Consider the following 57,671-nt stretch of genomic DNA (forward strand, 5'->3'; position numbering starts at 1 on the left):
CCGCGGCGCCGTTCTCGACGATGATGTCGTCGACCTGATGCCGGTAGTGAAAGCTCACCAGACCTCTGGCGGCGCCTTCGAGCACAGGTTCGCGGAACACCCGAACCACCTCGGGTCCGGTCCCCCACGTGATGTGGAAACGGGGGACAGAATTCCCATGACCACCGGCAGCCCCGGCGCCGCGTTCGGCCCACCCGACGGTGGCCATCACCTTCAAACCCAGATCGTTCAGGTACGCCCTCTTCTCGCCGGCCGCAAAGTTCACGTACGCCTCGGCCCACTGGCGAGGCCAGTGATCCTCACGGTCGCGATCGAACCCGGCAGAGGAGAACCAATCCTGCCTGGCCAGCTCCACCGAATCCTTGATGCCGAGCCTGCGCTGCTCCGGGGTGTCGACGAGAAACAGCCCTCCGAGGGACCAGAACGCCTGACCACCGAGGTTCTGCTCGTTTTCCTGTTCGAGGATCGCCACCCGCCGTCCGGCTTTGACCAACTCGTGCGCGGCCACCAATCCGGCGAGACCACCACCGACAACGATCACATCCACCTGCTCGGTCATGATGTTCCTCTTCCTCACTGTCATCGGGTTCGTACGTCCGGTCGAGCTCCGTCTCCAGCACGAGCATAGGGAACAGGCCACGAATCACATCCGACTACAGGTGTTTGCCGATTCAGGAGGCAGTGGCCGACGCCCGGGCTGATACTGGGTCCGTGGTGACCAAGGACAACGGCGAGGACGGCGCGGAACGACAACGTTTCCGTAAGCTCGCACAGGCAGCGATGAACGCAGACATCACTGTCGGACAGCTCGATACGATCATGAGCGATCTGGGCAGTGCACTCACCGACTTCGACAGGGCGCTGGGCGGTTTCGACACCACCCTGGACAGTTTCGGGTCGGCCCTCGACGATTTCTCGGCGACCCTGACCCGCGTCGATACGACGGTGACCACGATGATCGGTGTCGTCGAGCGCCTCGAGAAGATCGTGGGCCGTGTCGAGGCGATCGTGGATCTCGCCGAACGAGTGATCGCACCTGTGTCGTCCGCGGAGCACATGTTGCGCGGGTTTCTCGGAATCGGCCGTCGGGCCTGACCCGGTGTCAGTGGTCCATGGACCTCACGGCGCCGACATACTCCGACGGCGTCTGTCCGATGACGGCTTTGAACTCACGGGCCAGGTGGGCCTGATCTGCGTACCCCAACTGCGCGGCGACATCGGCTATCGACGAATCTCCGCGACGCAACGCCAGCGCCGCGTCTTGTAGCCGGCGGCGCTGGATCAGCCATTTCGGGCTGAGGCCCGTCCGGTGGATCGTGAGACGCTGAAGCGCTCTCGTCGACATGTTGACCGAGGCGGCCAGGTCGCCGACCCGGCGAGGACCGTTCTCGTTCTCGACGGCATCGACGATCTGATTGATCAGCACACCCTCATCATCGACGGTCCACTGCCGGCTCCAGCGGTCGAAGAGGTCGGCCACCGTGTCGAATGATTCGCCGCTCGGTGTCTTCTCCGCCGTCATGACCTCGCGGATCCGCGTACTCAACCCACCATCGCACGGGATGGGCAGCGGTTCCCCGATCGGTAGCGCAGGCCCTGTTCGCGAACCACTCGTCATCGAGCGCCCGGTCATGATGGTGATCGCTGCCGGTCGCAACAACACACCCGCTGCCCACCCGGTTGCCTCGAGTTTGCGCTCGGTCGTCCCCTGGCTCACGCAGTAGAGCGCTGCCCGGTCGGGTTCGACGACCACATTCCCACCGGGGTGCTCGAGCACGGGCTGCAGAGCAGGAGTATCGAGATCCCACTGCGCGAACCAGACGTGCCGGAGCAGATCGCCCGGCGGCAACGGCACCCTGGTCAGCCTGACCCCGCCGCGGTCGGGCCGCAGTTCACCTCGGGGAGCAGCGGGTCGCTTCATGACTTTTCCTCCCTGGCGCCGTTCGTTTTCCTTGTCCCACCGCTGGAGCAATCTCGTTCTACGAGAGAGCCATTCGGGCGCGAGCACGGCTCGTGGATGGCCCTCTGCTGGTGGCTGAACCCGAATCCCACTTTGGCCCGAAACCCAGTATGGCCCGAATCCCCAGTATGGCCTGGTTCCGCGCCGACAGGACGGCTCTGAGCCCCATTCACTCGGCGCGCACCGGATCGCCTCGGTTGCTCGATATCGGCGCCGGATCGCTGATCCGCGAAGTAAACTCGGGCACTGGCCGACCGGAGGTGGCGCCGATGTCTCACGATCAAGAAATACTCGCCAGATACGTGCGCCGAGCCGATCGTTTTGCAGACGTCATCGCGGCTGCAGCCCCCGGCCGCTGGTCGGCCCCGTCCCCCTGCCCCGACTGGACGGCAGCTGATGTCGTACAACACGCAGTGGACATGCACGCTGCCATGTTCGCCTCCACCGACCTCTCACTCACGTCGGCGCCACCGGTGCACGAGAACGCGCTCGAAGCGTTCACCAGCGCCCGCGCCGACCTCGAGCGGGCGCTCTTGGACCCTACAGTTGCAGAGCTCGCCGTCCAGACCCCGATGGGCCCGTCGACGTTCGCGGCCCATGTCGATGCGGTGGCAAGCGCCGATCTGGTGATCCATGCCTGGGATCTTGCCCGTGCCCTGGGACTCGACTACTCGATCGACGCTGACGAGCTCGAGAATCAGTGGCAAGGGGCGCAACAGATCCCGGACATCATGCGCCAACCAGGTGCGTTCGGACCCGGAATCGTCGTATTCGGACCCATCGTCGAGGTGCCGGCCGACGCGCCACTTCAGGACCGCACCCTCGGACTGTTGGGCCGTGATCCGTACTGGACGTGAGCTCTGAACCCTCGAGCCCAGCCTGGCCCGCCGCACCTGCGTAGCGTGGGCTCATGGGTATCACGCATTCGAGCATCGTCCCCGCCCCCATCGACGAGGTGTTTGCCTGGCACGGTCGGCCTGGCGCATTCACTCGCCTCGCACCCCCCTGGGGGCCACCATCGCTGGTGCAGGAAGCCGACTCACTCGAAGACGGGACGGCGATTCTGGCGTTTCCGGGCGGACTCAAGTGGGAGGCCAAACATCAGGCCTCCCGGTTCCACCCGCCGAACCAGTTCGTGGACAAACTCGACTCGTGGCCACTGCGAACCATCGTGACCTGGACGCACCATCACGGGTTCTCCGAGGTCGACACCGGCTCGACGCGCGTCACCGATACGGTGAACACCCCTGTTCCGGCAGCTCTACTGCGCTCGATGTTCCGCTACCGGCACCGCCAGCTCGCTGATGATCTCGCGACCCATGCCTGGGCGAAATCGCTGCGAGCGGCTCCGCTGACCGTCGCCATCACCGGGTCGTCGGGGCTGGTCGGCGCTCCCCTGAGCGCTCTGCTGAGCACCGGAGGCCATCGGGTGATCGCCCTGGTCCGGCGCGATCCACAGGGCCCGGATGAACGTCGGTGGGATCCTGACAACCCTGCCGCGGACCTGTTCGACGGAGTGGACGCAGTGGTTCATCTCGCGGGTGAGTCGATCGCGGGGCGTTTCACCGATGACCACAAAAAAGCAGTCCGTGAAAGCCGTATCGAACCGACCGCGGCGCTGGCACGCGTGGCGGCCGCGTCAGATCCCGCTCCGGCGTTCATCAGCGCCTCTGCCGTCGGTTTCTACGGATACGACCGCGGCGACGAAGTTCTCGACGAGAGTTCCTCGCGAGGTGATGGTTTCCTCGCTGATGTCGTCGTGGACTGGGAAGCTGCTGCCACGGCCGCAGACGGCGGCCGCGCGGTGCAGGTGCGCACGGGCATCGTCCAGGCCGCGGCCGGTGGGACGCTTAGGCTGATGCGCCCGTTGTTCACGGTGGGGTTGGGCGGTCGACTCGGCGACGGGCAGCAGTGGCTCCCGTGGATCGGGATCGATGACCTGATCGACATCTACTACCGCGCCATCGTCGACGAACGGGTCGTCGGACCGATCAACGCCGTGGCGCCGAACCCGGTGCGCAACAACGAGTACACCGCGGCTCTGGCATCTGCCGTGCACCGGCCGGCGATCGTCCCGGTGCCGTCGCTGGGTCCGCAGCTCATCCTCGGTTCACAGGGCGCACAAGAACTCGCGCTGGCGAGCCAGCATGTGGTCCCCGAGCGGTTGGCCGAGCTCGGGCATCGGTTCCGGATGCCCGATGTCGGCCAGGCGCTACGTCATCAGCTCGGTGGCGACCCCGACAAGGCCTGACTCGGCCGTTACGCCTTCGCCCCGAACCGGACGTCCATCTCGTCGAAGTAGGCATCCGCGAGCCGGGTGAAATCGGATGCTGTCAGCGTGATCTCGTCCCCGACCTGCAGGCCGAGAACCGAGGTTTCCGGCTTGAGCTTGATCGTGTTGTCGGCGCCGAGACTCCTGCGGATAGCTACTCTTGGCCAGCATCGCCTGCTCATCCTCCTATGAGTTCGGTCCGAATCGTGGAGGCCAGTCCGTCTACGTCGGACTCGGTCGTGTCAAAGGAACACATCCACCGCACCTCACCGGTGAACTCGTTCCAGGTGTAGAACTTCCAGGTGTCGCGGACCCGTGCCGCCACAACCGGATCCAGGGTCGCGAACACTGCATTCGCGTCTGTCGGGTGGGTGAACGACAGGCCCGGAGCACCTTCGAGTTGCGAACGCAGGCGTGATGCCATCGAATTCGCGTGCGCCGCTGCGGCGATACCGACACCACCGGAGAACAACGCCAGCAGCTGCGCCGAGATGAACCTCATCTTGCTCGCCAGCTGCATGCTCAGCTTCCGCAGGTACACCATCCCGTCCGCCAGGTCAGGGTTGAGGACGACCACCGCTTCGGCCCCCAACGCACCGGCTTTGGTGCCGCCCAGACTCACCACATCCACCCCCACGGCAGACGTGAACTCGCCGAACGACATGTTCAGCGCAGCAGCAGCATTCCAGAGCCTGGCGCCATCGACATGCACGGTCATCTGATGGGCGTGCGCGTAGTCGCAGATCGATCTGATCTCGTCCGCGGTGTACACGGTGCCGAGTTCGGTGGCCTGGGTGATGCTGACCGCCAAGGGTTGCGCGCGTTGCACGTCGCCCCACCCCCAGGCCTGCGTCGCGATGGACTCCGAGGTGAGCTTGCCACCGGAGGCAGGAACGGTCATCAGCTTGAGACCGCTCACCCGTTCCGGCGCGCCACCCTCGTCGTTCTGGACATGCGCCGACTCGGCCACGATGGCCGCGCCCCAGCGCGGCATCATCGACGTCAGCGACACCACGTTCGCGGCGGTGCCGTTGAACACCGGAAAGATCTCGGCGCGCGCGCCGAACTCGTCTCGGATCACCTCACGAAGGGCGTCGGTGTAGACATCCTCGCCGTACGACGACTGGTGGCCCCCGTTGGCTTCGCCCAGTGCCGCGAGCACTTCGGGCAACATCCCTGCGTAGTTGTCGGAGGCGAATGCACGCCACGACGAGTCGTGCAACGTCATCCCCCGAACCTCTCGGTCCGAATCGTCGCTGTCGGATAGCCGAGATCGACCAGCCACTGCGCGTACTGCTCGACGAACGCCGTCGGTCCACACACCCTGATCTCGGGTTTCTCGGCGAGCGGGATCACCCGTTCGGCGAACTCGGCCGCATCGGGTCTGCCGGCGGGCCTCGAAGATCCCGGCGGGGCCTGCCGAGTGTAGAGATAGTCGACCTGCAACCGGTGCGTGTCTTCGAGCCTGTCCAATTCGGCAGCGTAGTAACGGGTCTCGGGGGTTCGGAGGGAGTAGAGCAACCGGAACGGCGCCTTCGATCCGCTGCTCTCGCGGGCTCGGATCATCGACATCAGCGGTACCACTCCGGAACCGCCTGCGATCAGTTGTACCGGTGCGGGGTCGGAGGCGTGCCAGGTGAACCACCGACCGATGGGTCCACGGATCTCCACCTGGTCACCGACTTCGAGGTCGTTGATCAGATATGGGGACACCTCCCCGTCTGCGAGTTCCTCGATGGTCGTCTCGAGCAGGTCGTCGCCCCCTGCTGCGGCAACCGAATACGACCGGACAGCCTGATAGCCGTCCTCGGCGGTCAGCCGGATGTCGATGTGTTGGCCCGGGAGCACGCTGCCGCGCTCGGGTACCCGCAGATGCAGAGTCCGTGCGGTCGGCGTCTCCATCGACGCCGCAACGACCGTGGCCGGCCGCCACCCGTTCACCAATATCGTTCCTCTTTCCAGGGGTCACCGTGATTGTGGTAGCCGTTGGTCTCCCAGAATCCTGGCACATCGGAGTCCATCACCCGGAGGTTGTCGACCCACTTGGCCGACTTCCAGAAGTACAGGTGCGGGATGAGTAGTCGGGCCGGTCCGCCGTGCTCGGGATCGAGGGGCTCACCGTCGAAGGTGTGCGCGATCCAGGCCTTACCGTCGAGCACGTCTTCGAGCGGGACGTTCGTGGTGTACCCACCGTAGGAATGCGCCATCACGAACCCGTCGGGGTCCACATCATCTCCGAGCAGCACGTCCAGCGACACGCCACGCCAGGTGGTGTCGAGCTTCGACCAGGCCGTCACGCAGTGGATATCGACCGTGATGTCCTCTTGCGGCAGGGACATGAACTCATCCCAGGTCCAGCTGCGGGTTTGCTCACCCGGGGCTTCGATCTCGAACGTCCACTCCGACAGTGGTATCGACGGGGTCGGCCCGGCAGACAAGACAGGGAAGTCGTTGGTGAGGTATTGCCCTGGTGGGATCCGCTCGTTCTGTTGCCGGCGTCGGGCGCCGAACCCTTTGTTGATGATCGCCATTGCTTCAGTGTGCTCTGCCGCGGAGTGGTCTGCAGCCTTTACCGGCGTCCGGATCTTCTCATTCGGCGGCCGTCTGCTGGTCGGTCAGCACGAGCCGCAATCGCTGGGTGTCGTCCGCAGTCCATCCCTCGGGTTGCAGAATCGCTGCCCAGGAGTTCGCGATGTCGGCGTGGAAGGTGTGCCCGTGACCGTCAGGGACGTTGTTGGACTCGACCATGTCGGCTGAAACCTGCAGAAACGTGACCACCGGGATCCATCGAACACTGTCCAGTACGTCATATCCCCGTGCTTCGGAGAGCCAATCCGGTTTACGGAATGCGAGATCGGGCGACCACCAGGTGATCGGATCCGACGGGTGTTGCAGATACACCACACGCGGGGCGGGCCACCGGGCATCGGGCCGGTTCAGATCGTCGGCGCGAGCGACGAATCGGGCGCTCTGGCCACCGTCGTAGACGGGAAGCCATTGCGGCGTCCCTTCATCACGATCGGCTGTGGCCTGCTGCCACACCTTGTTCGTGTAAGTGGGTCCCACGAAGAGGGCACCGTCGGCGCGAGCTGCCAGGTCCTCGATGCTGGTGAAGGCGGTCTCTCCTCCGAACGAGCCGAGGCTCTCTCCGAAGACGACCAGTTTCGGCCGCGCCTGTTCCGGCAGCAGGTGCCATCGGGCGTAGACGGCCTCGAACAGTGCCTGTCCCGCCTGCCGGGCTCGGTCCTGATCGACGAGGAACGAGATGGGACTCGGCAGATAGGAATACTGCATCGATACGATCGCGGTATTTCCGTTGTAGAGGTACTCCAGGGCGCTGACGGTGCTCTCGTTGATCCAGCCGGTTCCGGTGGTGGTCCCGACCGCCAGCACACCTCGTTCGAAACCACCCGCCCGCTCCAGGTCATCGACGGCGAGTTCGGCCTCCGGCCGATAGCCTTGCGCCGATGCGAGTCCGGCGTATGCGCGGATCGGTGCTGTCGCAGGAGATCCGTTGAAGGCGGCGAGTTCCTGGGTCGTCGGTCCGTTGGCGACGAAGATGCGGCCCTGCCGTCCCAGCGACTCCCAGCTGATGAGTGAGTCGGGGCCACCCGACCGGTAACGGCTCTGCGGAGGCTCGGTGTCGGGGTCTGTCTCTTTGTTGATGGCAGCGAAACTGTCGTTCAGGCCGGACATCACAACTCGGGTGACCACGCCGTTCAGCACACCGATGATCAGGATCACCACAAGGGCAGCGGCAACCACCCTCGAAACACGCGGTGGAACGACCCGGGCGAGCTGTCGAGCCACCGCTCTCGTGAGCCGCATCAGCGATCGGCCGATACCGACGAATGCCATGAAGATCACCGCGGCGAGCAGCAAGACCAGCGGATACCCGACCGCCGGAAAAGGTTCGGTACCCATCAGGTCGCGTAACTCACTCTGCGACGATCCGAACCAGACGAGGCTGATGATCGTGCCGACCGCAGCGACGCCGGCCAACACCCACCAGCCGATGCGCTTTGCGCTCGCGGAGGCCTCACGCACGACGACGTAGCGGACGAGCATCGATCCGAGTACGCCGACCCCGTAGCCGATCGCGGCCGACGCCCCGCTGACCACACCTTGGAAAAGCCACCCCCGCGGCAGCAGTGACGGGGTCATCGACAACCACAAGGAGATGGTCGCGACCACGAGTCCACCGAAGACGAAGCGCTTCGGCACCAACCGATGCCACAGAGAAATCACTGTGCCTCCAATTTCTTCACAGGCAAGACCGCTGACAGTAACAAGCCTGGACATCGCAGGCGCGACAGGTGCAGACGCTGAGGTCAGGTAGTGCGCTTCGCGCGCCCGCGCATGGTCAGCACACCGACCAGCCAGCCGACTGCGAACACGACCAGCAAGGTGAACCACAGAGGAGAATCCACCGTGATCCAGAACAGTTGTATGTTCGTCGAACGGCGATTTTGCAGGACGAATATCACTGCGATGATCGACAGTGCCACGGCCGCCCAGCCTGCAGGCGAGACCTTGGCGAACACATTTGTCTTGCGGCGGGAGCTTTGGGTCATGGGGTGACTGTAGTCCGACAAACCTTCGCGGTAGCCCGAAATTTTGCGTCTCCCACAGCCTTGAGCAGGGACTCGTCGACATCCGTTGGCCATTGTGGCCGTCGATTCATCGGTCCCGACTACGCTGAAATGATGCCGCATCCAAGTCTGCTCTGCGTCCATGCGCATCCCGACGACGAAGCGCTGTGGACCGGCGGCGTGCTCGCTCGGTGTGCCGAACTCGGTGGCCGGACCGCCGTGGTGACCTGCACATGGGCAGCGGGCACCGTGCGGTCGGACGAGCTCGCGGAGTCGCTCCAACTGCTGGGCGCGGGAAGCCCACATCTACTCGGTTACGGCGACCGCCTGGTCGCCGATTCGGCGCCGGGCCGAGCTGCCTTCTGCGATACACCGTTCGACGAGGCGGTCGGGGCGCTGGTGTCGCACATTCGCGAGTTCCGGCCCGATACCGTGCTCACCTACGACCCGCTCGGGATCTACGGGCATCCGGACCATGTCCAGGCTCACCGGGTGACCCTTGCTGCGGCCGGGGCTGCCGCTTACCCGCAACTGTATCCGGGGACCGGAAAGCCTTGGCGCACAAAGTTGGTGTACCTCGCGACGATGCCGCTGTCGATCGCGCAAGTGCTGTGGCCGCCGGTGATGGAACAGTCGTCGGGGCCCGACGGCCCCTTACCCGGTGTCCCCGACGAAGCCGTCGACACCACCATAGATGTGGAACCCTGGCTCGATCTCAAGTGGCAGGCACTGTGCGCGCACCGCAGTGAGATCGCCAGAGGAGGTGCCATGACCATGCTCGCCGGTTTGCCGGAGGAGACCCGGCGACAGGTGCTCCGCAACGAATGGTTCATGCGGATGCCGCTGACGACTGATGCCGACTCCGTCGATGCCCTCGCGTTCGACGATGACAACGGGCACACCGAACTCAGTTGACCTGCGTCCGCAACCCGCTCGCACGCAACACTTTACGGTCGACACCTGCCCTGACCGCGGCCTCGGTCCCGATCAGCCTGACGTGCCCACTCGCTCGAGTGATCGCGGTGTACAGCAACTCGCGGGTCAGCAGTGCCGACCGTTCCGGCGGAATCACCACGGACACCGACTCGTACTGCGACCCCTGACTGCGGTGGATGGTCATCGCGTACACGGGTACAGCTGCCACCAGCTGCGACGGGTGCAGTAACTTCCAGGTGGATCCACGGGCGAAGGCCACCATCAATCGCCCCTCGGTCCTCACCACGACCCCGGTGTCACCGTTGAAGATCCCGGCGTCGTAGTCGTTCGCGGTCACCAGAAGTGGCTGTCCGGGATACCAACTACCGACGTCGAGGGCATCGGCGGGAGCGTCGATCCACTCCATCGCCAGACGTGACCAGAACTCGACACCCGAGGACCCTTCACGGTGCGCGCACAGCAGTCGGTGGGTCTGCAGACCCGCGAGCGCCGATCGAGGGTCGCCCGCAGCGGCAGCCTCGCCGACGCGACTCGCGGCGGTGACGACCTCACCTCGGACTGCGGTGAGGTCATCGGGGTCGACGAGCTCGAACTCCGGGTGACCCGCACCGAGGAGTTCGATCACAAGGTCCGGATCCCCCTCGCGAACAGCCGAGGCCAGGCGTTTGATCTGCTCACCGAACCGGCGCACCTTGGTGAGCCGGATGACTCCGCCGCCGAGTCGGTCCCGCTCGTCGGTGGCGAGTGCGTCGTCATCCTGCGCGTCTGCGACCAGGTCGGGAGCGAGCACCTCCGCGAGGACCGGATGGGTCGGCTGTGACACCGGTCTTGCGACGAGATCGGCGAGGACCGCTCCCGCATCGACCGAGGCCAACTGGTCGGGATCGCCGACCAACACCAGTCGGCTGTGCGGTCGCAAGGCATCGAGCAGCCGGGACATCATCGTCAGCGAGACCATCGAGGTCTCGTCGACGACCACCAGATCATGAGGTAGACGATTGTTCGCGTCATGAGCGAATCTGCTCCGGCTGGAGGGCTTCCAGCCGAGCAGCCGGTGCAGGGTCGTTGCCGTCAGATGCTCGGGTAGTCCGAGGGCCGCCGACTGCGACCGCACGGACTCTTCCAGCTGTGCCGCAGCGCGGCCGGTCGGCGCCGCCAGCGCCACTCGCAGCTGTGGGCCGTACTCGTCGAACATCAAGGCCAGGACGCGGGCCACGGTGTGTGTCTTTCCCGTACCCGGTCCGCCCGCGATCACCGTGGTCCAGCCCGCGGTCGCCAGCGCCGCGGCGACACGTTGGCGGTCCGGCGCCGCATCGGGAAAGTACCGCTTCAGTCCGGTTGTGAGCCGCCCCGCGTCGATGATCGGATGGCTCTGTGCTCGCTCGTCCAGTACCTCCCGGATTCGTTGTTCCTGCAAGAAGTATCGACGCAGATAGAGCAGCGACCCCTCCGGTGACTCGGCCAGGTACAGCGGACGCAGCGGCCCCGAGTCGGCGCCCACCACCAACGGACTCCTCGCGAGCGCAGCTGCGACCTCGGCTGGATCCGGCCACGGCAGGGTCGCAGGGTCGATGCCGAATTCCTCGGTGTCGACGGCCACCTCGGACAGGCGGCCGACTTCGACGCAGACCGATCCCAGCCGGACCGCCCGCACCGCGAGCGCCGCGGCGAGCAACACCGTCGGGTCGATCTCGGACTTGCTCAGCGTCGCAAGGGTCTGCGCCACATGGATGTCGGCGGCGCTCAGTACGCCGGCCCGGTTGAAGGGCACCAGCGCCGGGTGGGCCTGCCGCACGATCCGATGGTCGGCCTCGATGTTCACGGCGTCAGCACCCTTCCCGCGATCAGATCCGAGGTGGCGACGATCAGTTCGGCAGGTGGTTTCCATTCGAAGACGCCGCACCCGGCCGGTGTCTGCGGCCCGATCATTGCCCGGACGAAGTGATACTGCACACCGCCGAGGTGCTGCTGCGGCGTGTAGTCGGGCAGCCGCCAGCGGAGATAGCGATGCAGGGCAACCGAATACAGCAACGCCTGCAGGGGATAGTGCGAGTGAATCATCTCGCGGGCCATCGACTCGGGGGTGTAGTCGAGACAACTGAGGTCGCCGCGAGCGGTCCGGTTGGTCTTGTAGTCGACGACCACGAATGAGTTGCCGGGCAACCGGAGAACGGCGTCGATGCTTCCGGTGAGAAAGCCACGCAACGGCGGCGCAGGTACTCGACGTAGGTGCTCGGGGTACTCGGCGAGTAGATCTGTGGCAGGCAGAAAGCTCTCCATCAGATCCCCGATGCCCCTCAGGGTCGCCTCGGTCTGTGCTCCGAGCGGTAGCTCGAAGGTCAGTTCCGGTAGGCGATCCGACGACGAGATCTGGGCGAGCGTCACCTGCGCCTCGCCCAGCGGGGTGGCCAACACGGCGAGCAGAGCCGTGGCCAGCGCGTCGACATCGATGTCCACCAGACGGATTCGCACCGCGTCCGCACATCTGGACCGCACCTCGGCCGCGAGATCGTCGACGTCGGTGTCCACCAGTTCGAGAACTTCGTGAACGAGGGTGCCGAACGCGGCACCGAACGGAAGGGAGTTCATCAGCGATGGGTACCTCAACTCCCCTGGCCCGTCGTCGACGGGCTCCGCGAGCGGCTCCACCGTCTGCTCGTCGGTCTTCTCCGCGTACTCAGGCTCGCTGGCGACCGGCGCCTGATGCGGCGACCCGGCGATCAGCGCCGAATACGAGGTCCGCCGCCAGGTGTGGTCGATCCGGCGATCGAAGCGGGCGGCGTCGAGTTCGCCCTCGGGGGCAGGCCGATCATCCCACTGCGGGACCTGCAGCCCATCGAAATCGGCTGGTTCGACCCGAACACCCGCCCCGGCCCGTTCACCCCATTCGGCGAGACGCAGCGCCGCGGTGGCGTCGTCGGGAACGGTGGGTCTGGGGTCCGGCGTCGCGCGGTCACGGCTGAACAGGAGACGGTGCAGCGGCGACGATCTCGTCGGTCCGCCCGGTGCCCACCACAGCACAACCGCGGATCCGGCCCGGGTCAGGGCGACGTACAGCAGGCGCAACTCCTCGCCGTCGTCCTCCGACCCGGATGCCTCACGACGCGTGCGATACCCGGGCGCATCTTTTCCTCCGACATCGAGGACCCGCTCGCCGGAGTCGTCGTGGAGCACAAGGGTGGCCGGCGTGGGGTTGCGGGCGGCGTCCCAGCCGTACGGGACATAGACCACGGGGAACTCCAGCCCCTTGCTGCGGTGCACCGTCAACAGCTGCACCGCTTCGGCATCGCTGTCCAGCCGACGGCTCTGGTCGGCCTGGTTCCCGGCGGTGGGGTCGGAGATCAGCTCCTGCAGCCAGCGCACCAATGCGGTCAACCCGAGCCCGCGCTCCACGACCGCCCGGTTACACAGCTGCGCCACGTGGGTCAGGTCGGTGAGTCTGCGCTCGCCTCCGGCGATCGACAGGACCCTGCCCGCGATGTCACGTCGACCGGAGAGCTGTTCGTAGACCGCAGCAAATCCTGACGTCTGGTACACCGACACGAGTTCTCTGACGAGGGTGCTGACATCGGCGGTGAGTTCATCGCCCCCCTCGTCCAGTTCGGTGGCCGTCCAACCGAGCAGTGGGGTCAGGGCTGCGAGCCGCACGCGGGCGGACCTGCTCGGCTGTTCCATGGCCTGCAGTAGCCACAACCAGTCACGCGCACCCTGTGTGCTGTAGACACTGGTCCCCCCGGCCAGCACCGACGGAACGCCCGCGTCGTCCAGGGCGGCCTGGATCATGCTCAGGTGCTTGTGATTTCGCACCAACACCGCAATGTCGCCGGGTGCGATCGGCCGGGCCTGACCATCGACGACGAGATCCGGGCGCGCATTGAGCAGTTCGGTCAGATCGCCCGCAACATCGTCGGCCACCGCGCGCCGTAAGCGGTCGAGTACCGGGAACCCGGCTTTGCTCAGTGGCCCGTGACCACTTCGCTTGAGGTACCGCAGCCGTAGCGGTGTCACCGAGGGCAACCGCGATCGCGACGTGTTCGCTTCGACGTGGTGCACGACGATCTCCGGGCTGCCCAGGGCCGCATTGCCGTACACATGATCGAGCGCCTCGACCAAACCGGCATCACTACGCCAGTTGGTCGGCAGCACCTGGTGATTGTCGGCGGCTCTGACGGCCTCCAGGTAGCTGAAGACCTCCGCGCCACGAAACGCGTAGATGGACTGTTTGGGATCGCCGACCAGCACGAGATCGGTGTGTCCGTGGAACGCTGATTTGAAGATCTCCCACTGCACCGGGTCCGTGTCCTGGAACTCGTCGACGAGCACCACCCGAAATCGGCTGCGGACCCGCGCACATGCCTGGGGTCCGTGCACCGGGTCCACGAGTGTGTCGCGGAGCAGGGTCTGCAGGTCGTCGTAGTCGCGAATGTTGGTCATCCGCTTGCGGCGTTCCACCTCTGCGCGCACTTGCGCTGCGAATTCGACGCGAGCGTACTCATCACTGCCCGGGTCGGCATCCGGGGCCAATCGCGCCTGCCGCTGGAACACCGCAGCCCTGGCGAAGGCATGCGCGTCGCGCACGCTGAACGGCACACCGTCACTGCCGCTGTACTTCCTGAGGTACAGGTCGTCGGTGACCTCGGTGATCAGGTCTCCCACGTCTTCGACGAGGGTGACATCGTTCTCGAAGTCTCCCGCGATTCCGAGCCCGTCGAGCATTCTGCTGCAGAACGTGTGCGTGGTGGCGATGGTCGCGGCATCGAAGTCCGACAGCGCCGCGATGAGATTTGTCCGGCGGGCCGCGACCTCTGCCGGCGCGCCCTGGGCGAGCATCGCGACCAGAGGGTCAGCTGAGTCCGCAGCCGCAGCAGGATCTGACAGTGCGGCAACCAATCCCCCGAACCGAAGGCGGGTGCGCTCACGTAGTTCTGCGGTGGCAAAGCGGCTGAACGTCACGAGTAACAGTTCCGAGAGTGGCACCCCTGCCGCGACGTGCCTGGCCGCGAGCCCGACTATCGCGTAAGTCTTTCCGGTACCCGCGCTTGCCTCGAGCACAGTGGTTCCGGTGGGTAACCTGCCCGTGACGTCGAAGGTGACCGGGACGATCCGACTCTGCGTCATCTGGTCAATTCACCTTCTCGGCGTCGAGGATCGGGTTCCACAGTCTGACGGCCGACGCGGCGAACCGGGTCGGCATCTGATCCCACGCCGTCTCGCCGGCATCGGGTTCTGCCGCCGTGATGGCGGTCAGGTCGCCGCCGAAGAGGTATCGGACATACAGGTCCTGGGCCTCGCCGCCGAACTGGTTGTCGAAGCTCTTCTCCGCCGCCTCGAGCGCCAGCGCATCATCGTCCCCCCGGTACCGTCGCGCGGCGTATTCGGCGCCGGCGGCGGTGGGCAAGGGCAGAGGCGAACGAAGCCCACGATCACGCAGGTCCACGAGCTGCTGCAAGATCGCGCCGGGGTCGGCAGGTGGCGTCAACCGGGATCGTTGCAGACGGTTCCCGAAGCGGGCGCGGCCGACGACGACGGCAGACCAGTCGCGCGGCACCGTTGCCGCAAGCGCCAGCAGGTTCACCCACGCCGCGACCCGATGCTTGGCCGCCAGACGAGAGAAGACAGTGCGGGCCAGTACCCCGTCGTGGACGCCGGTCACCGTTCCGGTCAGTCGTCTGTGGGCCGCCAGGTCGACGGTCACGTCAATCGATTCCGGACTGCTTTCGTACAGCTGTGCGGCTGCCCCGACCAGGGCTTCCACGTCGTCCGATATCCCACGGAGGACCTCACCGCCCAGCCGGAACGGCGGCAGGGTGCCGCGCCGCAGCTCACCGGCTCGCAGCGCCGCCGCGTCCACCCCGGCCAGGCGCGCTGCCAACATCCGGTCGCCGATGGACCACTTGTCCAGGCCCCCGATCTCTGCGCTGAGCACGTCGTCGAGCTCTTCTTCGTCGCCGGGCAGATACAGGCCGAGGCGCTGCCGACAGAAGGCCCGCAGCGGGTGCTCGACAAACGCGATCAACTCCGCCAATTCGACGTCTCCGGCACGCGGGGGCAGCGGATCTGGGAGGAAGTCTGGTTCGGCGACCTGGACACCACGGGTGGCGCGCGCCCCCGCGAGCGCAGAACGATCGAAACTGAACGGCGCAGGAATGACGAAGTTGGCGGGATCGAACGCGTGCAGGGGATGAACCGTCAGCACCGACCCGGTCGCGAGCATTCCGTTTGCGGCGTCCATCAGTTCTCCCACGGGCACCGCGGGCGGCCGCCGCAGCCCGGTCACCGGATCGTTGCCCGTGTAGAGCACGATCAGCCGGTCCACCGCGGACATGGTTGCGTCGAGTAGCAACTGCCGGTCTTCGCTGCGGATGTCGCGCTCTCCCACCCAGGGGTCCGCGCCCAGGATGTCGTCACCGTTGACCCCTCCGGCGCGAGGATAGCTCTCGTCATCGAGCCCGAGCAGGATCACCACCCGGTGCGGTACCGCCCGCATCGGCACCATCGTGCACACCGTCAGTTCGCCCGTACGGAAGTTCGCGCGCGTCGGACGACCCGCCAACCGTCGAGCCAGCATCGCCCGGATGTCCGCGAGCCGGACCACCACCTCGGCCCCGTGCTCGGTGGCCGCGGCAACCTCCTGATGGGCCTGTCCCCGTTGCCAGCTGTCGGCCGGACGTACGGCGGTCAGCAGATCCATTGCGTCAGAGATGTTCTGTGCCCATTCCGCTGCAGGACGTGGTCCCCGGAGGGTGGCCAGCGCGGAGTCCAGTCGCGCGACGAACTCGGCGAACCGACCCGCGAGGTCCACGTCGGCACTGTCGACGTCGTCGAGGGGAAGCGCCGTGCCGAGCCAGCTCAGTTCGGTCTCGTCGGCGACGACGCCGAGAAGGATCCGGTCGAGACCGGCACTGAAGGTATTTTGCGCAAACCCACCGAGCCCGAACGGCTTTCGCTGATTCTCGTTGATCCCCCACCGGGCGCCCGACTCCGCGGTCCATTCACGTAGCCGCTCGAGATCGTCGTCGCTGAAGTCGAATCGGGCCCGCACCGGCGCGCTCTCGGCAAGACCCAGTACCTCGCTGGCCTTGACTCGCCCACCCGCAAGCGTCAAGAGCTCGGACATCACCTCGAGCAGCGGATTGGTCTGGCGCAGTGCGCGATCGGCCAACCGGACCCGTAGCTCGTGCCCCGGGTGCAGGTGAGTTGTCTGACCGAACGCCGCCCTGATCAACGGGGCGTAGGTCTCCACGTCGGGGCACATGATGATGACATCACGAGGGTCGAGCGAGGTGTCGTCCTGGAACAGGTGCAGGACGAGTTCGCGCAGCACCTCGACCTGACGGGCCGCGCCGTGACAGGAATGCACCTCGACACTGCCATCGGGACTCCCCGACGCGGCGGGTACCCGATCCTCACACAGGGCCTGCTGAAGCCGCGCCAGATGCGTGAGGGCGGATGGACCCGCAAGGTGGTGGACGTCGTCGTCGGCGAAGGGGGCCAGACGCATCTGCAGCTCGCGAACCTCCCGGGACAGCGACGCGAGCAGCGGATGCTCGACGTCGCCGATGACCATCTCCCGACGGCGTCGCACCACCGGGTTCGCCCGCACCTTGTCCCACAGTACGGGGCTCGCGTGTGGCAGAAACAGATTCACGTCGCGGTGGACACCGAGGGCGGCCAGGACCTGCAGCTGTTCCGTGCTGAGCCGGGTCGCCCCGAACAGCGCCAGCCGGGATGGCAGATCGACGAGGTCCGGTTGCTCTCGCACCAGCGCACACACATCGTCGAGTCGCTCGGGCGGGCTGGGGCTGTCGATGCGGGCGCGGAGCAGGCGCCACAGGTGAGGCTGCCAGAGCAGTTCCGGCCCCAGCGGCTGATCGCTGCCGTCGGTGTCGGCGCCGCGAGCCCAGTCGACGATCATCTGTGGACGGTGGGTGGCGTACCCGCGGAACAACTGCGTCAGGTGCTCAGCGGTGCCATAACGCCGACCGATCCGAAAACCCGGGCGTCCGCCGTCGGGTCCCGAGCGTCCGAGGTGCCGTGCGAGGATGGCGCACTCCGGATCGTCTGCGGCCTCGTCGATCACCGACAGCAGGGTCCAGAGCATCCGGCCGGCAGACCAGGGGTCGTCATCAGACCTGACCGACGCCGATCGGCCACCCCCGGCGGATGCGATCACCTCGTCGACGAGGGCAGCCGGTGACGGGAACTCGATGTTGGCGGCGATGCCGTCTCCGGCCCTGAGCGCGGTGACACCGAGTACCGCGGACAACTGCTGGGTCAGCCAGCGCTCCACACCGCGGGCGGGAACTGCGATGATGTCGGCGGTGAAGGGGTCCGGCATCGGGACCGCCAATATCTCGGCGAGCGCAGTCACCAAGGTGCTGGTGCGTTCGGCGCGATGCAGTTTCAGCACGCTGGGAGTCCCCTTCCGGTCCTCACGCGGTATATCACGCCGCGCTGACGTCGCCGGTCGATGTGGTCTCAGGCCCGGCGACGGAAAGGGACGGGATCGATGAGTCGCGTTCGCAAGAACTCGCGCACCTCCGACTCGATCGGACGCGAGGAACCCGTCTGGGGATCGACTGTCACCCCGGTGGTTTCGCACAACGCCTTCAGGTCGCCCTGACTGTCGCGAAGTTCGGCACCGAAGTCGAACGACGAGGTGCCGACTCGACTGATCCAGACCTTCGCGATCGCCGGATCGGTCGAGTAGAGCAGCGGCGCCACGAACTCGATCTCCTGACGCGCGATGTGGAACGACCCTGTGCCACCAGGGCCCTTCCCGAACCACGATTTCATCGTCCGGACGCGGGCTTCCTCGAAGAGTCGCGCGTACTGGACATTGTTCACGTGGTTGTTGATGTCCATATCGCCCCAGCGCAGATGCAGTGCGATCTCGGCGGGTTCGGACGGGCGCTCGTTCATCGCACCGAGCCTAACGGCAGCGATTTCGGCGGCATTGCCGGGTCTGACGCCACCATCGGCCGGTAGACCGTAGTATGCGCACAGCAGTCCGCCAGTTCGGTCTGGGATGAGGCGGGCCCGGGGAATGAGGAGTTCGTTGATCATCGAGACCGACCGCCTGGTGCTTCGCCCGGTTGCCGCGACCGATATCGACCATTTGGTCGCCCTCGACAGCGACCCCGCGGTGATGCGGTACGTCACGGGCGGCATCGCCACCCCGCGGGAGGTCATCGAGGAGTGGGTCATCCCGCGCGCCGTATCAGAAGCCCGGCACCGAGCCGGCGCCGGCGTCTGGGTTGCCCTCGACCGGCTCGACCTGGTGGCCGCGCGGTCGGTCGGCCATCCCAACCCTGCTGCCGCCAGCTTCGTCGGCTGGTTCGGACTGCGGGCACCCAGGCATTCCTCGGAGTCGGAGTTCGAACTGAGCTACCGGCTACGACGCGCGATGTGGGGTCGCGGCCTGGCCACCGAGGGTGCCCGCGCTCTGGTACAGCTCTCCTTCACCGAATTGGACATCAGTCGCATCTTCGCAGGGACCATGGCCGTCAACACGGCATCGCGCCGGGTGATGGAGAAATCGGGCCTGCGGTTGCACCGCCTCCACGACTGCGCGGACACCTCCATCGCCGGCGCGCAACGCGGCGAAGTCGAGTACGAAATCCTGAAAAGCTATTGGGACGCAAACGAATTCCCATGGGCCTGGGCCGCACGCACCACTACCGACATGATTGCCTGAACCTGTCGGGCTCCGCTCCACCCGGCAAAAGACACCTTGCCGCGACCAAACGCCACTCATTGACTACCGTTAGCAGGGTGCGGATCCCACCCGCCCTGGAGATCCCGGCCGCAAAATCCGCAAACTGACAGGAGATGGTCATGAGTGACGAGACCGCAGGTTCGACCCGGCACCGGGTGGTGGTGATCGGCTCCGGCTTCGGAGGTCTGTTCTCCACCCAGCGCCTGAGAAAGGCCGATGTCGACGTCACTCTGATCGCGCGAACAACCCACCACCTGTTCCAGCCGATGCTCTACCAGGTCGCGACCGGCATCATCTCCGAAGGTGAGATCGCCCCCGCTACCCGGGTGATCCTGCGGAAACAAGCGAACGCGCAGGTGCTGATGGGCAATGTCGAGTCCATCGACCTCGAGAACAAGGTGGTCACGTCCAGGCTGCTCGAGCGGATCACCGAGACGCCGTTCGACAGCCTCATCATCGCGGCAGGTGCCGATCAGTCGTACTTCGGCAACGACCACTTCGCCCAGTTCGCCCCCGGAATGAAGACCATCGACGACGCGCTCGAGCTGCGCGGTCGCATACTCGGCGCATTCGAGCAGGCAGAACTCTCCGATGACCACGAGGAACGCGCCCGACTCCTGACGTTCGTCGTCGTCGGCGCCGGACCCACCGGTGTCGAATTGGCCGGGCAGATCGCCGAGATGAGCGACAAGACGCTCAAGGGCACGTTCCGCAACATCGACTCCACGGAAGCGAAGGTCATCTTGCTCGACGCCGCGCCCGCGGTGCTGCCCCCGATGGGCCCCAATCTCGGAGCAAAGGCGGCCAAGCGGCTCGAGAGCATGGGGGTCGAGATCCAGCTCAACGCGATGGTCGTCGACCTCGACTACGACGGACTGCTGGTCAAGGAGAAGGACGGCAGCACCCGCCGGATCGAGTCTCAGTGCAAGGTGTGGTCGGCCGGTGTCGCGGCGAGCCCACTGGGCAAACAACTGGCCGAACAGAGCGGCGTCGAACTGGACCGGGCGGGCCGGGTCAAGGTACTCCCCGATCTGTCGATACCCGGCAATCCGAATGTCTTCGTCGTCGGCGACATGATGTCGGTCGAAGACGTCCCCGGCATGGCCCAGGGCGCGATCCAGGGCGGGCGGTATGCCGCGGACGCCATCAAGGCAGAACTCAAGGGTGCAAAGCCGGAGGATCGCGAGCCGTTCAAGTACTGGGACAAGGGCTCGATGGCGACCATCTCGAAGTTCAGCGCGGTCATGTCGGTTCCGGTGCCAGGATTCAAGAAGAACCTCGAAACAGAGGGCTTCTTCGCCTGGCTCGGATGGCTGCTGCTGCATCTGGTCTACATCGTCGGATTCCGCAGTCGGCTCAACACCATCGTCGACTGGTCGTTCGCATTCCTGACCAAGGGACGCTCGCAGCTGACGATCACCGAGCAGCAGGTGTTGGCGCGCAACGCGCTGGACCAACTCGCGCAGATCGATCTGGATCGTCGCAAGGAAGCGGGCGAACTGCTTCCTGGTGACGAGGCCGAGACACCGAGTGGCAAACCGGTGCTCTCCGACCCCACGCCGAAGGTCCGTGAGGCGCGGGCTGACGCCACATCTGATTCCGACACCGGGGCGCAGTCCAAACCTGCGGCGAGCTGACTCAGCCGACGAGGTCCCCGGCCCACCGCTCGGCGTCGTTCAGCGTTCTGGCGAGCACCGTGGTCAGGGACCCGCCGGCTGCAAGGCCCAGCCGCGCGCCGACCGCGTCCGGATGAACCGCATCCGGCCGCTCGTCCGGATATCTGAACTCGCTGAACAGGACGGCAGGCGCTCCCAGCTCGTCGTGCTCCGGTCTGCCGATGCTGACCTGATGTCGCACGGCGGGGGTGCCACCGACGTCGGCGCGGACCCGGCCGGTCCATCGACCGAGATCTTCCCTGCTACGACCGATCTGAACGCGCTCGGCCACCCGGACGGCCCCCGATTCCGCGACGTCGATCGCAGTCTCGGAGTGCTGGACGGCGTGCGCCGCGACGATCGTCGGTTGCGGGTCGATCACCAGCCTCGCTCCGTCGGCGACGGCGATGTGCCAGCGCAACTCCGACCGGGGTTCGTGCGGCCCCGGCAGGGCCATGGCGGCCGCGACGCTGTGCAGGTTGAGACAGGCGCCGGGACCGACCTCGACGTGGATCTCGATGAGATCTCCGCCGAGAGGAGTCGCGGCGCTCGAGATCATGTGCAGGGTGTCGACCCCGGTCTGCCGGACGGCAATACCGCCCGACGCCCGGATTCGCGGCGACCGTCCTTTGACTGCCCGTACATGGAGTTCGGTGTGCATCTGTATCTGCCGAAGCTCAGGCCTTGCTTGCGGTTTCGTCGGAGATGGCGGCCAATTGCTCTCGCACCCAGCCCAGCACGTCGGTCGCGGCGGGATCGTCGGTCAACGAGATCAGAACCGTCGGACGGCCCTCACGCACCTTTGCGGCATCATCGCGCATGACCTGCAGGTTTGCCCCGACCATCGGTGCCAGATCTGTCTTGTTCACGACGAGCAGGTCGGAAAACGTGACACCCGGTCCGCCTTTGCGGGGCACCTTGTCACCGCCCGCCACATCGACCACGAAGATCTGCGCGTCGATCAAGCCGGTCGAGAATGTCGCGGTGAGATTGTCGCCGCCCGATTCGACCAAGATCAGGTCCAGGGGCGGGTTTGCTTCCACCAGGTCATCGATCGCGTCCAGGTTGGCCGTGATGTCGTCCCGAATCGCGGTGTGCGGGCAGCCACCGGTCTGAACAGCTGTGATGCGTTCGTCGGGCAGGACCGCGTTGCGGCGCAGGAAGTCCGCGTCCTCCGTGGTGTAGATGTCGTTGGTCAACACCGCGATCGACAGTTCTTCGCGCAGCTGCCGGCACAGGGCGGCGACCAGTGCGGTCTTCCCGGACCCGACGGGTCCACCGATCCCGATTCGCAGCGCCTCGCCCGCTGTGCGGTTCCGTTTGGGACGCGAATGGTCATGAACGTGCGGCTGTCCGTCGATCAGATGTGGTGGCACAGAACTGCTCCTCTTGTTATTCGTCGATGCCGTGCTGTGGATTCTTCACGTGTGTACCGGCCACCTCAGGAGGCGAACAACGGCATGGGGCGCAGCTCGTGGCGTTGCGCGAGTACGTCGAGCAGAGGGTCGGACAGGTCAGCCAAGTCGACACTTGCTGTGGCGGCCGTGCTCTCGCACAGCGGCGTCATCTCCACTCCCAGCAGTGCCACATCCCCGGGATCGAGCGCCAAGAGGCGTTGCCCGGCTGTTGCCGAACCCGTCATCGTCGTATAGATCAGCACCAGGGCACTCTGGAACGGGTCCAGGCCCGCAATCCGCGACACCGCCCCTGCAACCACCGGGAGGTGGGGCCGAGGCGGATGCGCGCTCCAATCTTCCTGCGGATAGATCTTTTTTCCCAGTCGCAGCATGCCGCGTCCCTGCGCTCTCGAGGCTGTACGGGCGGCAGCAGATGGCGTTCGGGCGTCCGCCTCGACCTCTGCGGTCGCCACGTCGAGTCGTCCGTCGACCACAGCAGCGGCGATAGACGCCGCAACCAGACCGCTCGTCCGAACCCTCCGGATCAAGAACTCGCGCAGCGTGGGGAGGTCACGGACCGCGCCGCCACTGATCGCTTCCTCCAACCCACCGGAATGGACGTGTCCACCGACTGGGAGGCGAGAGTCCGCAAGGGTCAGCATCATTGCGAGCCGGTGTCCTCCGGTGGTCACCGGGTCGCCGGTAAAGGGCAGGCCTGCAACGGGTGTGCGCTCCGTCGACATCAGAACATGAAATAACGCTGGGCCATGGGCAGTGAGGTCGCAGGCTGCTGATCCCACACCTGCCCGTCGATGGTGACCGTGAAACTATCCGGGTCGACGGTGATCTCGGGTTGTGCGGCGTTGTTCGGCATGTCCGACTTGCCCACCCGACGCACGTTCTTCACCGCAGACAACCGGCGGTCCAGCTCCAGCCGATCGGACAACCCGTCATCGAGCGCCTGTTGCGCAACGAAACTCAGCGAGGTCGCGGCGGCCAGCCGAGGCGAGGCACCGAACATGGGGCGCGGCAGCGACGGCTGCGGTGTCGGGATGGACGCGTTGGCGTCGCCCATCGCGGCCCACGCAATCGCACCACCCTTGATAACTGCGTGTGAACGGATCCCGAAGAACGCGGGCTCCCACAGCACCAGGTCGGCGAGCTTGCCGACCTCGATCGAGCCGATCTCGTCATCGAGCCCATGCGCGATGGCCGGGCAGATCGTGTATTTCGCCACGTAACGCTGCGCCCGCTGATTGTCGGCCGCCCCATCTCCGGCCAACGCACCGCGGCGAGCCTTCATCACGTGCGCCGTCTGCCATGTCCGTAGGACCACTTCACCGATCCGGCCCATCGCCTGGGCGTCGGAACCGATCATGGAGATCGCCCCGATGTCGTGCAGAAGGTCTTCTGCGGCGATGGTGGACGGCCTGATCCGGCTCTCCGCGAAGGCCAGGTCCTCGGGCACGCTGGGGTTGAGATGGTGACAGACCATCAACATGTCCAGGTGCTCGTCCAACGTGTTCACGGTGTGCGGACGGGTCGGGTTCGTCGAGCTGGGCAGGACATTCGCGTACCCGGCCACCGTGATGATGTCCGGTGCGTGACCCCCACCCGCTCCTTCGGTGTGGTACGCGTGGATGCCGCGGCCGGCAATGGCCCCCAGGGTCTGCTCGACGAATCCGGCCTCGTTGAGTGTGTCCGAGTGGAGGGCGACCTGAACGCCCGTCTCGTCGGCCACGCGCAGGCAGGCGTCGATGGCGGCCGGCGTGCTGCCCCAGTCCTCGTGGAGCTTGAAGCCCGAGGCACCGGCAAGCAATTGCTCGTGCATCGAGGCGGGATTGACCGTGTTCCCCTTGCCCAGCAACGCGATGTTCATCGGCCAGTGGTCGGTCGCCTGCAACATCGATGCCAGGTGCCACGCACCCGGGGTCACCGTGGTCGCTTTGCTCCCCTCGGCAGGACCGGTCCCCCCACCGATCAGGGTGGTGATCCCGTTGCCGAGCGCCTCGTCCATGATCTGGGGACAGATGAAGTGAACGTGGCAGTCGATACCGCCGGCCGTCACGATCTTGCCGTTGCCGGCGATGATCTCGGTGGACGGCCCGATGACCAGATCCGGATGAACCCCGTCCATGGTGTCGGGATTGCCGGCCTTGCCGAGCGCGACGATACGTCCATCGCGAATTCCCAGGTCCGCCTTGATGATTCCCCAGTGGTCCAGAATGACGACCCCGGTGATCACCGTGTCGGGAGACCCTTCGGCCCTGGTCGCCCGCCCCTGCCCCATCGACTCGCGGATGACTTTTCCGCCGCCGAACACCGCTTCCTCGCCCGCCTTGCCCGGGCCGCCGGAGCGGTCTTCGGTGACCTCGATCAGGAGATTGGTGTCGGCCAGCCGGATTCGATCGCCGGTTGTGGGGCCGAAGAGTTCGGCGTAGCGCTCGCGACTCAGTGATGCCATGTCAGTCCAACTTTCCCGGGGGCGTCAGGGAGATTCCATACACCTCGCGCGTGCCACCGATCGGAACCAGAGCGACCGTGGCCGGGATACCCGGTTCGAATCGGACCGCGGTGCCGGCCGGGATGTTCAGTCGTTTGCCGTACGCGAGCCCACGGTCGAAATCGAGTGCCTCGTTGGATTGCACGAAGTGCACGTGGCTGCCGACCTGGACCGGTCGGTCACCGGTGTTCACCACCGGTACCTCGGTGACCTCCGCGCCTTCGTTGAGGACTATCTCCCCTGCCGCGCAGAGGATTTCGCCAGGTATCAGACCGTCGTCAGACATGAGGCCTGCACTCCTCTCATGAGATCGGGTTGTGCACGGTGACGAGTTTGGTGCCGTCGGGGAACGTCGCCTCGACCTGGACGTCGTGCAGCATCTCGGGCACGCCGTCCATCACGTCGGCACGGGTGAGCACCTCGCGACCCGACGACATCAGCTCCGCGACCGACCGGCCGTCGCGGGCACCTTCGAGAATGTGATCGGTGATGATCGCAACGGACTCAGGGTGGTTGAGGATCAGCCCTCGCCCCTGCCGACGTCTGGCCAATTCGGCTGCGTACGAGATCATCAGTCGCTCTTGCTCATGCGGCGACAAACGCACGGCGCCCTCCTCGGTTCTCGACTGTCGACCGCCTCAGGCCTGACTGATTCATACTGCCACGCAAGCCGCTCCACGGCGCGGCGTAGCGATCATGCGGCGTGAACCGGGCCGGGCTCAGCTCAGCACACCGCCACGCGTCCGCAGTTCGGTCAACGCCTGCTCAGAGCATCGTGGACCGACCCCGAGCACGTCATCCTCCGTGAAGGCGCCCGCCGCGAGACCGCGCAGGATCACCAGGGCCAACGACTGGGCGGTTGCGGGTTCATCAACGAACTCGGAACTCTGCCGGTCGAAGTACCCCTGCAGCCGGCTTGCCGCCGGGGGCATCGCTTCGCGGAAGAACGAGTACACGGCCAGCCACCGGGTCACCAGGTGCCCCGGGTGCATGTCCCACCCCTGGTAGATCCCACGCTCGAGACTGCGGGTCACGAGCCGGTGATGGCGCCGCAACGCGGCGGAGACCACCGCAGGGCCACCGACCGGTGAGATCTGGGTGGAGCCGTCACTCACCCAGACGCCGGTCTGCGCGGCGGCGACCAACATCACCGTTTTGGCGTGGTCGGCGACCGGATGTTCCAGCGACTGCTGCGCCGAGACGATGCCGCAGGCAGCGCTGTAATCGTAGGTACCGTAATGCAATCCGGTCACCCGGGCGCCGCCGCGGTGAATGGCTTCGGCAACCGTGGCGCGCCCGTCGGCCCCGAGAACCGCTTGCGGACTCTCGATCTGCAGTTCGAAGCGCAGCGCGCCGGCGGGAAGCCCGTGAGCGCGCTCGAGTTCTTCACAGATCATGATCACGGCATCGACCTGCGCGGCGGCTCGTAACTTCGGGACGGTGAAGACGAAGCCCGCGGGTATGCCGCCTGCGCCGTCGAGTACCAGTTCGAGCGACCGGAGTCCTCGCTCCCGTTCGGCCGCGCCGAGTCCCTTGCATCGCACCCCGAACACCCTCGGCGCTCCTGAGTGGCCCGTCGCCCAGCCCGCGAGCACCTGGCCGGCCGCGCGGGCATGACGGTCTTCGACCTCGTCGCCGCGCCATCCGTATCCGTCTTCGAGATCAATCCTCAGATCTTCGATCGGGTGGTGCGACAACTGCTCCCGAACCAGTGGTAGCATCCCGAGCGGATCGAGGTCGGCCAGTGTCGGCGCCGCGGCCTCAGCGATCTCCAGCGCTTCCTGACCCCAGCGCGCCGGCGTGTCGAGGTCGACGTCTGCGGCGCTCACATACGCGGTGTGCGCTGGTTGCTTCTCCGGACGATCCCCGGGAAAGTCGCGATCCAGTTCGGCGTCGATGGCCCCGAGCACCGCATCGATCCGGGCTCGTGCGGGTGCGCTGATACCGACAGCGGGGTCACCGGCAGCCACGACCCGCGTCAGCCTTCGGTGATGTTCTGCAGGCGGACGCGGCCCTGGGCGATCAATTTGCCGTTCTCATCGGCGACGTCGACCTCCCACAACTGCTGGCGGCGACCGCGGTGGATGGGCTTGGACTGTGCCGTCATGTGCCCGGTCGTCACCGCTCGCAGGAAGTCGGTGCTGTTGTTCACTCCCACGACATGGCCATCCGGGGTGACATTGCTCACCAGCCAGACCTGACCCGAGATGCTGGCCACCGACTCGATCACCGAGCAGTAGACGCCGCCGTGCACGATCCCGAACGGCTGCAGGAGCTTGTCGGTCACCGTGAACTCGGCGCGCACTGCGTCGGGGGTCACGTCCACGTACTGCAGACCGATCTCGGCGTCGAAGCCCCGCGCGGTCCAGTCGCTGTTGTTGACATCGATCTTCTCGGTCACCGGGCGAAACTCCTCTGTGCACCTGGCAGACCCTGCGGGTCGCCGACGAACTCACAGTTTGCCAAAGGTCGCTGTGCGGCGCGGAACGGGCTCACCCGAAATCTACCCAGAAGACTCAGCAGGCCCCACCGGATCGGTGGGGCCTGCTGTGGCGTGGACCGGGGGTCTCTGCAGCCCTCAGGACACTCACTCGGTCCGCGTACTCATGAATGTAGGCTAGCCTTACCAACCTGTCAACTACTTCGGAAGAAAATTCATGGCGATGCGCGTTGAGGTGTTTGATGAGAAGAAACGTAAAGTGAGAAGAATGAACGGGTTGGGTGAGCTCGAGCGAGCGGTGATGGACAGTTTGTGGTCGTCCGACGAACCGCAAACGGTGCGACAGGTGCACGTTGCGCTGTCCTCCGATCGCGACCTCGCGTATACGACCGTGATGACCGTGCTGCAGCGTCTGGCGAAAAAGAATCTGGTCACGCAGTTGCGCGATGATCGTGCGCACCGGTATTCCGCGACCCACCCCCGGGAGCACCTGGTCGCAAGTCTGATGGTCGACGCTCTCAGCGAGGCCGACGAGTCAGGATCACGCCAGGCGGCGCTCGTATCATTCGTGGGACGCGTCGGTGCCGACGAAGCAGACGCCCTTCGGCGCGCCCTGGACGAACTGGAATCGGCTCGTGGAACACATCGCGAACCGCACCGCATCACCGACCCGTAGGACTTGTCTTGACCGCGTTCGTGTTCGGGATCGTCGCTCTGGTCCTCGTGGGACCGGCACCGGGCTGGCTCGCGAGAGCCGAGTGGCCGCTGCGGGCGCCCCGTGCGGCCATGGCTCTATGGCAGTCGATAGCAATCGCTGCCGTGCTCTCCGCATTCAGTTGTGGTCTCGCGATCGCCGCGAACCTCCTCGTACCCGACGCGCAGGGCCGCCCGACCACCGATCCGCTCAAAGAAGTCGCGAGCCTGGGCATCGGACTCTGGACCATCTACGTCGCGGTGTTCCTGCTGACCCTGGTCATCGGCGCTCGGCTCTTCTACACGGTCATCCGCGTCGGCATGCGTACCCGCGCGCGGCGATCGGCGCACCGCCAGCTCATCGACCTCCTCGACCGCATGGACCGGTCGTCGTCGAGTGATCTGCTCAATGCCCGCGACGTTCGCATGCTCGAAGTCGATCAGCCGATGGCCTACTGCCTGCCCGGATTGCGTCAGCGGGTGGTGCTGAGCGAGGGCACCGTTGCCCGCCTCAGTCGCGACGAACTCGAAGCCGTCATCAGCCACGAACGCGCTCATCTGCGCGCCCGGCACGACCTCGTGCTCGAGGCCTTCATCGCGGTGCACGAAGCCTTCCCACGTTTCGTCCGGAGCCGGTCTGCACTCGGTGCGGTGCAACTGCTGGTCGAATTACTCGCGGACGACACAGCCGTGCGCACCTCGGGACACACTCAGCTCGGGCGCGCTCTGGTCGCCTGCGCCGACTCGGTGGCTCCGCGCGGCGCGATGGCCATCGGTGGTCCCAGCACCCTCGCGCGTGTCAAACGCCTCTCGGACACCCGCTCCACCACAGCAATCAGCCTGACCGCGTATGTGGCAGCTGCCGCCATCTTGGTCGTCCCGACCATTGCGGTCGCCGTGCCGTGGCTCACCGAGCTCCACCGGCTCATCGACAACTGACGTCGAGCGGGCGTTTTCACCCGTCGAGCGGAGCGAAGACCCGGGCACACATGGTGGTGTGAGACCATCGTCCGCGCCTTCGAGAGGTTCGTCATAGGGTGTAGCCATGACTGAAACTGCTGCCCGCGCCCAGATCGGTGTCACCGGACTCGCGGTGATGGGTTCCAACATCGCCCGCAACTTTGCCCGACACGGCCACACGGTGGCGCTGCACAACCGCAGCATCGCCAAGACAGACACCCTCATCGAGAAGCACGGCACCGAGGGCGATTTCGTTCGTACCGAGACGATGGAAGAATTCGTCGCAGCGCTCCAGAAACCGCGCCGGGTCCTGATCATGGTCAAGGCGGGCGATCCCACCGACGCCGTCATCGAAGAGTTGGCCTCGCTGATGGAAGAGGGCGACATCATCATCGATGGTGGTAACTCGCTCTACACCGACACCATCCGCCGCGAAGCCGCAATGAGCAAGCGCGGCCTGAACTTCGTCGGCGCCGGCATCTCCGGCGGCGAAGAGGGTGCGCTCAACGGCCCGTCGATCATGCCCGGTGGTCCCAAAGAGTCCTACGAGTCCCTCGGCCCGCTGCTCGAGTCGATCTCCGCGCACGTCGATGGCGAGCCGTGCTGCACCCACATCGGCCCCAACGGCGCCGGCCACTTCGTGAAGATGGTGCACAACGGCATCGAGTACGCCGACATGCAGCTCATCGGCGAGGCCTATGACCTCATGCGCAAGGCCCTCGACCTCCCCGTCGCCGAGATCGCGGATGTGTTCCGGGAGTGGAACTCCGGCGATCTTGACAGCTATCTGGTCGAGATCACCGCCGAGGTGCTCAGCCAGATCGATGCCGAGACCGGCAAGCCGCTGGTCGACGTGATCGTCGATGCCGCAGGCCAGAAGGGAACCGGCCGCTGGACCGTCAAGTCCGCCCTCGACCTGGGTATCCCGACCACGGGTATCGCGGAGGCCGTGTTTGCCCGCGCGCTGTCCAGTGCCACCGACCAGCGCAAACAGGCCAAGGGCCTGGCGTCGGGAAACCTCGCGGCCTCCCCCACCGACAAGAAGGCTTTCGTCGACGACATCAACAAGGCGCTCTACGCCTCGAAGGTCGTCGCCTATGCCCAGGGGTTCGACCAGATCGCAGCAGGCAGCACCGAATACGACTGGAACCTGCACCCCGGCGACCTCGCGACCATCTGGCGCGGCGGCTGCATCATTCGCGCCAAGTTCCTCAACCGCATCCGCGACGCCTACGCCGAGAACCCCGAACTGCCCAGCTTGCTGCTCGCGCCGTACTTCCGCGACGCAGTCGAGAACGCGGTGGACAGCTGGCGCCGCGTCGTCGCCACCGCGACCACGATGGGTATCCCGGTGCCGGCGTTCGCCTCTTCGCTCTCGTACTACGACGCTCTACGCGCAGATCGCCTCCCCGCCGCGTTGACCCAGGGCCTGCGCGACTTCTTCGGAGCGCACACCTATCAGCGCATCGACAAAGCGGGCACCTTCCACACGTTGTGGAGCGAAGGTCGCACCGAGATCGAAGCCTGACCCACCCATGATGTGCCCTTGTGGCGGAGCCGACCTGCGGGTTTGTTCGCCATAAGGGCACATTTTCGGGGGTGCTGGGCATTACTGCGTAGAATCGACTCACGTGCGATTCCTCGATGATCATTTCCCCAGCTACGACCTGACCTACGACGACGTGTTCCTGGTGCCCGGGCGCACCGATGTCACCTCACGATTCGATGTGGATCTGTCGTCGGCGGACGGGTCGGGGACCACGATCCCCCTGGTCGTTGCGAACATGACCGCGGTGGCGGGTCGTCGAATGGCCGAGACCGTGGCCCGCCGGGGCGGATTGGTCGTACTCCCCCAGGATCTGCCGATCAACGCCGCAGCCGAGATGATCTCCTTCGTGAAGGGCCGGCACCTGGTCGCCGACACACCGGTCGTGCTCGGCGGCGACGCCGCGGTGTCCGACGCTCTCGCGCTCTTGCCCAAACGTGCCCATGGTGCCGTCGTCGTACTCGATACCGACGCGCTCACCCCGATCGGCGTGGTCACGGAATCGGCCTGCACCGACGTCGACCGCTTCGCCCGCCTCACCGACGTCCTCGACACCAACGTGGTCACAGCGCCGGTCGGGACCCCGCCACGCGAGATCTTCGAACTGCTCGACGGCGCTCACACCGACCTCGCAGTGCTGACGAACGCCGACGGATCACTCGCCGGCGTGCTGACCCGGGTGGGCGCGGTCCGCGCCGGGATCTACCAACCGAACGTCGACGACGGCGGCCGCCTCCGGGTCGCGGCCGCGGTCGGTATCAACGGCGATGTCCGGGCGAAGGCCGCTGCCCTAGTGGAAGCCGGCGCCGACCTCCTCGTGGTGGACACCGCCCACGGGCATCAGGAGAAGATGCTGACCGCACTGGAGCAGATCGCCGACGCGGATCTCGGTGTCCCGCTCTGCGCAGGCAACGTGGTGTCCGCCCAGGGAACCAAAGACCTCGTCTCCGCGGGCGCGAACATCGTCAAGGTCGGGGTGGGGCCCGGCGCGATGTGCACGACCCGGATGATGACCGGCGTCGGCCGCCCGCAGTTCTCCGCGGTCGCCGAGTGTGCTGCTGCCGCACGAGACAGCGGCGCGCACGTGTGGGCTGATGGCGGTGTCCGACATCCGCGCGACGTCGCTCTCGCCGTTGCTGCGGGGGCGTCGAACGTCATGATCGGCTCTTGGTTCGCCGGTACCTATGAGAGCCCCGGAGACCTCAAGTGGGACCGGGCAGGCAAGCCGTACAAGGAGAGTTTCGGAATGGCGTCCAAGCGAGCGGTTGCCGCCCGCACCGCGACCGACAGTTCCTTCGATCGCGCACGCAAGGCGTTGTTCGAGGAGGGCATCTCGAGTTCTCGCATCGCGCTGGACCCCGAACGACCCGGTGTCGAGGACCTCATCGACCACATCTGCTCCGGCGTCCGGTCCACGGCGACCTACGCCGGCGCACGCTCGCTGGACGAGTTGCACCAGAAGGCGGTGCTCGGTGTCCAGTCCGCAGCAGGGTTCGCCGAAGGACGGCCACTGCCCACCGGCTGGTGACCCGTTAAGCTCGCTGTATCCCGGGCACGACTCCCGACCGGGTTCGACGAAAACTTGGAGGCTCGATTGGTGCCCGCGGCACCGCTGGACGTCACCCGTGGTGATCGGTGATGCAAGCACTCATCCTCGTCGGCAGTCTCCTCGGATTCATCGCCCTCACACTCGGCACCGCACTGTTCGTGGCCGCCGAGTTCTCGCTGACGGCGCTGGAACGATCGACGGTGGACAACGATTTCCGCACCCGCGGCGATCTGCGATCGAAGCAGGTCCGAAACGCCCACCGGACTCTGTCGTTCCAGCTGTCCGGTGCCCAACTCGGGATCACGATCACCACCCTGGTCACCGGGTACATCGCGGAACCGGTCCTGGCGCAGCTGTTCGCACCCGTCTTCGACGCCACGGGTCTGCCGGACGGTGTGACCAGTGCGATCTCGCTGATCTTGGCGCTCATCATCGCGACCTCGCTGTCGATGATCCTCGGCGAGCTGATCCCGAAGAACCTCGCGATCGCAAAGCCCTTGCCGACCGCACGCGCCACCGCCGGACCGATGAGTCTGTTTTCCGCCATGTTCCGTTGGCTCATCAATTCACTCAACGGGACAGCCAACTGGATTGTCCGGAGAGTCGGCGTCGAACCGGCAGAAGAACTGCGGTCGGCTCGCTCTCCACAGGAGTTGGGCTCGCTGGTTCGCAACTCGGCCCGGCACGGTGCCCTCGACCCGGGAACCGCGGCTCTCGTCGATCGTTCGCTTCAATTCGGTGAGCGGACGGCGGAGGATCTGATGAGCCCCCGCGTCACCGTCGAGTCGCTCGACGTCCATGACACCGTCCGGGATCTGATCATCGCGTCATCGCGAACCGGGTACTCGCGGTTTCCGATCCTCGATGGCGGCGACCTCGACAACATCGTCGGCGTCGTCCACGTCAAACAGGCCTTCACCGTGGCCATGACCGATCGCGCCACGACCGAGCTGGGTTCACTCGCCCGCGACGTGCCGGTGGTTCCCGCGAGCCTCGACGGAGACTCGTTGATGGAACAGATCAGGGCCGATGGTTTCCAGGTCGCGGTCGTGGTGGACGAATACGGCGGCACCGCAGGCATCGTGACCACCGAGGATCTCATCGAGGAGATCGTCGGCGACGTCACCGATGAACACGACGACGAGCAGGCCGACGTCCAGCGTGACGGCGACGGATACATCTGCAACGGATTACTGAGGATCGACGAACTCCACGATGCGATCGGCTATCGCGCGCCGGAAGGGCAATTCGACACCCTCGGAGGGCTGCTCATGTTCGAACTCGGCCGTATCGCCGTCGAAGGGGATGTGGTTGATCTGCCGGAACGCGTCATCGCATCGGAGGAGGACGACGAGCGGTCGAACACCGAATCCGAGCAGCGCTGGCAGGCCCGCGTGGTCCGGATGGAAGGCCGGCGCATCGATGTCGTCGCGCTGACCCCCATCAATGGTGCGGACTCGGAGGCCTCCCATGGGTGATCTCCTCGGAGTCGTCCTGACAGTGTTCCTGCTCGCCGGGAACGCGTTCTTCGTCGGGGCGGAGTTCTCACTCATCTCGGCCCGCCGCGACCGGCTCGAGGCGCTCGAAGAACAGGGAAAGCGACGCGCACGCACGGTCATCGAGGCGGGTGAACACCTGTCCCTCATGCTGGCGGCAGCCCAGCTGGGTATCACGATCTGCTCCATTCTGCTGGGCCGTGTCGGCGAACCGGCGGTGGCCCATCTCATCGAGAAGCCCCTGCACCTCGCCCATGTGCCCGACGGCCTGCTGCACCCGATCTCGTTCGCGCTGGCCTTGTCGCTGGTGGTCGTACTGCACATCCTTCTCGGGGAGATGGTTCCCAAGAACATCGCTCTCGCGGGTCCCGAACGCTCGGCGATGTTGCTGGTGCCCGCCCACTTGATGTTCATCAAGGTGGCCCGTCCGCTCATCGCGTTCTACAACTGGGCCGCCAACATCTCGCTGAGGATCATGCGCGTCGAACCCAAGGACGAACTCGACGCGACCGTCTCGGCCAACGAGCTGTCCGAGATGATCGGCGAATCCCGTCAGGAAGGCCTGATCGATCAGGAGGAGCACGAGCGGCTCACCCGGGCACTCCAGACGTCAGGACGAACGGTGCTCGAGGTCGCGATCCCACTCAGCGAACTCCGCAGCGTGCAGGTCACCAGGGACGCCACCACCGGTCGGGTCGGCCCCACCCTGGGGTCGATCGAGCAGGCGGTCACCGACACCGGTTTCTCGCGGTATCCGGTCCGCGGCACCGATGGCACCTACACCGGCTACCTCCATCTCAAAGACGTGCTGGACGAGATCCTCGACGAGGAGGTGGGTCCGGACAGCATCATCGGTGTGGACAAGATTCATCCGTTGCCGGTGCTGGCCGACCGGACCCCGCTCGACGAAGCCACTGCCGCCATGCGCCGAACCAGCTCTCACCTCGCCGCCGTGGTGGACGACAACGGCCGCACCGTCGCGGTCGTGGCACTCGAGGATCTGGTCGAGGAATTCGTCGGCACGGTGCGCGACGAAACACATCGGGTGTGACCGCCGCCGCGACCGCGCCACCGTTGCCCGAAGCGGTGTGGCTCGCAGCGGCGCACGCGCACCGCGATCGCGTCGACGGTCTGCTGCGCCTGCACCCGCCCACTGTCCGCGACACCGTCCTCACCCATCCGGTGTGGGGATTCCTGTTCACGTACTACAACTTTCGACCCGCTCAGCTGCGTAGATGGCATCCGGGCCATGGTGTCGCGCTCGCCGGCCCCGCCGCCCGCCGTTATGCGGAGTACACGGGTTACACCATGGTCGGTGACGTCGTCACGGTGAGTGCGGACTACCTCCGCAAACGGCGACGAACAGTCGACTTCGTCGTCGCCCTGCTGGCCACGAGCCGGGATCGATCGCCCAGGTTCAACTGCTTCGGCCTCCACGAATGGGCCATGGTCTTCGGGGCCGCACCAGAGCAGATCCGACACAGCGGGGTTCCGCTGCGCCTCAGTCCCGCCGACACCGACGAGGTCGTCCGCTCACTGCCGTTGCGGTGTACACACTTCGATGCCTACCGCTTCTTCACAGAGCCCGCACGACCGTTGAATCTCACCGTTCTCGACCGCGATACCCAGGTCCGCGACGAGCAACCCGGGTGCATCCATGCCGGGATGGACCTCTACAAATGGGCGCACAAGTTGTCCCCTCTGCTTCCAGCCGAACTGGTTGTCGACGCGTTCGACCTCGCGCTCGATTTCCGCGAACTCGATATGCGGGCCAGCCCATACGATCTGTCGGAGTTCGAGCTCGATCCGATCCGTATCGAGGACGCGGCGGGCAGGGCGGAGTATGTGCGCGCGCAGACCATACTCAGTGGTCGCTCTCAGCATCTGCGCAGCAGGCTGATCGAGACCTGTCGCAGACTGTCGGCCCCGGGCCTCGCGACCGGGACAGAGCACACCTGACCAGCAGGGCAGTGCCTCACTCCCCGCAGCCTGACGGTTTGCTACCGCAAAGTAACATAGGGGCCGAATTGCCCTGGATCAAGAGAGAGTGAGGCCGGTAATGGCTCAGCGCGTCACCGTCGACGGCGGCTTGCAGGTTGCGTCGGTTCTGTATGACTTCATCAACAACGAGGCTCTCCCCGGCACCGGCGTAGAGCAGGATGCGTTCTGGGCAGGCGCGGCCGCGGTGATCAACGACCTCGCGCCGCGCAACCGGGAACTGCTCGCGATCCGCGACGACATCCAGGCCAAGATCGACGCGTGGCACCGCGATCACCCGTCGAACGGTCCCGCCGACTTCGATCACGCCGCCTACAAGGCCTTCCTGACCGAGATCGGGTATCTCACCGAGGTCCCTGACGACTTCCAGATCACCACCACCGGAGTCGACACCGAGATCACCAGCACCGCCGGACCCCAGCTGGTGGTCCCCATCCTCAACGCCCGGTTCGCCCTCAACGCCTCCAACGCACGGTGGGGATCGCTGTACGACGCGCTCTACGGCACCGACGTCATCTCCGAAGGCAATGGTGCCGAAAAGGGCAAGTCCTACAACAAGGTCCGCGGCGACAAGGTCATCGCCTTCGCCAAAGACTTCCTCGACACCGCGGTTCCGCTCGAGTCGGGCAAGCACGCTGACGTCACCGCGTACGCCGTCGTCGACGGCCACGCCCAGGTCACCCTGACCGATGGCTCGAAGACCGGGTTCGCCGATCCCGCGGCGTTTGCCGGATACACCGGAGACGCCGCCACCCCGACCGGCATCCTGCTCCGGCACAACGGCCTGCACCTCGAAATCCAGATCGACGCCGACTCCCCCATCGGCTCCACCGATGCCGCAGGCGTCAAGGATGTGCTCGTCGAGTCGGCGATCACCACCATCATGGACTTCGAGGACTCGGTCGCAGCAGTCGACGCCGAGGACAAGGTCACCGGCTACCGCAACTGGCTCGGCCTGAACAAGGGCGACCTCGCCGAAGAGGTGACCAAGGCCGGCAAGACCTTCACCCGCGTCCTCAATGACGACCGCGTCTACACCGCGCCCGACGGCGCCGAGCTGACCTTGCACGGCCGGTCACTGCTGTTCGTGCGCAACGTCGGTCACCTGATGACCAACGACGCCATCATCACCGCAGACGGGGACGAGGTCCCAGAAGGCATCCTCGACGCACTGTTCACCTCGTTGATCGGCAGCCACGGACTCAAGAAAGACGGACAACAGAACTCGCGGACCGGATCGATCTACATCGTCAAGCCCAAGATGCACGGCCCCGACGAGGTCGCGTTCACCGTCGAGTTGTTCGGCCGGGTCGAGCAGGTCCTGGGCCTGCCGACCGGCACCCTCAAGGTCGGCATCATGGATGAAGAGCGCCGCACCACCATCAACCTCAAGGCCTGCATCAAAGCTGCCGCCGACCGGGTCGTGTTCATCAACACCGGCTTCCTCGACCGCACCGGCGACGAGATCCACACCTCGATGGAGGCCGGCGCCGTCGTCCGTAAGGGCGAGATGAAGTCGCAGACCTGGATCAAGGCCTACGAGGACTTCAACGTCGACACCGGATTGCACGCCGGGTTGCAGCACAAGGCGCAAATCGGTAAAGGCATGTGGGCCATGCCCGACCTGATGGCCGACATGCTCGAGCAGAAGATCGGGCACCCCAAGGCCGGCGCCAACACCGCCTGGGTTCCGTCCCCGACCGCAGCCACACTGCACGCCCTGCACTACCACCAGGTCGACGTCTTCGAACGCCAAGACGAGATCGCCAAACGCGACCCCGCCACGGTCGATGACATCCTCACCATCCCGCTCGCGCCCCGCACAGACTGGACCGACGAGGAAAAGCGCGAAGAACTCGACAACAACTGCCAGTCCATCCTCGGCTACGTGGTGCGCTGGATCGATCACGGCGTCGGCTGCTCCAAGGTCCCCGACATCCACGACGTCGCGCTGATGGAAGACCGCGCGACCCTGCGGATCTCGAGCCAGCTGCTCGCGAACTGGCTCCATCACGGCATCGTCACCGAATCCGACGTCGTGGCCTCGCTCGAACGGATGGCACCGGTGGTCGACCAGCAGAACGCCGGCGACCCCACCTATCGCCCGATGGCCCCGGACTTCGCAGACAACATCGCGTTCCAGGCCGCCACAGAGCTCATCCTCGAGGGCGGCAAACAGCCCAATGGATACACCGAACCGATCCTGCACCGCAGGCGCCGGGAGTACAAGGCTGCGAACGCCTGACATGTGATCGGAGCATCACAGCAACTACTCTGATCTGCTAATTTCCTTGTGGCCCGGGCACTCCGCCCGGGCCACAAGGCATTTCGGGAGGTCCAGGGCTGTGTTCCAGACAATGAGACGGGTGACAGTGTTCCTATTCGGCGCGGTCTTGCTGGCGGCGGTTGCCACAGGCTGCGGCAGCGATGAGAAGGGTTCGGCCACTGCGGCTTCCAGTGCCCCGACGACGGCATCGGACACCTCGGAAACCACTTCGACCACTGTGCAGGACAGCGGCGAGATCTCGGAGATCGATGCCGAGGTCGGAGATTGCGTCACCTTGGGTGGCACCATGATGGACGCCGAGATCGACACGGCGACCTGCGGTACCGCCGATTCGCACTATGTGATCGTCGCGAAGGTCGCCGACGAGGCCGATTGCGCGACGGACATCGACCAGACCTACTACGAAGAATTGGGCGGGTCCACCACCGGGGTGCTGTGTCTCGACGTCGACTGGGTCGAGGGCAAGTGCTTCGAGCCGGGCACCGGCTCGGACAGTACGGTCCAGGTCCCCTGCACCGACCCCGCCGGCGAGAAGGTGCTTGCGGTACTGACCGGCACTGTCGATTCCAGCGGGTGCCCCGATGGCACCGTGACCTACTACACCTACGACGAGCGGCAGAAGGTCGTCTGCACGGCGCCTGCTGCCTGACCTTGCCACCGGTACCGCATAGACTGCGCAGCACAGTCTGCCTCTCCCGCCGATCGCGATTGGGCACCGGCGGGGACGATGCGGATGCGGGCCGAGACGCAAATGGTGAATCGAGGGTGTGGGGTGGGCGAACATCGCAGGGCCGGCGGCAGTAGAGGTGTCAGTCGCGGCCTCCTGATCGCCGTCGCGCTGATCATCATCCTTGTCGTTCTCGGTTTTCTCTGGTCGCTCCTGGGCGACCGGATCAGCCGACAGGGACAGGACGCGGCCGGACGCTGCGTCGAGGGTGATCTGGCTGTGTCGATCATCAGCGACCCGGCTCTGGCCGCCCCACTCGCGACGGTGGCTGCGAAGTACAACTCCACCGACCCCGTCGCCAGGGACCGCTGCATCACGATCGAGGTGCGCCCGGCCGACGCAAAGGTCACGCTCGACGGCCTCACCGGAACATGGGATGCCGAATCCCGCGGCCAATATCCGGCTGCCTGGATTCCTCAGTCGTCGGTATGGAGTTCGCAGCTGACGGCGGCGAACCCGAGCATCGTCGACGGCAATCCCTCTTCCTTGGTGTCGAGTCCCGTGGTGTTGGCCATCCCGACAGCCGCCCAGCAGGCCATGGACGGAAACGTCGGCTGGATCGAGCTGCCGACCTTGCAGCGTTCCGAATCCGCGATGGAACGGCTCGGCCTCCGGGAATGGGGACCACTACGGATGGCGATGCCCATCGGGCCGCAGACGGACGCGACGTTGCTCGCCGCACAGGCGATCGCGGCAGAGATCTCACGCACCACCAGCGGTGCCCTGTCTCCCGAAGACGCAGCGTCGCCGTTGGTGTCCTCGACGTTGACGGCGATGAAGGCCGAGGCCCCGCCGACCGACCTCGGTACTGCCGAGAGCGGTGTGCAGATGCTGATGAAGCAGACCGACCCTGCCGCGGGCACGCTCCACGCCGTGCCGATCACCGAGCAGCAGCTGTACCTACAGACCAAGGATGACGCCGATCCGGGTGTGGTTGCGCTCCTGCCGACCGGGCCGACACCCATGGCCGATTTCCCGGTGGTGACGTTGACCGGAGATCAAGTCGACATCGCAGCCCGCGACGCGGTGAACGACTTCATCAGCTACGTCCATGCACCCGAGCAGATCGGGGCGATCACCGAACTCGGATTCCGCGGTGGCGGTCGGTTACCGCCCGCCACCGCTGCGGTCACCTTTCCGGTGACCCCGTCGCCCATGCCCGCACCCTCGGCACCGGCGCAGAACTCGATCACTGAGATCCTGACCCGCCGTTAGCCCCCGAAATGGGTTGTTGTGGCGATGCCCACCTGGGCAAATGTTCGCAACAAGGACCCATCATCGGGGTGGGTCAGGCGAAAGCCTCGACCGGCGGGCAGCTGCACACCAGGTTGCGGTCGCCGTACACACCGTCGATGCGACGAACCCCGGGCCATACCTTTGCTCGTCCACCCGCGGACGGCAATCCGTTCGGGTAGACCGCGACGAGCCGGTCGTACGCATGATCCCATTCGCCGACCAGGCATTCCGCGGTGTGCGGAGCCCCACGCATCGGGTTGTCGTCCACCGTCCACTCACCGTCGGCAACCTTGGCGATCTCCGCGCGGATCGCGACCATCGCATCGCAGAAGGCGTCGATCTCGTCGAGGTTCTCGCTTTCGGTGGGTTCGATCATCAGCGTGCCCGCCACCGGGAAGCTCATGGTCGGAGCGTGGAAGCCGTAGTCCGCCAGACGCTTTGCGACGTCATCGATGGTGACTCCGGTGCTCTTGGTCAGTGGACGGAGATCGATGATACATTCGTGGGCCACCCGGTCCCCCGCGCCGGTGTAAAGCACCGGGTAGGAGTCGCGCAGCCGCGCGGCGATGTAGTTGGCCGACGCGATCGCGGTCAGCGTCGCCTCACGGAGTCCGTCCGCACCCATCATCCGGATGTACGCATAGGTGATCGGCAGGATGGACGCCGAGCCGTAGGGCGCCGCCGAGATCGTCAGCTGCCCGGGCAGTTCGTCGGCCAACGGGTGTCCCGGCAGGAACGGCGCGAGGTGTTCGCGCACGCCGATGGGGCCGACGCCCGGTCCACCACCACCGTGCGGAATGCAGAAGGTCTTGTGGAGGTTGAGGTGGCTGACATCGCCACCGAATCGGCCGGGTCGGGCGACCCCGACCAGCGCATTGAGATTGGCGCCATCGACGTACACCTGCCCGCCCGCGTCATGGACGGCGGCGCAGATGTCCCCGATCTCGTGCTCGAACACCCCATGCGTCGACGGGTAGGTGATCATGATCGCCGCGAGTTCGCCGGCGTGTGTGTCGATCTTCGTCCGCAGATCGTCCACGTCCACGTCACCGTTGTCGCGGCATCCGACCACCACCACCCGCATACCCGCCATCACGGCAGAGGCCGCGTTGGTCCCGTGCGCGCTCGACGGGATCAGGCAGACGGTGCGGTCCAGGTCGCCCCGGCTGCGGTGGTACTCGCGGATCGCGAGGAGCCCGGCGTATTCGCCCTGCGAGCCCGCGTTCGGCTGAACGCTCACCTTGTCGTAGCCGGTGATGGCCACCAGCCAGTCCTCGAGAGTCGAGATGATCGTTCGCATCCCGCGGACGTCGTCGGCAGGCGCGAACGGGTGTAGCCGGGAGATGGTCGGCCAGGTGATGGCCTCCATCTCCGCGGCGGCATTGAGTTTCATGGTGCACGACCCGAGCGGGATCATGCTGCGGTCGAGCGCGATGTCCTTGTCGGCGAGCGTCCGCAGGTAGCGCATCATCGCGGTTTCGGTGCGGTGCCGGTTGAACGCGGGGTGGGTGAGGAACTCCGAGGTCCGCTCGACCATCTCCGGTGCCCCCGGCTCGACAGGGGTCACCGCGAAGGCTTCGAGCACAGCGGCTACGTGCGCATCGGTGGTTGTCTCGTCGCAGGCGACGGAGACATGGTCATCGTCGACTAGGCGAAGATTGATGCCGCGTTCCTTGGCTGCGGCAACGATCGCCGCTCCGCGTCCGGGAACACGCGCCAGGACGGTGTCGAAGTACGCCGTGTGCACGAGCGAATCCCCCAGTGCCGCAGCGATGCGCTGAGCGTGGCCATGGACCCGCCGCGCGATGGCCCGCAGGCCGTCGGCCCCGTGGTAGCTCGCGTACATGGCGGCCATGATGGCGAGCAGCACCTGTGCCGTGCAGATGTTGCTGGTCGCCTTCTCCCGGCGGATGTGCTGTTCCCGCGTCTGCAACGACAGCCGGTAGGCGAGGTTCCCGTCGACATCCTTCGACACTCCGACGAGGCGTCCCGGCAGTTGACGCGCGTGCTTGGAGTGCACCGCGAGGTAACCGGCGTGAGGTCCGCCGAATCCCATCGGGACGCCGAACCGCTGTGTGGTGCCGAAGCAGACGTCGGCACCGAGTTCTCCGGGCGGCGCGATCAGGGTCATCGCGAGCAGATCCGCACCGATCGCCACCAGCGCGCCGCGTTCGTGTGCGCCGTCGATGATCGCCGCGCAATCCAGGATTCGGCCAGATGCGGCCGGAGTCTGGGCAAGCACCCCGAAGAACTCACCGTCGGGCAGCCCCTGCGACAGGTCGGCGGTGACCACCTCGATCCCGAGTGGTTCTGCGCGGGTGGCGATCACGGCCGCCGTCTGCGGGAACACATCGAGATCGACGACGAAACGCGGAGACCTGCTCTTGCCCGCGCGGCGCAGCAGGGTCATCGCCTCCGCCGCCGCGGTGGCCTCGTCGAGCATGGACGCGCCCGCGATCTCCATCCCGGTCAGGTCGGAAACCATGGTCTGGAAGTTGAGAAGAGCTTCGAGCCGTCCCTGGCTGATCTCAGGCTGGTAGGGCGTGTACGCCGTGTACCACGCCGGATTCTCGAGGATGTTGCGCACGAGCACGGGCGGAGTCAACGTGTCGTAGTAGCCGAGTCCGATCATCGAGGTCGCAACGGTGTTCTGGGCGGCGAGCCCGGCCAGTTCAGCCAGGGCTTCGTGCTCCGATGCTGCTGGTGGCAACGCCTCGAGGCCGTTGTCGTCTGCGCGGTCGAGGATGCCCGCAGGAACCACCTGCGCGGCCAGATCATCGAGTGAGTCGGCACCGACGAGGGCGAGGATGCGTTCGAGCTCGGGACCGTCGGGACCGATGTGACGGGTGGTGAAGGATGTGTCGGTCATGGGTAGGACCTCCGCAATGACCGACCTGGGGTCGACCACGTGTAGTGCCGGCTCGCGGCCGGACGCCGGTCCTCCCCCTCTGTCCTATCCACCTCGCGGTGGACGCCTGAGAGATTCAGCCACGCGTGCGCGGCCTTTCACCATGGGCGGACGGCAACAGCCGTCACTCTCCAGAGACGCCGACGACGACACGGTCCTTGATGCCTGAGAGTTTGACGGAGAGGTATTGCTCCTTCGGCGGCCACATCTGGTGTGGCTCTCTCCCGGGTCGCTGCGACGCATCGCCAGTCTAGACCGATCGTCGCGACGCGCGCCGGGGCAGGGCTCCTAGCCGGTGCGCCGCGCGCGGTTCTTGCGACGTGAGGCCAGTTCGTCCTCGGGTGCGGTCTCGGTGACCCCGCCGTCGGCCCGTTCGGCCGGAAAATCTGCGATCGTGCCACTGAGCTCGCGCATCGCGCCGCTCACCGCGATACCGAAAACTCCCTGACCGCCTTGCAGCAGGTCGACGACCTCTTCGGCCGACGTGCATTCGTACACGGTGGTGCCGTCGGAGAACAGTGTGATCCGCGCCAGGTCCTCGACCCCGCGCTGGCGGAGGTGGTCGACGGCGACGCGAATGTTCTGTAGCGAGATACCGGTGTCGAGAAGGCGTTTGACGATCTTGAGGACCAGGATGTCCTTGAAGGAGTACAGCCGCTGACTGCCCGACCCGGCCGCTCCACGAATGGACGGCACGACCAACGAGGTGCGCGCCCAGTAGTCGAGTTGCCGGTAGGTGATGCCGGCAATCTGGCACGCACTGGGCACGCGATAACCGACCAGTTCATCGGGCACTGTGTCGTTGGGGAAGAGCCCCGGTGCGATGTCGACCAATGATCCCTGGGTGGGTACATCCGGCCGCGGGGCGTCTTTCGTCGCGTCGTCCGCGTTTTCTGCCCCGTACTCACCGTCGTGTGGCTGATCGCCCACTGGGATCTCCTCGCGTGCTGGTCGGTGACCGTCTGAGCAACGTCCTGGCGCCGACGCACCAACTTTACTCGCTGAGACCGGTCAAAATCACATCACCGCAATTTTCGCGGTCTGAGAAGACGGTAAGCGGCCCGCACCCCGCGATCAACGCGACTCGCCCTAACCCTGAACCTAAACTCGAGCTTTAGGCATTTCGTGACCCGTCGGTTTCCATTCTGTGACCGTGACGGCGGATCCGACCAACCGGGTCAGGCTCCTCCGGTGGCCTTGAAATCATCCGGGGAGACCGAGTCGAGGAACTCCTTGAACTTCTCGACCTCGTCCTCCTTGACCTCTGTCGCGGACTCGTCGTCATCCGACTCCTCCGCATCGTCGGCGGGCATCAGCAGGCCTGCTTCGGCGAGCACGGATTCTTCGGCATAGATGGGGACCTCGGCTCGCATCGCTATGGCGATCGAATCCGACGGCCGCGCCGAGATCCGCAGGTCTCCCGCGAACACGAGATCTGCGTAGAACGTGCCTTCTTGCATGTCGACGATCCTCACCTCGACCAGCTCATGGCCGAGAGCGCTGATCAGGTTGACGATCAGATCGTGGGTCAGAGGCCTGGGCGGTTCAACACCCTTTTGGCGCAGCGCAATTGACGCCGCCTCGCTCTGCCCGATCCAGATGGGCAGATAGCGCTCACCGGACGTCTCCTGCAGCAGGAGCACCGGCTGGCTCTGCGGCGGTTCCACACGAATACCTACCACGCGCATTTCACTCATGCGATCGGCCCTCCCAACGGTTCTGCGGTCATATGCTCACCGCTTCCAATCCTATGGCAAGGTGGCCCGCCCCACGAGCGGCCAGCTCAAATGGTCCAGGTCCCCGCACTGCCCGAGCTTTGGCGTCGCCAGTGGTCGAGCTCTGCCTCGACCGAGCGCTCAGTCGAGGACTTCCCGAACGGCCTGCTTGACCAACTGGGTGTGCAGGGTCACGGACAGCGCCGCAATCTCACGCACCATCTCCTCGGCCCGATCGCGCGCACCCGTTCCTTTGCCCTTGGCGATCGGACTGGCTATCTGCGCGACCAGGCCGGCCTCGCGGTCGGCCGAGACCTTGAACGCTCGCAGATGACGGGCCTGAACGCCGAAGTTCGCCAGGGCCGAGGCCGCCGACACCAGACGCACCGCATCTTCGTCGAAGAATCCGCGCGCGCCGGGAACCAAAAGGCCGTTGTCGCAGAGCTCTGCGACGAAAGCGTCATCGACGCCGGTGCGCTCGATGAGGGTGTCCCGGCTGAGCCTTCCCCCGCCGCTCTGCGAAAAATCGGTCGCCGGAGCCACCCAGTTCTTCGCCGACGACAACAGGCGGGTGCCGGGTTGAGCGTCAGAGACGGCGCCGCGATCGATCTCCTCGAGCTGCTCCTTGATGACCTTCAGCGGCAGGTAACGATCGCGCTGCGCCGTCAGTACGAAGCGCAGACGTTCACAGTCGGCACGACTGAAGCGGCGATACCCTGACGGTGATCGTTCCGGGGTGATGAGACCCTCGGACTCCAGGAATCTGATCTTGGAGATCGTCACGTCAGGGAACTCGCCGCGCAACTGATCCAGAACCGAGCCGATCGACATCGATCCTTCAGATTGTTGCCCCGCCGACGGTGAGGTCACGCGTTCGAGGAACCTTCATCACCACTGGGGCCGGTCAGGAAGACAAGCCGGAACTTGCCGATCTGGACCTCGTCGCCGTTCGCGAGTACTGCCGAATCGACAGGCTCACGGTTGACGTAGGTGCCGTTGAGGCTGCCGACATCGACAACCTGGAAATCGTTGTCGCCCAAACGGAACTCGGCATGACGCCGGCTGACCGTGACGTCGTCGAGGAAGATGTCGCTGTCCGGGTGTCGACCGGCCGAGGTCGTGGCCTGGTCGAGCAGGAATCGCGATCCGGCGTTGGGGCCACGCTTGACCACCAGCAGCGCCGTACCGGCCGAGAGGCGCTCTACGCCACTGGCCGCGGCTTCGGTGGTGGAACCACCGGTCGATTCCATCTCTTTGATGAAATCGGCCCGGAAGACCGAGGTGGTCTCCACCGGAGCCTCGAAGTCCTTCTCGTTGTCGCTCACCAATTCTCCTTCTTCGTAATTGTCCCCGCGGCCACCGATTGGGACCTTGTCGTTCCACGGTGATTGCGGCGGCTTCGGCGGTCTGACTACTCATCCGCCGAGTTCGGCCTCATCGAGTGGATTGGGGCATTACCCGTGATCTAGACCGTACCCTGCAACCGCCCGCAGATGCATAAACCGGCTGCATACAGTGTGTGCAACCGGCATCACGGCTTATCTTATCCGGCAGTGACTTCGCCGTACCCGGCGGCGTCGAGCATCTCGCCGAGCACCTCGTCGAGGTCAGTGCCGGAATCGACGGTGATCTCGACCAGCCAGCCGAGGCCGTAGGGCTCGGAGTTGACCAGGTCGGGGCTTGCCTCCAGGTCGTCGTTGATCGCCGAGACCACGCCTTCCAGCGGCCCGAAGATGTCGGAGACGCTCTTGGTCGATTCGACCTCTGCGAACGACTCCCCGACCACCACGGGATCGTCGATGGCAGGCAACTGCACGAAGACCACGTCGCCCAGTTGGTCCTGGGCGTAATCGGTGATTCCGACCCGCACCGTGCGGTCGGACACCTGCTGCACCCACTCGTGTTCGGTGGTGTACCGCAGATCGTCTGGAGTCTGCTTCTCGGTCACGATTGTCGCCTTCCGTCTTGCGCTTGGACCGTCATGGTTTCGGCACTGGGGTCGAGGAAAAACCTCAGCGGGAGTTGAAGGGAAAATTTAGCGTATCCAGCTCGCTGCCCTCACCGGGCCGAGCCTTGTGCCGATCGGTCCGAACCCCTGGCGGGTGGCAAGGTCCGCACCACGAGTATCGCCTGTATCCAATACAACACGAATGACCACAGGTACATCGCGGTGCCCCAGATCATGAAAGCCCAACCGCATGGGTAGAAAACGTCCCCGATCACCGAATCGATCTGTCCGGCAAGGATCATCGGGAATCCGTACATCAGCGCGAAGGTCGCCGCCTTGCCGATGTAGATCGTCGGCAGCGCCGTTATCCCGCGCGAGCGCAGCAGCGGCGCGGTCGCCAGGAGCAACACATCGCGGCCGACCAACAGGCCCACCAACCACCACGGGACGATTCCGCGCACCGCAAGTCCGATCGGCACCACCAGCATGTACAGCCTGTCGGCGGCCGGATCGAGCAATGCCCCCAGCTTCGAGGACTGGTCGAGTAGACGTGCGATCTTGCCGTCCGCCCAATCCGAGAGTCCGGAGAAGAACAGGATCGCGAAAGCCCACCCGTCGGCCTCTTCTACCAACAGCACCCACAGGAACACGGGAACGAGTGCCAGACGCAGCGCGCTGAGCAGATTGGGAACGGTGAATACCCGATCCGACTCCACCACCGGGTCCGAGTCGGTCTCCTCCATGCCGAACAGCCTGTCACATCACCCGCCACGCGCGGGAGATCGGCGCGGGCGGGGAGGATTACCGGAAGATGCCGATGATGCCCTGCAGCGCCTTTGCGCCGCCGGACGAGAACGGACTGTCGTGGACCATGTAGGTCCACGTCGTGGTCGATCGACGCAGGTCGGCCTGCTCGAGATCGACGCCGTCCACGGTGATGACCGCCTCTCGAAATGTCTTGCGAGCATTCTCGACCGCGTCGCCGGGCAGCTTCCCGAACTCCTCGAGGATCAGTTTGTGGAACTCATCGAGCGGCGATTCGCGGCCGAGGGAACGAAGGTGGATGCTGGCGCGAACATCGGAGACGAACGCCAGGTGATCGGCCCAGGCGCGGTCGAGGTGAAAGAGCATGATCTCACGAGCTGCCTGTTCGAGGACCTCGACGGGAACCGGTTCGGCCTTCTCGGTCACCACGCTCTCGCCGGCCTGGTCTGCGTCTTCTGACGCCTCCGTCTCGTCGGCCTTGTGTTCGGCTTCCGCCGGGGCGTCACCGATCAGCTCGAGGTAGCGCTTGTTCTCCGACTCCTTGAGTTCGGTGAGCGCGGCATCTGTGGTGAGCAACTCGGTGCGCCGCCTGACAACGATCTCGCGCTGCTGGTTGACCAACTGGTTGTAGCGCCACGTGTTCGCGTGGAGCTCGAGCATGACGCCCTCCGCCACCCGCTGCGCCTGCTCGATCAGGTCGACACCTTTGGACCCGAGAGAGCCGTCCTCGGAAGAACTGACCGGATCGCGCTTGAGGGTCAGGTTGCGCGTGACAACCGGATCTTCGGCGCTGGAGAAGAAAACCGAGCGACCCGGGTCCCCTTGCCGACCCGCGCGTCCGCGTAGCTGGTTGTCGAGCCGTTCGGTGTCGTGCCTACCGGTGCCGACGACGCAGAGACCGCCGAGTTCGACCACCTCGTCACGCTCGGATGTCGACTCTCCGTCCTTCTGACCCTTCGAGCCACCGAGTTTGATGTCGGTACCGCGGCCTGCCATCTGTGTCGACACCGTGACCGCATTCTTGGCCCCGGCCTCGGCGATGATCTTGGCTTCCTCTGCGTCGTTCTTGGCGTTCAGGACAACCGATGTGACACCGGCGCGGCCCAGCAGATGCGCGAGCTCTTCGGACTCGGCGACGTCGTGGGTACCGATGAGGATCGGCTGGCCGGACTCGTGCACCTCTTTGACGAACTCGACGACGGCGTCGGCCTTGTTCGATTTGTTGTCGAAAACCCTGTCGACCTCGTCGATGCGAACGTTCTTGGTGTTCGGCGGGATCTGCGATACCGCGAGCTGGTAGAACTGCCGCAACTGCTCACCGGCCGCCAGAGCGGTGCCGGTCATCCCACAGACCTTCGGGTAGCGCCCGATCAGCGCCTGCACCGTGATGGTGTCGATCACCTCGCCCGAATCTGTCTGCGCCAGGCCCTCTTTGAGCTCGACAGCGGCCTGCAGACCGTCCGGCCACCGCTGGAGCTGGGCTACTCGTCCACGTGAGGCGTTGATCAGGTGCACACCACCGTCGCGGACGATGTAGTGGACGTCTCGCTCGACCAGGATGTGCGCGTGCATGGCCACGTTCACGTGCACCAGCGTCGTCCCGACGTGCTCTTCGTCGTAGAGGTTGATGCCTCCGAGTTCGGCCTCGATGTAGGCGGCGCCCTCGTCGGTGAGGTAGACGTTCCGGCCTTCGGCATCGATTTCGTAGTGGGTCTTCTTCAGGCGGGCGACAGCATCGTGAATCGGCTTGTCCGGGACTTCGCCGATGGTCGCGCCGGCCAGGATGAGCGGCACCAGTGCCTCATCGACGAGTACCGAGTCGGCTTCGTCGATGATGGCGACGTCGGGTTTGGGCGAGACCAGGTCGCCGGCCCGGGTGACGAGCTGGTCGCGCAGCACGTCGAACCCGATCTCGTTGACCGAACCGTAGGTGATGTCTGCGTCGTAGGCTGTTTTGCGTTCGGCGCGGGTCGAGTTCTCCGAGACCGCTGCCGACACGATGCCGAACTGGTCGAACAGAGGTTTCATCCACTCGGCGTCGCGGGTCGCGAGGTAGTCGTTCACGGAGATGACATGCACACGGTGACCCTGCAGAACGAAGCCGATGGCGGCGATGGCCCCGGCAAGCGTCTTGCCTTCGCCGGTCGCCATCTCGATGATGTCGCCCTCGAGCAGGCGAAGTGCACCTTGTAGCTGAACGTCGAACGGGCGCATGTCCAGCGTCCGGTCACCCGCCTCTCGCGCGAGAGCGAGGAATCGGGCGCGGTCGTCGCCTTCGGGGTCTGTGATGTCCAGCTTCTCGGCAGCAGCCGCGAATTCCTTGTCCTCGAGCTCTTTTGCCCAGTCGTCGAACGAGGCGGCCTTCTTCAGGAGTGTCAGAGACTTCGACTGGTTACGCGAGGACTGCGCTCCCAGTAGCCGCCACATGTTGTTCGTGAGCTTTCCCACCGAGCCGTACTCCCTCGTCCGTACTGTAAATACGCGGTCATTTCGAAAACTGCCGTGCTCCACCGTACGCGGATCACGCTCGCGCGTTACCGTACGCGGCAATCGCCAGGCCACCGCAAGCTCCGCACTTCCGTGCAGGTCACGCATGCCAATAGGATGCCATCCGGAGGTGGCCATGGGTTCGAAACGCGGGTCTGGTCCGTCGCGCTCACCAGCGGTTCGATTTGCGATCCGATCGGTGGTCGCCGGCGTCCTGTTGGGGTGCGCGGTAGGCCTGGGCGCCTACAACCACTGGGGCCTGGCGCTGGGGCTGGGCGTACCCCTGACGATCGCCGCGGTCTTCGTCGGTCCCCGGCCTCGGCGCATCGACGGCGCGCTGCAGGGCGGCCATTCGTCGCAGCAGATCCCCGTGACCGTCGAGGCGATCACCCGATCGAGCCTCGATGCGTCGAACCTGCAGCCGACTCTCGTCACCGCCACCATCTCTCCGCCGAACGACACCGAATATCGAACCCGGTGGCTGTCGGCAATGCCGAAGGGCATGGTCGCCAACCTCCTGAGCGATGCCGACAATCGGCTGCCGTCCTCCTTCATCCCCCCACGCCCACCGGAATCGCTGCCTTATCAGTCCGGTGGCGAGCCTGTTCCCGAACCCGAGTTCGGCGACAACCCCGCCAAGTCGACACTTGTCTACCCCGTGATCACCGTCGCCGTCGCGGCGGCGCTGTTCCTCGGCATCGGCAGCGGCTGGCATTTTTCGGTGTCGCTTCCGTCGACGGATATCGGCTCGGTCATCGGGGACGACGGCAGCGACAACCTGCAAGAGCGGATGGATGCGCTGGCCGAGAAGGTCGTGGATACGAGTCCTACGGCCGCGACGAACGTGCTCAGTCTCGAACTCGGGGAGGATGGGAGCGATCGCGCGTATGTTCTCGATCCGGCCACCGGCGAAAGCCTTTACGTCTGGTACTCCGCTTCAAGTGACAAATGGTACGGGCCCGATCGCAACTCGACGCAGTTCCGAGCGGGCAAGACGTTCTCGCTCGCTGACGTCTCGGGCATGCGGTTCAACGAAATTCGCGATCAGATGGCGGCCGCGATACCCCCGGAGATCGGGGGCTTGAAAACGATGAAGGTCGAGCGATCCGCCGACAACCAGCCCGTACTGGCCTCCGCGACCTTCGGTGAGGTCTTCGAAGGCGAGGCCACGATGCAAGCCGACACCACAGGCAAACTCGCGGCCTGGTTCCAGCCCGGCGACTTCGGCGCGGCCATGGCCCAGGCGGCGCGCGCCCTGGAGGAGACCGGGCTGTCGACGTCTGAGCCACTGTTCACCAGATTCGAGATCCGCGGTACGGACTCCGACACCCCCATCATGCGGGCGGGAACCATCCAGAACTCCGGCGGAGTATTGATGGACTTCTCAGATATCAGCCGAAACGGAAGTCTCTCGATCGTCCCCGGCTCGTTTCCGGTCTTCAGGAGCACCGATACTCCGTCTCGCGACTACACCGACGGCGCGGTCGCGTTCGACGACATCTCGGCGCAGACGTTCGACGCCGTCCGCGACGACGCGATGCGCCGGCACTCCGTAGATGCCTTCGACCGCAATCGCGTCGATATCCAGACCTCGAGCACCTACGTCGTCGATCAGTATCAGACGGTGATCATGGTCGAGGTCGGCCCCGACAGTCCGATCGACTATTACACCCTCGACGGTCGGTTCATCGAAACAGAGTGACCGGGCTCGGTCTCTACTCCGCTTCCAGCGCCCGACGACGACCGGCTTCGATCTCGTCGATGGCCTGTTGTTGCGGGTGCAGGCTGCCCCGGTCGGCGAGATCGGTGACGATGTGATGGATGCGGTCGAGATAGTCGGCCTGCTGCGCTCCTTCGGAGTGCCGCGCGTTCTCGAGCAATGACAGCGCCGTGGTCAGTTCCCTCTGGTCGGTGACGTCGAGAAGCCCGGTACCCACTGCGCGACCGTACTTTTCGCAGTCCGCCCACGCCTTACGCACGGCCATCACCGCCTGCTGATACTCGTCCGCACGGTCGAGATTGACCGGGAAACGCTCGGTGCGTAGTTCCTGTGCCCGACTGAGCGCCGTATGAAACCGCGCGACGGTGTCGACCGAGACGTCCGTGACAGCGGGAAAGCGCAGCAGCAGTTCGGGTTCGAGCTCGTACTGGGCGTAGTCGATCAAAACAGCCTCATGTTGACGTATCGCGGCCTGCCACAGTCGCTCGGCGGCTTCGACGCTTCCGGCGTTGGCGATCCGGGGCGCTAGCCGGTCGGGCTGAGGTTGCGTCGGCTGGTAGTCGGGTTCGGCCTGCGCCGGCTTCGCGAGGTCCCCCATGGCCTTGCCGGCGAATACCTTGCGCTTCTTCGGCTGCTGTGCGCGCAATCGCGAGACGACCTCGGCGGCGGCGGGATCCGACTCGATGGTGGCCACCTGCCACTCCTGGTCGGGGTCGCTCGCGAACCGGAGCTGCAGATACCGGCAACCCCTCACCCGATACTGATCGGCGCGCGAGGAGCGGGCCACCGAGGTGTCACTCGACAGTTCGGTGCTCTGTTTCACCGACAGGAGATCCGAGAGGGGAAACGAATGAATGGCCACCTCGTTGCCGAAGTGCACCATCTCGTCGTCGACCGTGATGCTGATCGCCGGTAAGTCGAGCACCCGGCCGAGGGCGGCGGTCAGCAGACTCAGACCCAGCGTGGCGATCACCACCAGCCCGGTCACCACCGGATCGGTGTCGATGATCGTCAGCGCGACGAGCTCGATCAACGCTGCGACGGCCAGCGCACTGGCCACCGCGGCGAGGCGGTCGTGGAGCGGCCGACGGTACTCGATTCGCGACGTCACCGATACCGGACCGGAGTTGCTCGCCACGTGTTCTCCTCTTGCCCCGTGCCCCGCCCGACGGCGGCGACAAATCTCAGGCGGACTTTACCGCCTCAGGCCAGAGCTTCCCGGACGATCGGGGCCACCTTGGTGCCGTAGAGCTCGATGCTGTGCATCTTGGTCTCATGGTCGAGTGTGCCGTTGCCGTACTTGAGGTCGAATCTGTTGACGCCCACTGCCTCGACATTTCGGACGATTTTCGCCGCGACGGTCTCCGGAGACCCGACGTACAGCGAACCGTTCGGTCCCGCGGCCTGCTCGAATTGTCCTCTCGTGGTCGCAGGCCAGCCGCGCTCGCGTCCGATCTTGGTCATCTGGTCCCGGTAATGCGGCCAGAGTTCCTCGCGAGCCTGATCGTCGGAGTCCGCGACGTGCCCCGGCGAGTGCATGCCCACCGGCAGCTCCGGTTGCCCGAACTCGGCGAGCGCGCGGTGGTACAGGTCGACAAACGGCTCGAAGCGTGCCGGTTCCCCACCGATGATCGCCAGCATCAACGGGATTCCGTAACGGGCCGCACGCACCACCGATTCCGGCGAACCACCGACGCCGATCCAGGTCTTCACCGATCCCCCAGCGGTCTTGGGATACACCTGCTCGCCCTGCAGGGGTGGCCTCGTCGTCCCGGACCACTCGATGGGACCTTCCGATCGCAAAGCGCTGAACAGGTCCAGCTTTTCGCTGAAGAGCTCTTCGTACTGGCCCAGGTCGTAGCCGAAGAGCGGAAACGACTCCGTGAACGAGCCACGGCCCAAGATCACCTCGGCGCGACCTCCCGAGATCGCATCGAGCGTCGCGAACCTCTGGTACACCCTGATCGGGTCGTCCGAACTCAGCACCGTGACTGCGGTGCCCACCGCGATGTTCGTCGTCTTGGCTGCGATCGCGGCGAGCACCACCTCCGGAGCCGACACGGCGAAGTCGGCCCGATGATGTTCTCCGACGCCGAAGAAGTCGAGCCCCACCTCGTCGGCGAGCACTCCCTCCGCGATGACGTCTCTGATCACCTGGTCATACGACTGCAGCACACCATCCGCATCTGCGGTGCGATCACCGAAGGTGTCCAGACCGAGTTCGATGTCGAACTGTCCTCCGGGCTTGCCCATTGCGGCCTCTTTCCATCGGTGGGGTGATGACCTCCTCAGAACTACACGTGGTCCGAGATTGTTCCCGCGGCCTAAACCCCGGCCTCCGCCTGGATGACCCAGTAGGCTCCCTCCATGGGTAAGAGCAACGGGAAGAAGAAATCTCCGAAACTGCCGAAAGACGCCTACGAGGCCGAGCTGTTTCGTCTGCAGACCGAACTCGTGAAGCTCCAGGAATGGGTGAAAGACTCCAAGTCGCGGGTGGTCGTGATCTTCGAGGGTCGGGACGCGGCGGGCAAGGGCGGGGTGATCAAACGGATCACCGAGTATCTCTCACCCCGAGTGGTTCGTACTGCTGCCCTGCCCGCGCCGACGGATCGAGAACGTGGCCAGTGGTACTACCAACGGTATATCGCGCACCTTCCGGCCCCCGGTGAGATCGTGCTGTTCGACCGCTCCTGGTACAACCGAGCAGGCGTCGAGAAGGTCATGGGATTCTGCACCCCACAGGAACATTCATTGTTCTTGAGACAGACACCCGTGTTCGAGCAAATGCTGCTCGACGACGGCATCATTCTGCGCAAGTACTGGTTCTCGGTGTCCGACGGCGAACAACTGCGTCGCTTCCGTTCGCGGCTGAATGATCCCGTGCGACAGTGGAAACTGAGTCCGATGGACCTCGAGTCGGTCTACCGCTGGGAAGACTATTCCCGAGCGAAGGACGAGATGATGGTGCACACCGACACACCGAACAGCCCGTGGTATGTGGTCGAATCGGATGTCAAGAAGCACGCCCGGCTGAACATGATTTCGCACCTGCTGTCGACGATCAACTACCACGAGGTCCAGAAACCGACCGTGGAATTGCCCGATCGACCGATCGATACCGGAACCTACCAACGGCCTTCGCGAACATTGTCGACGTACGTTCCGAATCATGTGGCGGAGCTACTCGGCGATCCCGAGAACTGACCCCCACTCCCCGCACGCGGATGACTACATTGGGGGAATGCAGCAAGAGATCAATTTCCTCACGTTCTCGACCCCTGACCTGCCCGCTGTCCGCACGTTTTATCGAGACGGGCTGGGTTGGACGCCGCTACTCGACGTGCCGGACGAGATCATCTTCTTTCAGATCGCGCCGCGGATGACCCTGGGCTTCTTCGACAGTGCAAAGTTCGCCGCTGACCTCGGCAGTGACGTACCTGTGGATCTACACAGCGCCTCTGCTCGTGGGATCACGTTGGCTCACAACGTGAGTGGCCGCGACGATGTCGTTGCCCTGATCGAATCGATGGCGGCCGCGGGAGGCCGAGTGCTCAAGCAGCCAACTGACAGTGCGTTCGGTGGGACATTCCACGGACTTGTCCTGGACCCGAATGACATCATCTGGGAGATCGCCCACAACCCGGGTTGGCAGGTGGACGACGCCGGCCGAGTCAGTTTCGGTTGAATGTGGTCAGCGCTCGCGAAGCGATCGCAGGTACCGGGCGGTGATCAATCGCTGGCCCACTCTGCCTAGCGGGCCGGCAACCTTGGCCGGCGTCGTCTGCGGCCTCGAGAATGCAGCTATCACCAGGACGACCGAGTCATCGGATCGGTGTTCGACGCAGAACAGTTCCTCACCCGACTCCGGGTGCCCGGGCAGGGTGCCATAGGCGAAACCCTGACGGCGTGGTTCATCGATCACGTACACGACGCGAACGGGTGCCTTGACACGGAGGCGGCCGACACCGATCCCGAGCAAGGCGACGGCACCTTGGACGATCACGTTCGCCGAGGCGTTGACCGTGAAACCGCTACGCAACTGGATCTGCCACCGCAGAACGTCTGCACCACTCGTGCGGAACAGGGTTTCGCCGTGGCCGATGACCCTCTCCCGACGGAGGTGGTGGTACCCGTCTGGCGGCTCGGTCGCAGTGGCGCCCACCTCCGGGTAGGCGAAATCAGCGACCTGGAGGCCGTCGACTTCGGTCGCGGTGAGCGGTCCCACCGCGTGTGTTCCCATCGCCCCATCGTACGACCGGCCACCGGTACGAGACGAACAAATCGGTGGACACCACGGCGTCGACCCAAATACCTTGAGCGAGCCATCCATTGGTGGCCAAACGCCGTCTATCAAGGAACTCCTGTCATGAACTCCCGTTTCCCCGTTGCCCTTTCCGGCGCGTCCGCCTCGACCCTGTTGTGGGCCGACGAAGAGACGATCGAGCAAGAGGCCGTGAAACAGCTGCGCCGGGTGTCGCAATTGCCATGGGTGCACGGGGTCCGGGTGATGCCCGACGTCCACGTGGGCAAGGGAGCCACCGTCGGATCGGTGATCGCCATGCGTGACGCGATATGCCCTGCCGCTGTCGGAGTCGACATCGGATGTGGAATGACCGCTGTTCGAACCGATCTCGTCGCCTCTGATCTGCCGGACGATCTCTCCGGGATGCGGTCGGCGATCGAAGCGAAGGTCCCGGTGGGCTTTCACTCGCACAAGCGCCCGGTCAACCTGCGCGAGCTGGCGGTCGGCGGTGGCTGGGGCGACTTCTGGTCTCGGTTCGGCGATCTCGATCGTGGTGTGCAGCAGCTCGACACCCGGGCGCACAAGCAGGTCGGCACCCTCGGCGGCGGCAACCACTTCATCGAGATCTGCGTTGCAGAGGGTGATGGCGCTGTCTGGGTGATGCTGCACTCCGGTTCGCGAAACATCGGCAAGGAGCTCGCCGATCGTCACATGGAGGTCGCGGCAGCGCTCCCCCACAATGTCGACCTCCCGGATCGCGATCTCGCGGTGTTCGTCACCGGCACCCCGGAGATGGACGCCTACCGCCGCGACCTCACCTGGGCTCAGGAGTACGCGGCACGCAACCGCCGGGTGATGCTCGAGTTGGTGTGTGCCGCCGTACGGGAGTCGTTCCCTTCCCGAACCGTCGTGTTCGACGACGCAATCTCATGCCACCACAACTATGTCGCAACAGAAGAGATCGACGGTCTGGAGCTGCTGGTGACCCGGAAGGGTGCCATTCGCGCAGGGTCGGGCGACATGGGCTTGATCCCGGGTTCGATGGGTACCGGATCGTATGTGGTGCGTGGATTGGGTTCAGCGCAGTCGTTCTACTCCGCGTCGCACGGCGCAGGCCGGACGATGAGCCGGACCAAGGCTCGGAAGATGTTCACCGCCGGCGATCTCGTCGCGCAGACGGTCGGCGTCGAATCCCGGAAAGACGCAGGTGTCGTCGATGAGATCCCTGCGGCCTACAAGGACATCGACGCGGTGATCGCGGCTCAGACCGACCTCGTCGAGGTGGTCGCACACCTGCGTCAGGTCGTGTGCGTCAAGGGCTAGAACGTCCAGCAGGGCACGGGACATCACGGTGGGGCACTCCCGAGAGGGAACCGCCCCACCGTGTGCTCTTCCCGAGTGCACTAGCGGGCGGCGCCGGCACGGTCCTCATCAGAGAAGCCGTCGACCGGAGGCGCACCGAGCGGGGCCGACATCTTGCGGACGTTGTAGGACGCGGCGGCCGCGAACGCGCCCTCGACGCCTGCCGACGACGTCGTGTAAGTGATCGACTTGTCACCCGCGAATCCCATCGAGGTCCCGACCGCCACGGCGTCCATGTTCGCTCCGAGGAACAGGAAGTCCCATGCGTAGTGCTGTTCCTGGCGCATGATCGCCGCCTTCACCGCGTCGTGGGTCCATTCCCGACTGGAGTTCTCGTGACCATCCGTCAGCACCACGACGGTCACGGCACCTGGGCGTTCGGACTCCGGCACTGAAGCCAGGTCTCTGCCGACCTCGGTGATGAGCCGACCGATTCCGTCGTAGAGTGCGGTCCCTCCCCGCGGTTGCAGGTCGAGAGGCGGCACCTCATCGATCGACCGGTTCGTATAGACGACGTCGTACTCGGTATCGAACTGCGCCAGCGTGACACCGACGAAT

Annotated in this window: 52 protein-coding genes and 1 riboswitch (2 of these 53 only partly in view); of the genes, 20 read left to right on the plus strand and 32 right to left on the minus strand. The window is 65.4% G+C overall.

The features are described from left to right. Positions 1-559: the 5' portion of an FAD-binding dehydrogenase gene (locus tag BH683_RS20240; protein WP_084838071.1), read on the minus strand. The gene continues 1,103 nt to the left of window position 1, outside the view; only the first 559 of its 1,662 coding nucleotides appear in the window; its start codon is at positions 557-559; its stop codon lies beyond the left edge, outside the window. A 152-nt stretch (positions 560-711) separates the two neighbouring features. Here BH683_RS20240 and BH683_RS20245 point away from each other — a divergent pair, with 152 nt between their 5' ends. After that, positions 712-1,095 (plus strand): hypothetical protein, encoded by a 384-nt coding sequence (locus BH683_RS20245; RefSeq protein ID WP_084838072.1) that lies wholly within the window; start codon positions 712-714, stop codon positions 1,093-1,095. A gap of 7 nt (positions 1,096-1,102) precedes the next feature. Here BH683_RS20245 and BH683_RS20250 read toward each other — a convergent pair whose 3' ends face one another. Further along, positions 1,103-1,921 carry an AraC family transcriptional regulator gene (locus BH683_RS20250; RefSeq protein WP_084838073.1) on the minus strand — a complete coding sequence of 273 codons (819 nt, stop codon included), beginning with the start codon at positions 1,919-1,921 and terminating at the stop codon, positions 1,103-1,105. 308 nt (positions 1,922-2,229) lie between these two features. Here BH683_RS20250 and BH683_RS20255 point away from each other — a divergent pair, with 308 nt between their 5' ends. Together BH683_RS20255 and BH683_RS20260 are read left to right on the plus strand one after the other, a co-directional pair. After that, positions 2,230-2,817: a TIGR03086 family metal-binding protein gene (locus BH683_RS20255; RefSeq protein ID WP_084838206.1), complete on the plus strand. Its 588-nt coding sequence runs from the start codon at positions 2,230-2,232 to the stop codon at positions 2,815-2,817. A gap of 53 nt (positions 2,818-2,870) precedes the next feature. Continuing rightward, positions 2,871-4,211 (plus strand): TIGR01777 family oxidoreductase, encoded by a 1,341-nt coding sequence (locus BH683_RS20260; RefSeq protein WP_084838074.1) that lies wholly within the window; start codon positions 2,871-2,873, stop codon positions 4,209-4,211. An 8-nt stretch (positions 4,212-4,219) separates the two neighbouring features. Here BH683_RS20260 and BH683_RS20265 read toward each other — a convergent pair whose 3' ends face one another. From BH683_RS20265 to BH683_RS20290, 6 genes are all read right to left on the minus strand, one after another. Next, a complete protein-coding gene (locus BH683_RS20265) occupies positions 4,220-4,414 on the minus strand; it encodes a hypothetical protein (protein WP_084838075.1) in 195 nt (64 codons plus the stop codon). Next, positions 4,411-5,460 carry a beta-eliminating lyase-related protein gene (locus BH683_RS20270; protein ID WP_084838076.1) on the minus strand — a complete coding sequence of 350 codons (1,050 nt, stop codon included), beginning with the start codon at positions 5,458-5,460 and terminating at the stop codon, positions 4,411-4,413. Before BH683_RS20270 ends, BH683_RS20265 begins: the two co-directional genes overlap by 4 nt. Next, a complete protein-coding gene (locus BH683_RS20275) occupies positions 5,457-6,173 on the minus strand; it encodes a ferredoxin reductase (protein WP_281492326.1) in 717 nt (238 codons plus the stop codon). Before BH683_RS20275 ends, BH683_RS20270 begins: the two co-directional genes overlap by 4 nt. Next, on the minus strand, positions 6,170-6,763 hold the full coding sequence (locus tag BH683_RS20280) for a sulfite oxidase-like oxidoreductase (protein WP_084838078.1): 594 nt from the start codon (positions 6,761-6,763) through the stop codon (positions 6,170-6,172). The genes BH683_RS20275 and BH683_RS20280 overlap by 4 nt, the downstream gene beginning before the upstream one ends. Positions 6,764-6,821: 58 nt before the next feature. Then, the gene (locus BH683_RS20285; protein WP_246833491.1) at positions 6,822-8,480 is read right to left on the minus strand and encodes an alpha/beta-hydrolase family protein; all 1,659 of its coding nucleotides are present in this window, start codon (positions 8,478-8,480) and stop codon (positions 6,822-6,824) included. A gap of 83 nt (positions 8,481-8,563) precedes the next feature. After that, positions 8,564-8,806 carry a hypothetical protein gene (locus tag BH683_RS20290; RefSeq protein ID WP_246833492.1) on the minus strand — a complete coding sequence of 81 codons (243 nt, stop codon included), beginning with the start codon at positions 8,804-8,806 and terminating at the stop codon, positions 8,564-8,566. 132 nt (positions 8,807-8,938) lie between these two features. On the opposite strand from BH683_RS20290, the gene BH683_RS20295 reads away from it, so the two are divergent. Beyond that, the gene (locus BH683_RS20295) at positions 8,939-9,739 is read left to right on the plus strand and encodes a PIG-L family deacetylase (RefSeq protein WP_084838208.1); all 801 of its coding nucleotides are present in this window, start codon (positions 8,939-8,941) and stop codon (positions 9,737-9,739) included. On the opposite strand, the gene recD is transcribed toward BH683_RS20295, so the two are convergent. The 4 genes from recD to BH683_RS20315 all read right to left on the minus strand — a co-directional run bounded on the left by recD (position 9,732) and on the right by BH683_RS20315 (position 18,682). After that, positions 9,732-11,582 (minus strand): exodeoxyribonuclease V subunit alpha, encoded by a 1,851-nt coding sequence (recD, locus tag BH683_RS20300; RefSeq protein WP_246833493.1) that lies wholly within the window; start codon positions 11,580-11,582, stop codon positions 9,732-9,734. The two genes, BH683_RS20295 and recD, sit on opposite strands and share 8 nt — an antisense overlap. Next, a complete protein-coding gene (locus tag BH683_RS20305) occupies positions 11,579-14,878 on the minus strand; it encodes a UvrD-helicase domain-containing protein (protein ID WP_084838081.1) in 3,300 nt (1,099 codons plus the stop codon). The genes recD and BH683_RS20305 overlap by 4 nt, the downstream gene beginning before the upstream one ends. Before the next feature lie 4 nt (positions 14,879-14,882). Beyond that, the gene (gene recC, locus BH683_RS20310) at positions 14,883-18,170 is read right to left on the minus strand and encodes an exodeoxyribonuclease V subunit gamma (protein ID WP_084838082.1); all 3,288 of its coding nucleotides are present in this window, start codon (positions 18,168-18,170) and stop codon (positions 14,883-14,885) included. 68 nt (positions 18,171-18,238) lie between these two features. Next, positions 18,239-18,682: a thioesterase family protein gene (locus BH683_RS20315; protein WP_084838209.1), complete on the minus strand. Its 444-nt coding sequence runs from the start codon at positions 18,680-18,682 to the stop codon at positions 18,239-18,241. A 136-nt stretch (positions 18,683-18,818) separates the two neighbouring features. Between BH683_RS20315 and BH683_RS20320 the strand changes: the two genes are divergently transcribed. Together BH683_RS20320 and BH683_RS20325 are read left to right on the plus strand one after the other, a co-directional pair. Next, complete coding sequence (locus BH683_RS20320) at positions 18,819-19,457, plus strand: GNAT family N-acetyltransferase (RefSeq protein WP_084838210.1); 639 nt, start codon at positions 18,819-18,821, stop codon at positions 19,455-19,457. Between the two features lie 134 nt (positions 19,458-19,591). After that, positions 19,592-21,115, plus strand: coding sequence for an NAD(P)/FAD-dependent oxidoreductase (locus BH683_RS20325; RefSeq protein ID WP_246833494.1), 1,524 nt, complete (start codon positions 19,592-19,594; stop codon positions 21,113-21,115). A 1-nt stretch (position 21,116) separates the two neighbouring features. On the opposite strand, the gene BH683_RS20330 is transcribed toward BH683_RS20325, so the two are convergent. From BH683_RS20330 to BH683_RS20365, 8 genes are all read right to left on the minus strand, one after another. Continuing rightward, entirely contained in the window at positions 21,117-21,794 is a 678-nt protein-coding gene (locus BH683_RS20330) for an urease accessory protein UreD (protein WP_084838083.1), read from the minus strand. A 16-nt stretch (positions 21,795-21,810) separates the two neighbouring features. Continuing rightward, positions 21,811-22,509, minus strand: a complete 699-nt coding sequence (ureG, locus tag BH683_RS20335) for an urease accessory protein UreG (protein WP_084838084.1) — start codon at positions 22,507-22,509, stop codon at positions 21,811-21,813. Between the two features lie 65 nt (positions 22,510-22,574). Continuing rightward, the gene (locus tag BH683_RS20340) at positions 22,575-23,195 is read right to left on the minus strand and encodes an urease accessory UreF family protein (protein ID WP_084838212.1); all 621 of its coding nucleotides are present in this window, start codon (positions 23,193-23,195) and stop codon (positions 22,575-22,577) included. Between the two features lie 77 nt (positions 23,196-23,272). Beyond that, positions 23,273-24,994 carry an urease subunit alpha gene (locus tag BH683_RS20345; RefSeq protein WP_084838085.1) on the minus strand — a complete coding sequence of 574 codons (1,722 nt, stop codon included), beginning with the start codon at positions 24,992-24,994 and terminating at the stop codon, positions 23,273-23,275. 1 nt (position 24,995) lies between these two features. Continuing rightward, positions 24,996-25,304, minus strand: coding sequence for an urease subunit beta (locus tag BH683_RS20350; RefSeq protein ID WP_084838213.1), 309 nt, complete (start codon positions 25,302-25,304; stop codon positions 24,996-24,998). Between the two features lie 31 nt (positions 25,305-25,335). Beyond that, positions 25,336-25,638 carry an urease subunit gamma gene (locus BH683_RS20355; RefSeq protein WP_084838086.1) on the minus strand — a complete coding sequence of 101 codons (303 nt, stop codon included), beginning with the start codon at positions 25,636-25,638 and terminating at the stop codon, positions 25,336-25,338. A 114-nt stretch (positions 25,639-25,752) separates the two neighbouring features. Continuing rightward, positions 25,753-27,003, minus strand: coding sequence for an aldolase/citrate lyase family protein (locus tag BH683_RS20360; RefSeq protein WP_084838087.1), 1,251 nt, complete (start codon positions 27,001-27,003; stop codon positions 25,753-25,755). A gap of 8 nt (positions 27,004-27,011) precedes the next feature. Further along, positions 27,012-27,434 (minus strand): PaaI family thioesterase, encoded by a 423-nt coding sequence (locus BH683_RS20365; RefSeq protein WP_084838088.1) that lies wholly within the window; start codon positions 27,432-27,434, stop codon positions 27,012-27,014. A gap of 298 nt (positions 27,435-27,732) precedes the next feature. On the opposite strand from BH683_RS20365, the gene BH683_RS20370 reads away from it, so the two are divergent. The 10 genes from BH683_RS20370 (at position 27,733) to BH683_RS20420 (ending at position 39,944) form a co-directional block, all read left to right on the plus strand. After that, entirely contained in the window at positions 27,733-28,149 is a 417-nt protein-coding gene (locus BH683_RS20370) for a BlaI/MecI/CopY family transcriptional regulator (RefSeq protein ID WP_084838214.1), read from the plus strand. 8 nt (positions 28,150-28,157) lie between these two features. Then, a complete protein-coding gene (locus BH683_RS20375; protein WP_084838089.1) occupies positions 28,158-29,105 on the plus strand; it encodes a M56 family metallopeptidase in 948 nt (315 codons plus the stop codon). Between the two features lie 106 nt (positions 29,106-29,211). Further along, a complete protein-coding gene (gene gndA, locus BH683_RS20380) occupies positions 29,212-30,654 on the plus strand; it encodes an NADP-dependent phosphogluconate dehydrogenase (protein ID WP_084838090.1) in 1,443 nt (480 codons plus the stop codon). Positions 30,655-30,757: 103 nt separating this feature from the next. Then, positions 30,758-32,200: a GuaB1 family IMP dehydrogenase-related protein gene (locus BH683_RS20385; protein ID WP_084838091.1), complete on the plus strand. Its 1,443-nt coding sequence runs from the start codon at positions 30,758-30,760 to the stop codon at positions 32,198-32,200. A gap of 110 nt (positions 32,201-32,310) precedes the next feature. Then, on the plus strand, positions 32,311-33,699 hold the full coding sequence (locus tag BH683_RS20390; RefSeq protein WP_084838092.1) for a hemolysin family protein: 1,389 nt from the start codon (positions 32,311-32,313) through the stop codon (positions 33,697-33,699). Next, on the plus strand, positions 33,692-34,768 hold the full coding sequence (locus BH683_RS20395; protein WP_084838093.1) for a hemolysin family protein: 1,077 nt from the start codon (positions 33,692-33,694) through the stop codon (positions 34,766-34,768). Before BH683_RS20390 ends, BH683_RS20395 begins: the two co-directional genes overlap by 8 nt. Continuing rightward, on the plus strand, positions 34,765-35,676 hold the full coding sequence (locus tag BH683_RS20400) for a 3-methyladenine DNA glycosylase (RefSeq protein WP_084838094.1): 912 nt from the start codon (positions 34,765-34,767) through the stop codon (positions 35,674-35,676). Before BH683_RS20395 ends, BH683_RS20400 begins: the two co-directional genes overlap by 4 nt. A gap of 100 nt (positions 35,677-35,776) precedes the next feature. After that, positions 35,777-37,960, plus strand: a complete 2,184-nt coding sequence (locus tag BH683_RS20405) for a malate synthase G (RefSeq protein WP_084838095.1) — start codon at positions 35,777-35,779, stop codon at positions 37,958-37,960. 121 nt (positions 37,961-38,081) lie between these two features. Continuing rightward, positions 38,082-38,651, plus strand: coding sequence for a hypothetical protein (locus BH683_RS20415; RefSeq protein WP_143696099.1), 570 nt, complete (start codon positions 38,082-38,084; stop codon positions 38,649-38,651). A gap of 123 nt (positions 38,652-38,774) precedes the next feature. Then, entirely contained in the window at positions 38,775-39,944 is a 1,170-nt protein-coding gene (locus BH683_RS20420; RefSeq protein WP_084838215.1) for a substrate-binding domain-containing protein, read from the plus strand. A 73-nt stretch (positions 39,945-40,017) separates the two neighbouring features. Here the strand turns inward: BH683_RS20420 and gcvP are convergent, their stop codons facing one another. The 8 genes from gcvP to secA2 form a co-directional block, all read right to left on the minus strand. Further along, the gene (gcvP, locus tag BH683_RS20425; RefSeq protein WP_084838098.1) at positions 40,018-42,834 is read right to left on the minus strand and encodes an aminomethyl-transferring glycine dehydrogenase; all 2,817 of its coding nucleotides are present in this window, start codon (positions 42,832-42,834) and stop codon (positions 40,018-40,020) included. 181 nt (positions 42,835-43,015) lie between these two features. Further along, a riboswitch (glycine riboswitch) is annotated at positions 43,016-43,110 on the minus strand. 51 nt (positions 43,111-43,161) lie between these two features. Further along, a complete protein-coding gene (locus tag BH683_RS20430) occupies positions 43,162-43,803 on the minus strand; it encodes a MerR family transcriptional regulator (RefSeq protein WP_084838099.1) in 642 nt (213 codons plus the stop codon). A 248-nt stretch (positions 43,804-44,051) separates the two neighbouring features. Beyond that, positions 44,052-44,570, minus strand: coding sequence for a bifunctional nuclease family protein (locus BH683_RS20435; protein ID WP_084838100.1), 519 nt, complete (start codon positions 44,568-44,570; stop codon positions 44,052-44,054). Between the two features lie 159 nt (positions 44,571-44,729). Continuing rightward, positions 44,730-45,419: a MerR family transcriptional regulator gene (locus BH683_RS20440; RefSeq protein WP_084838216.1), complete on the minus strand. Its 690-nt coding sequence runs from the start codon at positions 45,417-45,419 to the stop codon at positions 44,730-44,732. A gap of 35 nt (positions 45,420-45,454) precedes the next feature. Then, on the minus strand, positions 45,455-45,913 hold the full coding sequence (garA, locus tag BH683_RS20445) for a glycogen accumulation regulator GarA (RefSeq protein ID WP_346425978.1): 459 nt from the start codon (positions 45,911-45,913) through the stop codon (positions 45,455-45,457). 218 nt (positions 45,914-46,131) lie between these two features. Continuing rightward, on the minus strand, positions 46,132-46,536 hold the full coding sequence (gene gcvH / locus BH683_RS20450) for a glycine cleavage system protein GcvH (protein WP_084838102.1): 405 nt from the start codon (positions 46,534-46,536) through the stop codon (positions 46,132-46,134). A 110-nt stretch (positions 46,537-46,646) separates the two neighbouring features. After that, positions 46,647-47,279 (minus strand): CDP-alcohol phosphatidyltransferase family protein, encoded by a 633-nt coding sequence (locus tag BH683_RS20455; protein ID WP_084838103.1) that lies wholly within the window; start codon positions 47,277-47,279, stop codon positions 46,647-46,649. 58 nt (positions 47,280-47,337) lie between these two features. Beyond that, positions 47,338-49,749 carry an accessory Sec system translocase SecA2 gene (gene secA2 / locus BH683_RS20460; RefSeq protein ID WP_084838104.1) on the minus strand — a complete coding sequence of 804 codons (2,412 nt, stop codon included), beginning with the start codon at positions 49,747-49,749 and terminating at the stop codon, positions 47,338-47,340. A 175-nt stretch (positions 49,750-49,924) separates the two neighbouring features. On the opposite strand from secA2, the gene BH683_RS20465 reads away from it, so the two are divergent. Further along, positions 49,925-51,490 (plus strand): TMEM14 family protein, encoded by a 1,566-nt coding sequence (locus tag BH683_RS20465; RefSeq protein ID WP_143696100.1) that lies wholly within the window; start codon positions 49,925-49,927, stop codon positions 51,488-51,490. A gap of 13 nt (positions 51,491-51,503) precedes the next feature. Here the strand turns inward: BH683_RS20465 and BH683_RS20470 are convergent, their stop codons facing one another. Then, positions 51,504-52,646 (minus strand): hypothetical protein, encoded by a 1,143-nt coding sequence (locus BH683_RS20470; protein ID WP_084838106.1) that lies wholly within the window; start codon positions 52,644-52,646, stop codon positions 51,504-51,506. Positions 52,647-52,711: 65 nt separating this feature from the next. Beyond that, a complete protein-coding gene (locus BH683_RS20475) occupies positions 52,712-53,761 on the minus strand; it encodes an LLM class flavin-dependent oxidoreductase (RefSeq protein ID WP_084838107.1) in 1,050 nt (349 codons plus the stop codon). 114 nt (positions 53,762-53,875) lie between these two features. Between BH683_RS20475 and ppk2 the strand changes: the two genes are divergently transcribed. Together ppk2 and BH683_RS20485 are read left to right on the plus strand one after the other, a co-directional pair. Continuing rightward, positions 53,876-54,712: a polyphosphate kinase 2 gene (ppk2, locus tag BH683_RS20480; RefSeq protein ID WP_084838108.1), complete on the plus strand. Its 837-nt coding sequence runs from the start codon at positions 53,876-53,878 to the stop codon at positions 54,710-54,712. A 37-nt stretch (positions 54,713-54,749) separates the two neighbouring features. After that, complete coding sequence (locus BH683_RS20485) at positions 54,750-55,193, plus strand: VOC family protein (protein ID WP_084838109.1); 444 nt, start codon at positions 54,750-54,752, stop codon at positions 55,191-55,193. A gap of 6 nt (positions 55,194-55,199) precedes the next feature. Here the strand turns inward: BH683_RS20485 and BH683_RS20490 are convergent, their stop codons facing one another. Then, the gene (locus BH683_RS20490) at positions 55,200-55,748 is read right to left on the minus strand and encodes a DUF1990 domain-containing protein (protein ID WP_084838110.1); all 549 of its coding nucleotides are present in this window, start codon (positions 55,746-55,748) and stop codon (positions 55,200-55,202) included. 126 nt (positions 55,749-55,874) lie between these two features. Between BH683_RS20490 and BH683_RS20495 the strand changes: the two genes are divergently transcribed. Then, positions 55,875-57,074, plus strand: a complete 1,200-nt coding sequence (locus tag BH683_RS20495) for an RtcB family protein (RefSeq protein WP_084838111.1) — start codon at positions 55,875-55,877, stop codon at positions 57,072-57,074. 80 nt (positions 57,075-57,154) lie between these two features. Here the strand turns inward: BH683_RS20495 and BH683_RS20500 are convergent, their stop codons facing one another. Continuing rightward, on the minus strand, positions 57,155-57,671 hold the 3' portion of the coding sequence (locus BH683_RS20500) for a vWA domain-containing protein (RefSeq protein WP_084838112.1). It continues 125 nt past the right edge of the window; 517 of the gene's 642 nt are visible here — the last part of the coding sequence; the start codon falls outside the window, past its right edge; it ends in the stop codon at positions 57,155-57,157.

It is taken from the genome of Williamsia sp. 1138 (assembly GCF_002095435.2).
Classification (GTDB): domain Bacteria; phylum Actinomycetota; class Actinomycetes; order Mycobacteriales; family Mycobacteriaceae; genus Williamsia.

Excerpts from the sequence above, each read along its gene's own strand:
- BH683_RS20250 (WP_084838073.1), bottom strand. The coding sequence starts at position 1,921 with ATGAAGCGACCCGCTGCTCCCCGAGGTGAACTGCGGCCCGACCGCGGC.
- BH683_RS20255 (WP_084838206.1), top strand. The coding sequence starts at position 2,230 with ATGTCTCACGATCAAGAAATACTCGCCAGATACGTGCGCCGAGCCGAT.
- BH683_RS20260 (WP_084838074.1), top strand. The coding sequence starts at position 2,871 with ATGGGTATCACGCATTCGAGCATCGTCCCCGCCCCCATCGACGAGGTG.
- BH683_RS20265 (WP_084838075.1), bottom strand. The coding sequence starts at position 4,414 with ATGAGCAGGCGATGCTGGCCAAGAGTAGCTATCCGCAGGAGTCTCGGC.
- BH683_RS20270 (WP_084838076.1), bottom strand. The coding sequence starts at position 5,460 with ATGACGTTGCACGACTCGTCGTGGCGTGCATTCGCCTCCGACAACTAC.
- BH683_RS20280 (WP_084838078.1), bottom strand. The coding sequence starts at position 6,763 with ATGGCGATCATCAACAAAGGGTTCGGCGCCCGACGCCGGCAACAGAAC.
- BH683_RS20290 (WP_246833492.1), bottom strand. The coding sequence starts at position 8,806 with ATGACCCAAAGCTCCCGCCGCAAGACAAATGTGTTCGCCAAGGTCTCG.
- BH683_RS20295 (WP_084838208.1), top strand. The coding sequence starts at position 8,939 with ATGCCGCATCCAAGTCTGCTCTGCGTCCATGCGCATCCCGACGACGAA.
- BH683_RS20305 (WP_084838081.1), bottom strand. The coding sequence starts at position 14,878 with ATGACGCAGAGTCGGATCGTCCCGGTCACCTTCGACGTCACGGGCAGG.
- BH683_RS20315 (WP_084838209.1), bottom strand. The coding sequence starts at position 18,682 with ATGAACGAGCGCCCGTCCGAACCCGCCGAGATCGCACTGCATCTGCGC.
- BH683_RS20325 (WP_246833494.1), top strand. The coding sequence starts at position 19,592 with ATGGTCATGAGTGACGAGACCGCAGGTTCGACCCGGCACCGGGTGGTG.
- BH683_RS20330 (WP_084838083.1), bottom strand. The coding sequence starts at position 21,794 with ATGCACACCGAACTCCATGTACGGGCAGTCAAAGGACGGTCGCCGCGA.
- BH683_RS20340 (WP_084838212.1), bottom strand. The coding sequence starts at position 23,195 with ATGATGCTGACCCTTGCGGACTCTCGCCTCCCAGTCGGTGGACACGTC.
- BH683_RS20345 (WP_084838085.1), bottom strand. The coding sequence starts at position 24,994 with ATGGCATCACTGAGTCGCGAGCGCTACGCCGAACTCTTCGGCCCCACA.
- gndA (WP_084838090.1), top strand. The coding sequence starts at position 29,212 with ATGACTGAAACTGCTGCCCGCGCCCAGATCGGTGTCACCGGACTCGCG.
- BH683_RS20390 (WP_084838092.1), top strand. The coding sequence starts at position 32,311 with ATGCAAGCACTCATCCTCGTCGGCAGTCTCCTCGGATTCATCGCCCTC.
- BH683_RS20395 (WP_084838093.1), top strand. The coding sequence starts at position 33,692 with ATGGGTGATCTCCTCGGAGTCGTCCTGACAGTGTTCCTGCTCGCCGGG.
- BH683_RS20405 (WP_084838095.1), top strand. The coding sequence starts at position 35,777 with ATGGCTCAGCGCGTCACCGTCGACGGCGGCTTGCAGGTTGCGTCGGTT.
- gcvP (WP_084838098.1), bottom strand. The coding sequence starts at position 42,834 with ATGACCGACACATCCTTCACCACCCGTCACATCGGTCCCGACGGTCCC.
- BH683_RS20435 (WP_084838100.1), bottom strand. The coding sequence starts at position 44,570 with ATGAGTGAAATGCGCGTGGTAGGTATTCGTGTGGAACCGCCGCAGAGC.
- BH683_RS20440 (WP_084838216.1), bottom strand. The coding sequence starts at position 45,419 with ATGTCGATCGGCTCGGTTCTGGATCAGTTGCGCGGCGAGTTCCCTGAC.
- BH683_RS20455 (WP_084838103.1), bottom strand. The coding sequence starts at position 47,279 with ATGGAGGAGACCGACTCGGACCCGGTGGTGGAGTCGGATCGGGTATTC.
- BH683_RS20465 (WP_143696100.1), top strand. The coding sequence starts at position 49,925 with ATGGGTTCGAAACGCGGGTCTGGTCCGTCGCGCTCACCAGCGGTTCGA.
- BH683_RS20475 (WP_084838107.1), bottom strand. The coding sequence starts at position 53,761 with ATGGGCAAGCCCGGAGGACAGTTCGACATCGAACTCGGTCTGGACACC.
- ppk2 (WP_084838108.1), top strand. The coding sequence starts at position 53,876 with ATGGGTAAGAGCAACGGGAAGAAGAAATCTCCGAAACTGCCGAAAGAC.
- BH683_RS20485 (WP_084838109.1), top strand. The coding sequence starts at position 54,750 with ATGCAGCAAGAGATCAATTTCCTCACGTTCTCGACCCCTGACCTGCCC.
- BH683_RS20490 (WP_084838110.1), bottom strand. The coding sequence starts at position 55,748 with ATGGGAACACACGCGGTGGGACCGCTCACCGCGACCGAAGTCGACGGC.
- BH683_RS20495 (WP_084838111.1), top strand. The coding sequence starts at position 55,875 with ATGAACTCCCGTTTCCCCGTTGCCCTTTCCGGCGCGTCCGCCTCGACC.